This is a genomic window from Mesorhizobium sp. M2E.F.Ca.ET.209.01.1.1 (genome assembly GCF_004010375.2).
In the GTDB taxonomy this organism is placed as follows: domain Bacteria; phylum Pseudomonadota; class Alphaproteobacteria; order Rhizobiales; family Rhizobiaceae; genus Mesorhizobium.
Map to the genome: position 1 here is coordinate 110828 of NZ_SADP02000013.1, position 55971 is coordinate 166798.

At 64.9% G+C, this 55971-nt stretch carries 57 protein-coding genes (1 of these 57 running past the window's edge); 20 read left to right on the forward strand and 37 right to left on the reverse strand.

Annotation, left to right across the window (positions count from 1 at the left end; genetic code table 11):
* Nucleotides 1–88 precede the first annotated feature (88 nt).
* Nucleotides 89–1084: an aldo/keto reductase gene (locus EN852_RS22960; RefSeq protein WP_127877254.1), complete on the forward strand. Its 996-nt coding sequence runs from the start codon at nucleotides 89–91 to the stop codon at nucleotides 1082–1084.
* A 276-nt stretch (nucleotides 1085–1360) separates the two neighbouring features.
* Here the strand turns inward: EN852_RS22960 and EN852_RS22970 are convergent, their stop codons facing one another.
* The 8 genes from EN852_RS22970 to infC form a co-directional block, all read right to left on the reverse strand.
* Nucleotides 1361–1963, reverse strand: a complete 603-nt coding sequence (locus EN852_RS22970) for a nucleotidyltransferase family protein (RefSeq protein ID WP_127877256.1) — start codon at nucleotides 1961–1963, stop codon at nucleotides 1361–1363.
* A 39-nt stretch (nucleotides 1964–2002) separates the two neighbouring features.
* Nucleotides 2003–4411: a phenylalanine--tRNA ligase subunit beta gene (gene pheT / locus EN852_RS22975; protein ID WP_127877258.1), complete on the reverse strand. Its 2409-nt coding sequence runs from the start codon at nucleotides 4409–4411 to the stop codon at nucleotides 2003–2005.
* Nucleotides 4408–4860 carry a GFA family protein gene (locus EN852_RS22980; protein ID WP_112128988.1) on the reverse strand — a complete coding sequence of 151 codons (453 nt, stop codon included), beginning with the start codon at nucleotides 4858–4860 and terminating at the stop codon, nucleotides 4408–4410. Before EN852_RS22980 ends, pheT begins: the two co-directional genes overlap by 4 nt.
* Nucleotides 4857–5954: a phenylalanine--tRNA ligase subunit alpha gene (pheS, locus tag EN852_RS22985; protein ID WP_127877260.1), complete on the reverse strand. Its 1098-nt coding sequence runs from the start codon at nucleotides 5952–5954 to the stop codon at nucleotides 4857–4859. The genes EN852_RS22980 and pheS overlap by 4 nt, the downstream gene beginning before the upstream one ends.
* Before the next feature lie 158 nt (nucleotides 5955–6112).
* Nucleotides 6113–6514 (reverse strand): 50S ribosomal protein L20, encoded by a 402-nt coding sequence (gene rplT / locus EN852_RS22990; RefSeq protein WP_071100686.1) that lies wholly within the window; start codon nucleotides 6512–6514, stop codon nucleotides 6113–6115.
* 37 nt (nucleotides 6515–6551) lie between these two features.
* On the reverse strand, nucleotides 6552–6755 hold the full coding sequence (gene rpmI, locus EN852_RS22995) for a 50S ribosomal protein L35 (RefSeq protein WP_027166935.1): 204 nt from the start codon (nucleotides 6753–6755) through the stop codon (nucleotides 6552–6554).
* Nucleotides 6756–7083: 328 nt separating this feature from the next.
* Nucleotides 7084–7731 (reverse strand): isoprenylcysteine carboxylmethyltransferase family protein, encoded by a 648-nt coding sequence (locus tag EN852_RS23000; RefSeq protein ID WP_127877262.1) that lies wholly within the window; start codon nucleotides 7729–7731, stop codon nucleotides 7084–7086.
* 124 nt (nucleotides 7732–7855) lie between these two features.
* On the reverse strand, nucleotides 7856–8392 hold the full coding sequence (gene infC, locus EN852_RS23005) for a translation initiation factor IF-3 (RefSeq protein ID WP_112128992.1): 537 nt from the start codon (nucleotides 8390–8392) through the stop codon (nucleotides 7856–7858).
* A 213-nt stretch (nucleotides 8393–8605) separates the two neighbouring features.
* Here infC and EN852_RS23010 point away from each other — a divergent pair, with 213 nt between their 5' ends.
* The 4 genes from EN852_RS23010 (at nucleotide 8606) to EN852_RS23025 (ending at nucleotide 11995) form a co-directional block, all read left to right on the forward strand.
* Complete coding sequence (locus tag EN852_RS23010; RefSeq protein WP_127877264.1) at nucleotides 8606–9376, forward strand: alpha/beta hydrolase; 771 nt, start codon at nucleotides 8606–8608, stop codon at nucleotides 9374–9376.
* Between the two features lie 2 nt (nucleotides 9377–9378).
* Nucleotides 9379–10521 (forward strand): benzoate/H(+) symporter BenE family transporter, encoded by a 1143-nt coding sequence (locus EN852_RS23015; protein ID WP_127877266.1) that lies wholly within the window; start codon nucleotides 9379–9381, stop codon nucleotides 10519–10521.
* 115 nt (nucleotides 10522–10636) lie between these two features.
* The gene (locus tag EN852_RS23020; RefSeq protein ID WP_127877268.1) at nucleotides 10637–11116 is read left to right on the forward strand and encodes a DUF2852 domain-containing protein; all 480 of its coding nucleotides are present in this window, start codon (nucleotides 10637–10639) and stop codon (nucleotides 11114–11116) included.
* A gap of 120 nt (nucleotides 11117–11236) precedes the next feature.
* Entirely contained in the window at nucleotides 11237–11995 is a 759-nt protein-coding gene (locus EN852_RS23025) for a M48 family metallopeptidase (protein WP_127866328.1), read from the forward strand.
* Nucleotides 11996–12318: 323 nt separating this feature from the next.
* On the opposite strand, the gene EN852_RS23030 is transcribed toward EN852_RS23025, so the two are convergent.
* Nucleotides 12319–12534 (reverse strand): hypothetical protein, encoded by a 216-nt coding sequence (locus EN852_RS23030; protein WP_112128996.1) that lies wholly within the window; start codon nucleotides 12532–12534, stop codon nucleotides 12319–12321.
* A 110-nt stretch (nucleotides 12535–12644) separates the two neighbouring features.
* Between EN852_RS23030 and EN852_RS23035 the strand changes: the two genes are divergently transcribed.
* The 6 genes from EN852_RS23035 (at nucleotide 12645) to EN852_RS23060 (ending at nucleotide 18295) form a co-directional block, all read left to right on the forward strand.
* Complete coding sequence (locus EN852_RS23035; protein WP_127877270.1) at nucleotides 12645–13304, forward strand: phosphoribosylanthranilate isomerase; 660 nt, start codon at nucleotides 12645–12647, stop codon at nucleotides 13302–13304.
* Nucleotides 13305–13330: 26 nt separating this feature from the next.
* Entirely contained in the window at nucleotides 13331–14551 is a 1221-nt protein-coding gene (gene trpB / locus EN852_RS23040) for a tryptophan synthase subunit beta (RefSeq protein ID WP_127866330.1), read from the forward strand.
* Between the two features lie 2 nt (nucleotides 14552–14553).
* Nucleotides 14554–15393 (forward strand): tryptophan synthase subunit alpha, encoded by an 840-nt coding sequence (trpA, locus tag EN852_RS23045; RefSeq protein ID WP_127877272.1) that lies wholly within the window; start codon nucleotides 14554–14556, stop codon nucleotides 15391–15393.
* 39 nt (nucleotides 15394–15432) lie between these two features.
* Nucleotides 15433–16359, forward strand: a complete 927-nt coding sequence (accD, locus tag EN852_RS23050) for an acetyl-CoA carboxylase, carboxyltransferase subunit beta (RefSeq protein ID WP_112129000.1) — start codon at nucleotides 15433–15435, stop codon at nucleotides 16357–16359.
* Between the two features lie 137 nt (nucleotides 16360–16496).
* Nucleotides 16497–17822, forward strand: coding sequence for a folylpolyglutamate synthase/dihydrofolate synthase family protein (locus EN852_RS23055; protein ID WP_127877274.1), 1326 nt, complete (start codon nucleotides 16497–16499; stop codon nucleotides 17820–17822).
* A gap of 53 nt (nucleotides 17823–17875) precedes the next feature.
* Entirely contained in the window at nucleotides 17876–18295 is a 420-nt protein-coding gene (locus EN852_RS23060; protein WP_127866334.1) for a VOC family protein, read from the forward strand.
* Between the two features lie 12 nt (nucleotides 18296–18307).
* On the opposite strand, the gene EN852_RS23065 is transcribed toward EN852_RS23060, so the two are convergent.
* The 15 genes from EN852_RS23065 to EN852_RS23140 all read right to left on the reverse strand — a co-directional run bounded on the left by EN852_RS23065 (nucleotide 18308) and on the right by EN852_RS23140 (nucleotide 36990).
* Nucleotides 18308–18721 (reverse strand): type II toxin-antitoxin system VapC family toxin, encoded by a 414-nt coding sequence (locus tag EN852_RS23065; protein ID WP_127306389.1) that lies wholly within the window; start codon nucleotides 18719–18721, stop codon nucleotides 18308–18310.
* Nucleotides 18718–18966: a plasmid stabilization protein gene (locus EN852_RS23070; RefSeq protein ID WP_127306390.1), complete on the reverse strand. Its 249-nt coding sequence runs from the start codon at nucleotides 18964–18966 to the stop codon at nucleotides 18718–18720. The genes EN852_RS23065 and EN852_RS23070 overlap by 4 nt, the downstream gene beginning before the upstream one ends.
* Nucleotides 18967–19043: 77 nt before the next feature.
* Nucleotides 19044–19325, reverse strand: coding sequence for a cupin domain-containing protein (locus tag EN852_RS23075; protein ID WP_071031874.1), 282 nt, complete (start codon nucleotides 19323–19325; stop codon nucleotides 19044–19046).
* A gap of 129 nt (nucleotides 19326–19454) precedes the next feature.
* Nucleotides 19455–19778 carry a thioredoxin gene (trxA, locus tag EN852_RS23080; protein ID WP_112129004.1) on the reverse strand — a complete coding sequence of 108 codons (324 nt, stop codon included), beginning with the start codon at nucleotides 19776–19778 and terminating at the stop codon, nucleotides 19455–19457.
* 74 nt (nucleotides 19779–19852) lie between these two features.
* Nucleotides 19853–23365, reverse strand: coding sequence for a double-strand break repair helicase AddA (addA, locus tag EN852_RS23085; RefSeq protein ID WP_127877276.1), 3513 nt, complete (start codon nucleotides 23363–23365; stop codon nucleotides 19853–19855).
* A complete protein-coding gene (gene addB, locus EN852_RS23090; protein ID WP_127877278.1) occupies nucleotides 23362–26481 on the reverse strand; it encodes a double-strand break repair protein AddB in 3120 nt (1039 codons plus the stop codon). Before addB ends, addA begins: the two co-directional genes overlap by 4 nt.
* Entirely contained in the window at nucleotides 26478–27200 is a 723-nt protein-coding gene (locus EN852_RS23095; RefSeq protein WP_127877280.1) for a nucleotidyltransferase family protein, read from the reverse strand. The genes addB and EN852_RS23095 overlap by 4 nt, the downstream gene beginning before the upstream one ends.
* Nucleotides 27197–28708 (reverse strand): tRNA (adenosine(37)-N6)-threonylcarbamoyltransferase complex ATPase subunit type 1 TsaE, encoded by a 1512-nt coding sequence (gene tsaE / locus EN852_RS23100; RefSeq protein WP_127877282.1) that lies wholly within the window; start codon nucleotides 28706–28708, stop codon nucleotides 27197–27199. The genes EN852_RS23095 and tsaE overlap by 4 nt, the downstream gene beginning before the upstream one ends.
* 10 nt (nucleotides 28709–28718) lie before the next feature.
* A complete protein-coding gene (locus EN852_RS23105) occupies nucleotides 28719–31298 on the reverse strand; it encodes a PAS domain-containing sensor histidine kinase (protein WP_127877284.1) in 2580 nt (859 codons plus the stop codon).
* A gap of 190 nt (nucleotides 31299–31488) precedes the next feature.
* Nucleotides 31489–32889: an adenosylhomocysteinase gene (ahcY, locus tag EN852_RS23110; protein ID WP_127877286.1), complete on the reverse strand. Its 1401-nt coding sequence runs from the start codon at nucleotides 32887–32889 to the stop codon at nucleotides 31489–31491.
* A gap of 166 nt (nucleotides 32890–33055) precedes the next feature.
* On the reverse strand, nucleotides 33056–33352 hold the full coding sequence (locus tag EN852_RS23115; protein WP_041000039.1) for an HPr family phosphocarrier protein: 297 nt from the start codon (nucleotides 33350–33352) through the stop codon (nucleotides 33056–33058).
* The gene (locus EN852_RS23120; RefSeq protein WP_027166957.1) at nucleotides 33349–33750 is read right to left on the reverse strand and encodes a PTS sugar transporter subunit IIA; all 402 of its coding nucleotides are present in this window, start codon (nucleotides 33748–33750) and stop codon (nucleotides 33349–33351) included. The genes EN852_RS23115 and EN852_RS23120 overlap by 4 nt, the downstream gene beginning before the upstream one ends.
* 164 nt (nucleotides 33751–33914) lie before the next feature.
* On the reverse strand, nucleotides 33915–34376 hold the full coding sequence (locus EN852_RS23130; RefSeq protein ID WP_127877290.1) for an HPr kinase/phosphorylase: 462 nt from the start codon (nucleotides 34374–34376) through the stop codon (nucleotides 33915–33917).
* 10 nt (nucleotides 34377–34386) lie between these two features.
* Complete coding sequence (locus EN852_RS23135) at nucleotides 34387–36171, reverse strand: sensor histidine kinase (protein ID WP_127877292.1); 1785 nt, start codon at nucleotides 36169–36171, stop codon at nucleotides 34387–34389.
* A 117-nt stretch (nucleotides 36172–36288) separates the two neighbouring features.
* A complete protein-coding gene (locus EN852_RS23140) occupies nucleotides 36289–36990 on the reverse strand; it encodes a response regulator transcription factor (protein WP_095819116.1) in 702 nt (233 codons plus the stop codon).
* Between the two features lie 341 nt (nucleotides 36991–37331).
* Here EN852_RS23140 and EN852_RS23145 point away from each other — a divergent pair, with 341 nt between their 5' ends.
* From EN852_RS23145 to EN852_RS23155, 3 genes are all read left to right on the forward strand, one after another.
* Nucleotides 37332–38942: a phosphoenolpyruvate carboxykinase gene (locus EN852_RS23145; protein WP_127877294.1), complete on the forward strand. Its 1611-nt coding sequence runs from the start codon at nucleotides 37332–37334 to the stop codon at nucleotides 38940–38942.
* Between the two features lie 83 nt (nucleotides 38943–39025).
* Complete coding sequence (gene arfB, locus EN852_RS23150) at nucleotides 39026–39463, forward strand: alternative ribosome rescue aminoacyl-tRNA hydrolase ArfB (RefSeq protein WP_127866806.1); 438 nt, start codon at nucleotides 39026–39028, stop codon at nucleotides 39461–39463.
* Between the two features lie 90 nt (nucleotides 39464–39553).
* Entirely contained in the window at nucleotides 39554–40210 is a 657-nt protein-coding gene (locus tag EN852_RS23155) for an alpha-ketoglutarate-dependent dioxygenase AlkB (RefSeq protein WP_127877296.1), read from the forward strand.
* Here the strand turns inward: EN852_RS23155 and EN852_RS23160 are convergent.
* Genes EN852_RS23160 through EN852_RS23170 form a run of 3 tightly spaced genes read right to left on the reverse strand, consistent with a single transcriptional unit; the run spans nucleotide 40177 to nucleotide 43285 of the window.
* Nucleotides 40177–41763, reverse strand: a complete 1587-nt coding sequence (locus EN852_RS23160; protein WP_127877298.1) for a hypothetical protein — start codon at nucleotides 41761–41763, stop codon at nucleotides 40177–40179. The genes EN852_RS23155 and EN852_RS23160 overlap by 34 nt on opposite strands.
* A complete protein-coding gene (locus tag EN852_RS23165) occupies nucleotides 41760–42194 on the reverse strand; it encodes a GtrA family protein (RefSeq protein WP_127877300.1) in 435 nt (144 codons plus the stop codon). Before EN852_RS23165 ends, EN852_RS23160 begins: the two co-directional genes overlap by 4 nt.
* A 53-nt stretch (nucleotides 42195–42247) precedes the next feature.
* Complete coding sequence (locus EN852_RS23170; protein ID WP_127877303.1) at nucleotides 42248–43285, reverse strand: glycosyltransferase family 2 protein; 1038 nt, start codon at nucleotides 43283–43285, stop codon at nucleotides 42248–42250.
* 226 nt (nucleotides 43286–43511) lie between these two features.
* Between EN852_RS23170 and EN852_RS23175 the strand changes: the two genes are divergently transcribed.
* Nucleotides 43512–44687, forward strand: a complete 1176-nt coding sequence (locus tag EN852_RS23175) for a glycosyltransferase family 87 protein (protein WP_246694355.1) — start codon at nucleotides 43512–43514, stop codon at nucleotides 44685–44687.
* Between the two features lie 38 nt (nucleotides 44688–44725).
* On the opposite strand, the gene coaA is transcribed toward EN852_RS23175, so the two are convergent.
* The 9 genes from coaA to hisB all read right to left on the reverse strand — a co-directional run bounded on the left by coaA (nucleotide 44726) and on the right by hisB (nucleotide 50512).
* Nucleotides 44726–45685, reverse strand: a complete 960-nt coding sequence (coaA, locus tag EN852_RS23180) for a type I pantothenate kinase (RefSeq protein WP_127866801.1) — start codon at nucleotides 45683–45685, stop codon at nucleotides 44726–44728.
* A gap of 37 nt (nucleotides 45686–45722) precedes the next feature.
* Entirely contained in the window at nucleotides 45723–46046 is a 324-nt protein-coding gene (locus tag EN852_RS23185; protein ID WP_127877305.1) for a phosphoribosyl-ATP diphosphatase, read from the reverse strand.
* 71 nt (nucleotides 46047–46117) lie between these two features.
* Nucleotides 46118–46912: an imidazole glycerol phosphate synthase subunit HisF gene (gene hisF / locus EN852_RS23190; RefSeq protein WP_189546112.1), complete on the reverse strand. Its 795-nt coding sequence runs from the start codon at nucleotides 46910–46912 to the stop codon at nucleotides 46118–46120.
* Nucleotides 46909–47748 (reverse strand): arginase family protein, encoded by an 840-nt coding sequence (locus tag EN852_RS23195; RefSeq protein ID WP_127877309.1) that lies wholly within the window; start codon nucleotides 47746–47748, stop codon nucleotides 46909–46911. The genes hisF and EN852_RS23195 overlap by 4 nt, the downstream gene beginning before the upstream one ends.
* Entirely contained in the window at nucleotides 47748–48491 is a 744-nt protein-coding gene (hisA, locus tag EN852_RS23200) for a 1-(5-phosphoribosyl)-5-[(5-phosphoribosylamino)methylideneamino]imidazole-4-carboxamide isomerase (RefSeq protein WP_127877311.1), read from the reverse strand. The genes EN852_RS23195 and hisA overlap by 1 nt, the downstream gene beginning before the upstream one ends.
* A gap of 3 nt (nucleotides 48492–48494) precedes the next feature.
* Nucleotides 48495–48785, reverse strand: a complete 291-nt coding sequence (locus tag EN852_RS23205; protein WP_127877313.1) for a DUF1330 domain-containing protein — start codon at nucleotides 48783–48785, stop codon at nucleotides 48495–48497.
* 1 nt (nucleotide 48786) lies between these two features.
* On the reverse strand, nucleotides 48787–49437 hold the full coding sequence (gene hisH, locus EN852_RS23210) for an imidazole glycerol phosphate synthase subunit HisH (protein ID WP_127877315.1): 651 nt from the start codon (nucleotides 49435–49437) through the stop codon (nucleotides 48787–48789).
* Between the two features lies 1 nt (nucleotide 49438).
* A complete protein-coding gene (locus EN852_RS23215; protein WP_127877317.1) occupies nucleotides 49439–49912 on the reverse strand; it encodes a DUF2628 domain-containing protein in 474 nt (157 codons plus the stop codon).
* A gap of 3 nt (nucleotides 49913–49915) precedes the next feature.
* The gene (gene hisB / locus EN852_RS23220; protein ID WP_127877319.1) at nucleotides 49916–50512 is read right to left on the reverse strand and encodes an imidazoleglycerol-phosphate dehydratase HisB; all 597 of its coding nucleotides are present in this window, start codon (nucleotides 50510–50512) and stop codon (nucleotides 49916–49918) included.
* A gap of 217 nt (nucleotides 50513–50729) precedes the next feature.
* On the opposite strand from hisB, the gene hslV reads away from it, so the two are divergent.
* The 5 genes from hslV (at nucleotide 50730) to EN852_RS23245 (ending at nucleotide 54971) form a co-directional block, all read left to right on the forward strand.
* Nucleotides 50730–51281 (forward strand): ATP-dependent protease subunit HslV, encoded by a 552-nt coding sequence (gene hslV, locus EN852_RS23225; protein ID WP_127877321.1) that lies wholly within the window; start codon nucleotides 50730–50732, stop codon nucleotides 51279–51281.
* Between the two features lie 23 nt (nucleotides 51282–51304).
* Nucleotides 51305–51832, forward strand: coding sequence for a GNAT family N-acetyltransferase (locus tag EN852_RS23230; RefSeq protein ID WP_127877323.1), 528 nt, complete (start codon nucleotides 51305–51307; stop codon nucleotides 51830–51832).
* A gap of 4 nt (nucleotides 51833–51836) precedes the next feature.
* A complete protein-coding gene (locus tag EN852_RS23235) occupies nucleotides 51837–52433 on the forward strand; it encodes a DUF2585 domain-containing protein (protein WP_042637556.1) in 597 nt (198 codons plus the stop codon).
* Between the two features lie 5 nt (nucleotides 52434–52438).
* Nucleotides 52439–53749 carry an ATP-dependent protease ATPase subunit HslU gene (gene hslU / locus EN852_RS23240; RefSeq protein ID WP_127877325.1) on the forward strand — a complete coding sequence of 437 codons (1311 nt, stop codon included), beginning with the start codon at nucleotides 52439–52441 and terminating at the stop codon, nucleotides 53747–53749.
* A 262-nt stretch (nucleotides 53750–54011) separates the two neighbouring features.
* Nucleotides 54012–54971 (forward strand): DUF1402 family protein, encoded by a 960-nt coding sequence (locus EN852_RS23245; protein WP_127877327.1) that lies wholly within the window; start codon nucleotides 54012–54014, stop codon nucleotides 54969–54971.
* Between the two features lie 246 nt (nucleotides 54972–55217).
* Here EN852_RS23245 and EN852_RS23250 read toward each other — a convergent pair whose 3' ends face one another.
* Nucleotides 55218–55971, reverse strand: the 3' portion of a protein-coding gene (locus EN852_RS23250) for an FAD-dependent oxidoreductase (RefSeq protein WP_189546114.1). It continues 464 nt past the right edge of the window; 754 of the gene's 1218 nt are visible here — the last part of the coding sequence; its start codon lies beyond the right edge, outside the window — the gene reads right to left on this strand; the stop codon is at nucleotides 55218–55220.

Consider the following 55971-nt stretch of genomic DNA (forward strand, 5'->3'; position numbering starts at 1 on the left):
GTTTTAGAACAAGCCGTGCAAATGAGAACCGATTATCGAACGGACCGCAAGGCCTTATTTCCTGCCCATCGCAACAAGGAGATGCGCCATGCAAACCCGCAAACTCGGAACTGAACTCGAAGTCTTCCCCGTCGGCCTTGGCTGCATGGGCATGAGCTTCGCCTATGGCGGCCAGCCGGAGGCGGAGGCCATCGCCACGCTGCGCCGCGCCGTCGAAATCGGCGTGACCTTCTTCGACACCGCCGAAGTCTATGGTCCGTTCGAGAACGAAATCCTGCTCGGCAAGGCGCTGAAGCCGGTGCGCGACAAGGTCACCATCGCCACCAAATTCGGCTTCAAGATTTCCGAGCACGGCTCGGGCACCGACCGCATCATAGGCGTCGACAGCCGCCCCGAGCACGTCAAGGCGGTGGCGGAAGCTTCGCTGAAGCGGCTCGATACCGACGTCATCGACCTCTATTACCAGCACCGTGTCGACCCGAACGTGCCGATCGAGGACACGGTCGGCGCCATGGCCGAGCTGGTGCGCGAGGGCAAGGTGAGGGCGCTGGGCCTGTCGGAGGTGAGCGGCGCGACGTTGCGGCGGGCGCATGCCGTGCACCCGATCGCCGCGGTGCAAAGCGAATATTCGCTGTGGAGCCGCGATCCGGAGGACGAGGTCTTCGCCGTCTGCCGCGAGCTGGGCATCGGTTTCGTCCCCTACAGCCCGCTCGGCCGCGGCCTGCTCACCGGCACGATTGCCAAGCCCGACGTGCTCGGCGCCGGCGACTGGCGCCTCACCTTGCCGCGCTTCCAGGCCGAGGCGATGGCAGCCAACAACGCCGTCGTCGCGATGCTGGAGAAGACGGCGGCCGAGAAGGGCGTGACCCCGGCGCAGCTGGCGCTCGCCTGGGTCCTGCACCAGGGCGATTTTATTGTTCCCATCCCCGGCGCGCGGAAGATCCGCCACCTGGAGCAGAACACGGCGGCTGCGGGGATTGAGCTGAGCGCGGCGGAAATCGCGGCGATCGGCGATGCGTTGTCGCCGGATAAGGTGGTCGGCAAGCGCTATACGGAGGAACTGCTGGCGCTGGTGAATGGGTAGGCAATCACCGCGGAGGTGAGTCCGAGAGGCGCTGCGGCGCCTCTCTTGCATGTCACACGAATTAAAAGACGCGAGAGGTAGGCGCGAGGCCCCCCTCTCTGGCCTGCCGGCCATCTCCCCCTCAAGGGGGGAGATCAGATGTCGCATCTGCTTTCGCCAATCACCAGCGTTGCAAGGGGAGCGCCGTCATCGAAACTGCCAATCTCCCCCCTTGAGGGGGAGATGCTCGGCGGGGCAGAGGGGGTGCCTCGCGCCGACTATCTTATCTCTGCACCCCTACCACGGCACCACTTCAATCTCCGGCCAGCACTCCCTGGCCCGCTTCCCCTTCGCCTCATGCGTCCGCTGATTATCCAGCGCCCTGTTCGGCGTGATGCGAAACGAAAAGACGTCATCCAGCCCAAACGGCGCCACCAACTCCAACGCCCCGTCAGCACCGAACCGCACCCCAACCGCATGCGTCTTCGACGCAAAATAGCTGATGGATTCGCTCGAACTCGCGTATCTCGGACATTCCTGCCCGAATTTTTGCGGATACCACAGATGCACCCGCGCCTGGTTACGCACCTCGACCGGTAGCGGCAGCCCCTCGAAATGCCGTGCCGCCCGGCGGATCACCGCATCCTCGGCCTCGTAGGAAAGGTCGGCGTCGTCGAAATAGAACAGGTCGACATCCTTGATGCCGTAGCCCGGTGGCTTGCCGGTGAGATGGTTCCAGACGCTGTTATAGAGCGCGCCGGAAACCACCAGCCAGTCCGGCAAGGCAAGTTCTCGCACCCGCGCCAGCGTCTCTGCCAACAGCGGGTCAGCCGCGACGATCCTTAGGAACGCCGCGCGCTGATCTTCGAAGGGCAGGCCGGAATAGCGGAGATGGCTCATCGCCCTTTGGAGGGCGATTCGCCACCTGCCGGCAATGCCTTATGCTCTGAGCACGCCACCCGTCTGCTTGCTGACGTTCTCGACGATGCGCTTGGCCAGCGCCTCGAAATCCTCGTCGGTCAGGGTTTTTTCGACCGGCTGGATCGAGACCTCGATGGCGATCGACTTCTTGGCTTCGCCAAGTGAGGCGCCCTCGAAAACGTCGAACACCGAAACGCCGGTGACCAGCTTCTTGTCGGCGGCAAGTGCTGCCCGCACCAGGGTGCCGGCCTCGACCGTCTTGTCGACGACGAAGGCGAAGTCGCGCTTCACCGCCTGGAAGGGCGAGAGTTCCAGCTTCGGCTTGGTGCGCGTCGGCTTGGCCTTCGGCTCCGGCACGGCGTCGACGAACACCTCGAAGCCGCAGAGCGGACCTGAAGCGTCCAGCCCGTCCAGCGTCTTCGGATGGAATTCGCCGAAAGTGCCGAGCACGGTCTTGGGGCCGAGCTTGATCGTGCCGGATCGTCCCGGGTGATACCAGGTCGGGCCGCCCGGCTCGATCTGCAGTCGGTCGACCGGCGCGCCACAGGCTTCCAGTGCCGCGATCGCGTCCGCCTTGGCGTCGAACACGCCGACCGGCCCGGCATTGCCGGCCCAGCTGCGGCCCGAACCTTCGAGCTTCGCCGTGCCGCGCCTGACGCCGGCGGCAACGCGCCGCTGCTGGTCGGCCGCATCCCCCTCATAGGTGCCCGACACTTCGAAAAGCGCCACGTCGCCGATGCCCTTGTCGGCATTGCGCTGCGCGGCCGCGATCAGCCCGGGCAATAGCGAGGGCCGCATGTCGGACATGTCGGCGGCGATCGGGTTGGCGAGCTTCAGCGCCTTCTGGCCGCCGCCGAACAGCTCGGCGTGCTTTGCCGGGATGAAAGACCACGTGGCGGCCTCCATCATGCCGCGCACGGCGAGCGCCCGCTTGGCCGCGCGGGTGCGCACCTGCAGCGTGGTCAGGATCTTGCCGTTGACGGCGTCATGCGAGGTGAGCGGCTGCGGCGCGATGTTGTCGACGCCGTGGATGCGCATCACCTCCTCGACCAGGTCGGCCTTGCCGTCGATGTCCGGCCGCCAGGACGGCACCTTCACCTTGACGACGTCGCCCGAGCCCTGCGGCTCGAAGCCGAGGCGGGTCAGGATACCGAGGGCTTCCTCCCTCGGCACCTCGATGCCGGTCAGCCGCTTCACTTCCGACAGCGGGAAGGTGACGACTTTCGCCTTGTGGCCGGCATAGCCCGCCACCTCCATCTCGCTCGGCGTGCCGCCGCAGAAATCGAGCACCAGCTTGGTCGCAAGCTCCACGCCCGGCACCATGAATTCCGGATCGACGCCGCGCTCGAAGCGATAGCGCGCATCGGTGATGATGCCGAGCGCGCGGCCGGTGCGGGCCGTGGTGATCGGGTCCCAGAGCGCCGATTCGATCAGCACGTCGGTGGTGTTCTCGTCGCAGCCCGAGTGCTCGCCGCCCATGATGCCGGCGATCGATTCGACGCCATTGTCGTCGGCGATCACGCACATTTCCGGCGTCAGCGTGTATTCGCGGCCGTCAAGCGCCAGCACCTTTTCGCCGTCCCTGGCGCGCCGCACCACGAGGTTGCCGGCGACCTTCTTCGCGTCGAACACATGCAGCGGCCGGCCGCGGTCGAAGGTGACGAAGTTGGTGATGTCGACCAGCGCGCTGATCGGGCGAAGCCCGATGGCGATCAGCCGCTGCTGCAGCCATTTCGGCGACGGGCCGTTCTTGACGCCCTTGACCAGCCTGAGCGCGAAGCCCTGGCAAAGCTCCGGCGCCTCGATCGTGACCTTGACCGGGCACAGGCCTTCGCCGGCATGCGGCATGATCGCGCCGCCGGTGAGGCGGCCGAGCCCGCTCGCCGCGAGATCGCGCGCGATGCCGTAGACGCTGGTCGCGTCCGGCCGGTTCGGCGTCAAATTGATCTCGATGACCGGATCGTCGAGATGCGCGTAAGCCGCGAAGCTGGTGCCGACCGGCGCGTCCTCGGGCAAATCGATGATGCCGTTATGCTCATCGGAGATTTGAAGCTCGCGCTCGGAGCACATCATGCCATGGCTCTCGACGCCGCGGATCTTGCCGACCGAGAGCGTCACGTCGATGCCCGGAACATAGGTGCCGGGCGCCGCGAAGGCGCCGATCAGGCCGGCGCGGGCGTTCGGCGCCCCGCACACAACCTGCACCGGCGGCTTGCCGTTGCCGGTGTCGACGGTAAGCACGCGCAGCCGGTCCGCGTCGGGGTGCTGCACCGCCGTCAGCACCTTGGCGATGACGAAGGGCTTCAGGCCGGCCTTGTCGTCGACATGTTCGACTTCGAGGCCGATCGCGGTCAGCCGCTCGACGATCTCGGCAAGCGAGGCGTCAGTCTCGAGATGGTCCTTGAGCCAGGAGAGGGTGAATTTCATGGTGCTGTTCCGTTTGGTCCTTGCCCTTCGGGCCCTTGTTGATTGGGTCGGGGCACGCTGGTCTTCAGATGCCTGGGCAAATCGTCCGGCATGTGCAGGAAGGGCAGTTGCTCGCGCACATAGGCATGCAGCGTCGGCTTGAAATAGGCCGGCATGTCCATGGCGCCGAGCATGAAATAGATCTTGTTGTCGAGCCGCCGGTCGACATAGGCGATCGGCGAGCCGCAGATGCCGCAGAAGGAGCGCTCCACCGGGCCGTTGCGGTAGCTTTTCAGCGACTTGCCTTCGAGCGCGACCTGATCGGCCAGGAAGCCGACAAAGGCCGACACCGGCGCCCCGCTGGCGCGCCGGCAATCGCCGCAATGGCAATAGCTGATGTGGTGCGGCTCGGCCGAGGCCTCGAACCGCACCGCGCCGCAACGGCAGCCGCCGGTGTGTGGTGCCGTCATGCAGACAGCCCCCCGAACAACGTCGGCAGGTCGAGCGGCCGGAACCCGTAGTGGCTGAGCCAGCGCACGTCGGCGTCGAAGAAGGCGCGCAGGTCCGGCATGCCGTATTTCAGCATGGCGATGCGGTCGATGCCCATGCCCCAGGCAAAGCCCTGATACTCGTCGGGATCTAGCCCGCCGGCGCGCAGCACGTTCGGATGCACCATGCCGCAGCCCAGGATCTCCATCCAGTCGGAGCCTTCGCCGAAGCGCACTTCGCCCGGACGCGAGCGGTCGCACTGGATGTCGACCTCGAGGCTGGGCTCGGTGAACGGGAAGAAGGACGGACGGAAGCGCATCTTGACCGACGGCACCTCGAAGAAGGCCTTGCAGAACTCCTCCAGCACCCACTTCATGTTGGCGACATTGGCCGTCTTGTCGACCACCAGCCCCTCGACCTGATGGAACATCGGCGAGTGCGTGGCGTCCGAATCCTGCCGGTAGGTCTTGCCGGGGATGACGATGCGGATCGGCGGCTTCTGCCGCTCCATGGTGCGGATCTGCACGGGCGAGGTATGAGTGCGCAACAGCTTGCGCTCGCCCTTCTCGTCCGGCTGGAAGAAGAAGGTGTCGTGCATCTCGCGCGCCGGATGTCCTTCCGGGAAATTCAGCGCCGTGAAATTGTAATAGTCGGTCTCGATATCCGGCCCTTCGGCGATCGCGAAGCCGAGATCGCCGAAGATCGCCGCGATCTCGTCGATCACCTGGCTGATCGGATGGATGCGGCCGCGCTCGGCCGGCGACTGGCGCACAGGGAGCGTGACATCGACCTTCTCGGCGGCGAGCCGGGCGGCGATCGCCACATCCTTCAGCTCCGCCTTGCGCTGGGCGAGCGCCTCGGTGACGCGGTTCTTCAAACCGTTGATCGCCGGGCCCTTCACCTGCCGCTCCTCGGCGCTCATCGCGCCCAGCGTCTTCAGCATTTCGGAGACCGAGCCCTTCTTGCCCAGCGCCGAGACGCGCACCGCCTCGATTGCGGCCTCATCCGAGGCCGCCGCGATCTCGGCAAGCAACGAAGCTTCCAGGGCTTCAAGATTTCCAGCGGTGGCGTTCACGGCGAAATTCTTTCTATTCGGTGGCTGGCGCCAGCGCGTCACGATTTTGGTTACGCGGGTGCCATTTTGGTTACATCGGGGGCCAAAAAAGAACCCGCGCCAGCCGTGCCAGCGCGGGTTCCCCAAATCAGTACTAGAAATGCTTGGGAAGCGCTGGCTTAGGCGACAGCGCTCTCAAAAGCATTCGGCGTGGTGTTCTTCAGATATTCGAGCGCGACCTTGGCCTTGGCCACCAGCGCGGCGAAAGCCTGCGGCTCGTGGATGGCCATGTCCGAAAGGATCTTGCGGTCGATCTCGATGCCGGCCTTGTTGAGGCCGTCGATGAAGCGGCCATAGGTCAGGCCGTGCTCATGCACCGCCGCGTTGATGCGCTGGATCCACAGCGCGCGGAACGAGCGCTTGCGGTTCTTGCGGTCGCGGTAGGCGTACTGCAGCGACTTCTCAACCGCCTGCTTGGCGATGCGGATGGTGTTCTTGCGGCGGCCGTAGAAACCCTTGGCGGCTTTCAGGACCTTCTTGTGCTTGGCGTGGGCGGTAACGCCTCTCTTTACGCGTGCCATGTCATGATCTCCTTAAAACGTTGTCCAAGCCGAGGGATTAGAGGCCGTTCGGCAGAAAATTCTTGATGACCTTCTTGCCGTCCGGTTCAGCCAGAACCATCGTGCCGCGGGCATCGCGAATGAACTTGTTGGAACGCTTGATCATGCCGTGGCGCTTGCCGGCGGCAGCCGACAGCACCTTGCCGGTGGCAGTAATCTTGAACCGCTTCTTGGCGGCCGATTTGGTCTTCATCTTGGGCATTTTGCTACTCCGTATTGGTGGCGCACCATCGCGCTTCTTTTCTCGCTTCGGGCCGACCAAAGCCCGAAAAGCAAATGAAACCGCCACGGCATGCCCTGCCGGGCGGTTTTCTTGGAACGGCGGTCCTATAGATCAAAGACGGCCCGGGTGCAACACCTCAACCGATGCGACGCGGTGTCCCGCTGGGTAGGGTGGTTGAGATTCAGGTCAGGCCGAGTCGAGAATGGTGGTTTCCGAGAACCGGAGCGGAGCGTACTTAAAGTACGTGAGCACCGGAAGCGCAAGAAGCCGCCGTTCGCAGGCCGGCCTCACCTGAATATCAGCCACCCTACGGCAGTGTGAACCACACCGGCAGCACTCCAGTTTGCTGCGCGCCGTCGATCAGCTCGAAGGCCGGCAGCGCCACCAGGAACACCAGGCCGTCGAGCAGCGTGTTCAACAGCAGGCGCGGCCTGAAGCTGCCGGTGTCGCCCTCCTGATAGAGCGAAAGGTTCGGGAAGAAGCGCGGCACCTTGGCAAGATAGGCCGAATAAGGGGCGCCAAGAACTTCCTTCAGATAGCGCTCCTCGCGCAGGATGACGATGTGGAACGCGCCGGCGCACAGCAGCGCAAAGAGAATGATGCCTGAAAACGAGCCGATCTGCGCGCCGACGCCGGCGGCGGCCACCGTCGAGAACAGATAGAGCGGGTTGCGGGTGATCGAATAGGGCCCGCCGGTGACCACTTCGGAGGATTTGCGCCCGCCGATATAGAGCGTCGACCACAGCCGCCCGACTATGCCGAGGAAGATCAGAAGCACGCCGAACATCTCGATCGACTCGTGTACCGGCGTGTTCGGCGGAAAAGTCGACTGGCCGAACAGAAGCGCGGCAAACAGCACCACGATCAGAACGGCCAGCACGAGGCGGCGCATATGCTGATAGCCACCGAGACCCGGCGTTCGCCGGGCAGGCTTGGACTTCACTTCATCGGCCATGAGGAAAAACCCGATCGTTTGCTCGCGATCGCAAAGCGATCGTTCGAGTAGCAGGCGACCGGGGACAGAAAACAGGCGTCCCGCCGATCGTCGGGACGCCACTGCACCATGATTTTGGCGGGATTTAGCGCGGCGCCAGAACCATCATCATCTGGCGGCCTTCGAGCTTCGGCTCCGCCTCGACCTTGGCGATCGTCGACACTTCCTCGCGCACCTTGTTCAGAAGCTGCATGCCGAGCTCCATATGCGCCATCTCGCGGCCGCGGAAGCGCAGCGTCAGCTTGACCTTGTCGCCTTCCTCGAAGAAGCGCCGTACGGCCTTCATCTTGGTCTCGTAGTCATGGCTGTCGATGTTCGGGCGCATCTTGATCTCCTTGATCTCGATGACCTTCTGGTTCTTGCGCGCTTCGGCCGCCTTCTTCTGGTTGGCGTATTTCAGCTTGCCGAGATCGAGGATCTTGACGACCGGCGGCACCGCGTTGGGCGATATCTCGACGAGATCGAGCCCGGCCTCTTCGGCCAGCAGCAGCGCGTCGTTGATGGAAACATCGCCGCGGTTCTGGCCGTCGGCATCGATAAGCTGGACCCGGGGCACCCGGATGTCTCGGTTGGAGCGCGGCCCGTCCTTGGTGGGTGCCGCTGCTTTGAAAGGTCTGCGAATGGTCGTGGTCTCCTCGGCCGTTTCGTTCAGGGTTCAGTAAATTCGAATTGCTGGACGCGCGTATGTGGGGAGCGCGGGGCGTGAGTCAATAGCACAGCCCGGTTGGAAAATCACCTGTCCGCTTGCCTTTACCTGCACCAAGCAAAGAAACGCCGCGAGCACTTTTCGTTGAACCACCGCCTGTGTCAAAAGACCGGCGGAAAGGACAAGCCCATGGCCGCCAGCGTTCCGGTTTTCATCGATGTGGACGGGTCGAGCATCGCCGTCAGGCAGGCGCCCGGCGCGGCGCCCGGCGTGGTGTGGCTCGGCGGCTACAAGTCCGACATGCTGGGCACGAAGGCCGAGGCCCTCGCGGCCTGGACCGGGAGCGAAGGCTTTGCCTATCTGCGCCACGACTATTCCGGCCACGGCGAGTCGGGCGGCGAATTCGCCGACGGCACGATCTCCAGATGGCTGGCCGAGAGCCTTGCCGTTTTTCGCCGGTTCAGCCAGGGCAAGCAGATCCTGGTCGGCTCCTCGATGGGGGCGTGGATCGCGCTGCGCATGGTGCAGGAATTGCGCCGGGCGGGCGACGACCGCGTGGCCGGTCTCGTGCTGCTTGCGCCGGCGCCTGACTTCACGATCGAGTTGATCGAACCGGTGCTGACCAAGGCACAGAAGCGCGATCTTTCGAAAAAGGGATTTTTCGCCGAGCCGTCCGACTATTCGGACGAGCCTTACATCTACACCCGAGCGCTGATCGAGGACGGCCGCGCCAACCGGGTCATGACCGGACCGATCGACACGCACTGTCCGGTGCACATATTGCAGGGCCTTGCCGATCCGGACGTGCCGTCCAGCCATGCGCTGAAGCTCGCATCGATGCTTCCCGCCGACGATGTGACGCTGTCGCTGATCCCCGACGGCGACCATCGCCTGTCCCGTCCCGAGGATCTCGACATGCTGAAGCGCGCCGTCGCCGACATGGTCAGGCGGGCCGCCTGACCATGCGCATCTCCATCCCGATATCCGCCTTCGTCGCCGCGATCGTCGGCTTTGGCGGCACGCTGGCCCTCGTCATCGCCGCCGCCAAGGCGGTCGGCGCCACCCAGATCGAGACCGCGAGCGGCGTGACGGCGATCTGCCTGGCCATGACGATCGAATGCCTGTGGCTGTCCTGGCGCACGAAGATGCCGGTCATCACCGCCTGGTCGACGCCGGGTCTCGCGCTGATCGCGGCCTCCAGCGGTTTCACGATGCCGCAAGCCGTGGGCGCCTTCATGGTCACCGGTGTCCTTCTGGTCGCCACCGGCCTGTTCAAGCCGCTGACCCGGCTGATCGCGCAGATCCCGGCCTCGGTCGCGTCCGGCATGCTGGCCGGCATCCTGGTCAGCTTCGCCGTCAACGCGGTGAAGACCATTCCCGCCGATCCCTGGCTCATCCTGCCGCTGATCGCCGCCTTCTTCGTCATCCGCCTGTTCAATCCGGCTCTATCGGTGCTGGTGGTGCTGATCGGCGGCGGGCTTGCCGCTTTCCTCATCGGCCGCGTCGGCAGCCTGCCGGTGCCGGAACTGTCGACATTGACGTTCATTGCGCCGCAATTCACCGTTTCGGCGATCATCGGCCTTGCCCTGCCGCTCTATCTGGTAACCATGGCCTCGCAGAACCTTTCCGGCCTCGCGGTGCTGCGCGCCGCGGGCTACCACCCCGAACCCGGCCCGCTGATCGGCGTCACCGGTCTGTTCTCGCTGCTCTCGGCGCCGTTCGGCGCCGCGACCACCAATCTCGCTGCGATCTCCGCCGCAATCTGCACCGGCCCCGACGTCCATCCAGATCCGGCCGAGCGATGGAAGACCGGGCCGTTCTACGCGCTCGCCTATCTCATCTTCGCCATCTTCGGCGCCTCGCTCGTGGCGATCTTCGCCGTCCTGCCGCAAAGCCTGATCGTGCTGGTCGCGGGGCTTGCCTTGACGGCGCCCCTGGCCAACGCGCTGTCGATAGCCCTTCATGACGCTGGCGACCGCATGCCGGCCACCGTCACCTTCGCCGTGACGGCTTCGGGGCTCACGCTTTTCGGCGTCGGCGCGGCATTTTGGGGGCTGGTTGCCGGAATGGCAGTGCTTTTCCTGGAAAAACTCAAAAAGCGATAATCATTTCAGATGCTTCGCCGGTTTTAGCCGGACTTGCCTTGAATCGCCGATTCCGCCTTCCCATTTCGATTCCACGCAGCCGGTTTGGCTGTCTCCAATGGAAGGATTGGGAGAAATGAATACGACTGCATTGATCCGTCCGGCCTGGACGCCGGCCACCATCGCGCTGATGGTCATCGGCTTCATGGTATTCTGGCCGCTCGGCTTCGCCATGCTCGCCTACATCATCTGGGGCGACCGGCTGGAAGGCTTCAAGCGTGACGTCAACCGCGCGACCGACGGCATCTTCGCCGGCTGTCGCCGCGGCTCCGACAAGGCGGCCCGCTGGGGCCACGGCTCGGCCCGCACCGGCAACGTCGCCTTCGACGACTGGCGCGAGAAGGAACTGGAGCGCCTGGCCGAAGAGCGCCGCAAGCTCGACGAGATGTTGACCGAGTTCGACGACTACGCCCGCGAGTTGCGCCGCGCCAAGGACCAGGAAGAGTTCGACCGCTTCATGGCCAACCGCAGCAAGCATACCGCGCCGACCACCACCGAGTCGGCCGATAAGCCCGCTTCCAAGCGCGGCAAGGGCACGAACCTGCTCGACGACTGAAGCCGCGCGACAGGCTCCGGTACGATATGCGGCGTCGCGTCTTGCGGCGCCGTTTCTTTTTTGTTCTCTATGGTGCACCCCGCCACTGGTTGTTTTTTTCGAATCGCGTATCGTCCAGCCATGACCCTCGGCTTCTTTCGCAATCTGACCAAGCCAAAGCCCACGCCTGTCGTGGAGCGCGAACATTGCGTCGCCGGGCGCACGCTGCCGCTCAAAATCGTCGAAAGCGCCAGGGCCAGGCGGCTCACTTTGCGCATCGATTCCGGCGGCCAAGGCCTGCGCGTCACCGTGCCGCCCGGCCTGCGCCGCGGCGAGGTGGAGAAATTCCTCGACCGCCACCAGGATTGGCTGGAGCAGCGGCTGGCCAAGGTGCCGACCCGCCCGCAAGTGCGGCCCGGCATAAAAATCCCGATCCGCGGCGTGCCGCATCGCATCGTGCATGAACCGTCGAAGCGCGGCACCGTCACCATCCTGCGCGACGATCGCGGCCCGCTGTTGGTCGTCCATGGCGAGCGCATCCATCTGCCGCGCCGCATCGCCGATTACCTCAAGCGCGAGGCCAAGAAGGAGATCGAGAGGCTGGTGGTCAAGCACACCGAGGCGATCGGCAAGCGCGCCAAGGCGATAAGGTACAAGGATACCTCCAGCCGCTGGGGGTCATGCACCTCGGAGGGCAATCTCTCCTTCTCCTGGCGCATCATGATGGCGCCGCCGGCGGTGATAAACTATCTGGTGGCGCATGAGGTGGCGCATCTCAAGGAGATGAACCACGGCCCGAAATTTTGGAAGCTGTGCGAGAAGCTCTGCCCCGACACCGACCGCTGCAAGGACTGGCTGAAGCGGAATGGCGGGGCGCTGCAGGCTATTGTGTTTGAGTAGGGCAGCTGATGGCGCAATGCGAAGTACGCTGCCACTGCTAGCGCAAACGCCGGAGATTAGCCGAGCCATCTCAGCGTCGTCATCCTAGGGCGAAGTGAGGAGCGGAGCGACGAGCGCAGACCCTAGGATCCATGCCGCGACGTGCGAGCGCCGCAGCGGTTCAGAAGTCGCTTTGCATTGACGGTAGGCGCCTCGGAACGGCATTTTACTCTCAACCGCGGCACTCTTCGGCCGATGTAACGGCATGGATCCTAGGGTCTACGCGCCGCTTCGCGTCGCTCCGCCCTAGGATGACGAAGTTACGGTTGGCACCCTATGAACCTTCAATCATCGTTCGCCGCGTTCAATTCCTCCGGCCGCAACCCTTCCTCGATATGCGGCCAGGGCAGAAAATCCCGGTCGAAGGCATCGCTGCCGAAATACTCCAGAGCCCGGTGCGCCTCGGCGCCGTTGAAGGCGGCCTTGTCCATCAGATGCGCGATCACCTCGCGCGCCTGGGCGATCTTCTGCCTGAGTTCGGCAACGGTCCGGTCGGCCATGATTGTCCTGCTCCCGCCTGTGGTCCCGTTATGAAGGTAGCGTTTTCCGCCGCGCCGGCAACAGCATGCTTTTTCTCGACTCTTTTCCCGTTTCGTGCCAAGCCCGCGCAATGACGCTCGACATCAAGATCTGCGGATTGAAGACCGACGCCGCGATTGCTGCCGCCCTTGCCGGCGGTGCCAGCCATGTCGGCTTTATTTTCTTCGCCAAGAGCCCGCGCTATGTCGAGCCGGCCGAGGCTGGGCGCCTGCGCGAAGCGGCGCGCGGCAAGGCCTTGGCGGTCGCCGTCACGGTCGACGCCGACGATGCCTTTCTCGACGAGATCGTCGCCAAGATGCAGCCGGACATGCTGCAGCTGCACGGTTCGGAAACGCCCGAGCGCGTGGCCGAGCTCAAGGCCCGCTATGGCCTGCCGGTCATGAAGGTGTTTTCCGTCAGCGAGGCAGCCGATATCGAGCGGATAAAGCCGTTCGTTGGTATCGCCGATCGTTTCATGTTCGACGCAAAGCCGCCGAAGGGATCGCAACTGCCGGGCGGCAACGGCGTCGCCTTCGACTGGCGCGTCCTTGCCGGCCTTGACGCCGGGCTCGATTACATGCTTTCCGGTGGGCTCAACGCCGCCAATATCGGCGATGCCTTGAGACTGGCCAACCCTCCCGGAATAGACGTTTCGTCCGGCGTGGAAAGCGCTCCGGGCGTCAAGGATCCGGCGCTGATCGAGCAGTTTTTCCGGGCCGTCAGGGCCGCGCGCGACGACCGCGCCGCCTGAGGCACATTCACATTAGGAGAGCGGCGATGAACAAGCCGGCTATGCCCAATTCCTTCCGCACCGGACCCGACGAGCAGGGCATGTTCGGCATTTTCGGCGGCCGTTTCGTTGCCGAAACGCTGATGCCGCTGATCCTCGATCTCGAGGAGCAGTGGAACAAGGCCAAGAACGATCCGGAATTCAAGGCCGAGCTGCAGAACCTGTCGACCCACTATGCCGGACGGCCGTCGAAGCTTTATTTCGCCGAGGGCCTGACGAAGCATCTCGGCGGCGCCAAGGTCTATTTCAAGCGCGAGGACCTCAACCACACCGGCTCGCACAAGATCAACAACTGCCTCGGCCAGATCCTGCTCGCCAAGCGCATGGGCAAGAAGCGCATCATCGCCGAGACGGGCGCTGGCCAGCATGGCGTCGCTTCGGCCACCGTCGCGGCGCGTTTCGGCTATCCTTGTGTCGTCTACATGGGCGCCACCGACGTCGCCCGCCAGAGCCCCAACGTCTTCCGCATGAAGCTGCTGGGCGCCGAGGTGCGGCCGGTCACTGCCGGCCACGGCACGCTGAAGGACGCCATGAACGAGGCCCTGCGTGATTGGGTCACCAATGTCGAGGACACCTATTACCTGATCGGCACCGCCGCAGGCCCGCATCCCTATCCGGAGCTGGTGCGCGACTTCCAGTCGGTGATCGGCTCGGAGGCCCGCGCCCAGATGCTGGAGCAGGAAGGCCGGCTGCCGGACGTCATCATCGCTGCCGTCGGCGGCGGCTCCAACGCCATCGGCCTCTTCCATCCCTTCCTCGACGACAAGGATGTCCGCATCATCGGCATCGAGGCCGGCGGGCGCGGCCTCGATGGCGTCGAGCATTGCGCGTCGATGAATGCCGGCAAGCCCGGCGTGCTGCACGGCAACCGCACCTATCTGTTGCAGAACGCCGACGGCCAGATACTCGACGGCCATTCGATCTCGGCCGGCCTCGACTATCCGGGCGTCGGTCCGGAGCACTCCTGGCTGCGCGATTCCGGCCGCGTCCAGTATGAGCCGATCCTCGACGACGAGGCGCTGGAGGCCTTCCAGCTCACCACCCGGGTCGAAGGCATCATCCCGGCGCTGGAATCGGCGCATGCCATTGCGCACGCGATGAAGATCGTGCCGAAGATGGACAAGGACCAGCTCGTCATCGTCAATCTGTCCGGCCGCGGCGACAAGGACGTGCATACGGTGGCCAACATGCTGGGCATGGAGATCTGACAATGACCACCCGCATCGACCGCCGCATGGCGAAGCTCAAATCCGAGGGCCGTCCGGCCCTGGTCACCTACATCATGGGTGGCGACCCCGATTATGACACTTCGCTGTCGATCATGAAGGCGCTGCCCGCCTCCGGCAGCGACGTCATCGAGCTCGGCATGCCTTTCTCCGACCCGATGGCCGACGGTCCGGCCATCCAGGCGGCGGGTCTTCGGGCGCTGAAGGGCGGCCAGACCCTGGCCAGGACGCTGAAGATGGCGTCCGAGTTCCGCGCCGGCGACGACGAGACGCCGATCGTGCTGATGGGCTATTACAATCCGATCTACATCTACGGCGTCGATCGCTTCCTCGCCGACGCCAAGGCAAGCGGCATCGACGGCCTGATCGTCGTCGACCTGCCGCCGGAAATGGATGAAGAGCTCTGCATTCCGGCGCTGAAGGCCGGCGTCAACTTCATCCGCCTGGCCACGCCGACCACCGACGACAAGCGCCTGCCCAAGGTTCTGGAGAACACCTCCGGCTTCGTCTATTACGTCTCGATGACCGGCATCACCGGCTCGGCGCTTGCCGACACGGCCAAGGTCTCGGCGGCGGTCACCCGCATCAAGGGCCACACCGCGTTGCCGGTCTGCGTCGGCTTCGGCGTCAAGACGGCCGAGCAGGCGCGCGTCATCGGCGCCTCGGCCGACGGCGTCGTCGTCGGCACGGCGATCGTCAACGCGGTCGCCAATGTGCTGGGGCCAAAGGGCGAGAAAACAGCCGATCCGGCCGAAGCCGTGGCCACTCTGGTCAGCGGCCTTGCCCAGGGCGTCCGCTCGGCTCGCCTTGCTGCCGCCGAATAGTTTTCCTACCTCTTCCTCGTAGGGACAGGAGCCGAAGCGATGAACTGGATCACGAACTACGTTCGCCCGAAGATCAATTCGATGCTCGGCCGGCGCACTGACATGCCGGAAAACCTCTGGATTAAGGATCCCGAGACCGGCGAGATGATCTTCCACAAGGACCTCGAGTCCAACCAGTTCGTCATCCCGGCCTCCGGGCATCACATGAAGATCTCGGCCAAGGAGCGGCTGAAATACTTCTTCGACGACGGCAAATACGAGGTGCTGGAAAATCCCAAGGTCGTCCAGGACCCGCTGAAGTTCCGCGACGAGAAGCGCTACACCGACCGTCTGAAAGAGGCCAAGACGAAGACCGGTCTGGAAGACGCTATCCTCAACGCGCTCGGCACCATCGAAGGCCTTCCGGTGGTGGTCACCGTGCAGGATTTCGCCTTCATGGGCGGCTCGCTCGGCATGGCCGCGGGCGAGGCCATCGTCCACGCCTTCGAGGTCGCGCTGCAGCGCAGGCGGCCGCTGATCCTGTTCGCCGCCTCCGGCGGCGCCCGCATGCAGGAAGGCATCTTGTCGCTGATGCAATTGCCGCGCACCACGGTCGGCGTCGATCGGCTGAAGGAAGCAGGCCTGCCCTATATCGTCGTGCTGACCAACCCCACCACGGGCGGTGTCACGGCTTCCTACGCCATGCTGGGCGACGTCCACATTGCCGAGCCCGGCGCCCTGATCGGCTTTGCCGGCCCGCGCGTCATCGAGCAGACCATTCGCGAAAAACTGCCCGACGGCTTCCAGCGCGCCGAATATCTGATGGAGCACGGCATGGTCGACATGGTCGTTTCGCGGCTCGAGATGCGCCAGACCATTTCCCGGCTCTTGAAGATGCTGCTCAAGGTGCCGCAAGCCGAGAAGCCGCTGGAGCCGGAAATCCTGCCGCCGGCGGTGGTCAACGCCGAGGCGCGGCCACAAGCCTGACGGGATATCGGCCCGACGCGACATCGTTCGCCGCGAACCGCGATTTGCGCCGTCCATTGTCTGCTGTAGCCTCTGATTTGCGCATGGCGGTTCCGAAACCGATTCCCGGTTTCGGAAGCATGCGCTAGGGTTCCACCATGACAACGCTCTCCGCCGAACGCGAAATCGAACATCTGATGACGCTGCATCCGAAAGGCTTCGACCTTTCGCTGGATCGCGTCACCCGGCTTCTCGAACGCCTCGGCAACCCGCAGGACCGGCTGCCGCCGGTCATCCACATCGCCGGCACCAATGGCAAGGGCTCCTGCGCCGCCTTCTCGCGCGCGCTGCTGGAGGCGGCCGGCCATCTCGTCCACGTCCACACGTCGCCGCATCTGGTGAACTGGCATGAGCGCTACCGGCTGGCGGCCGAAGGCGGCGGCAAGCTCGTCGAAGACGACATTTTCGCCGAGGCCATCGCCCGCGTCGCCGAGGCCAATCAAGGCCAGAAGATCACCGTCTTCGAGATTCTCACCGCCGTCACCTTCATCCTGTTTTCGGAGCATCCGGCGGAGGCGGCGATCGTCGAGGTCGGCCTCGGCGGCCGTTTCGACGCCACCAATGTCGTCAAGCGGCCGGCGGTTTCGGTGATCATGCCGATCTCGATGGACCACGAAGCCTATCTCGGCGACCGCGTCGAGCTGATCGCCGCCGAGAAGGCGGGCATCATGAAGCGCGGCTGCCCGGTGGTGATCGGCGCCCAGGAAAGCGACACCGCGCTTCAGGTGCTGATCGAGACGGCCGAGCGGCTGGATTGCCCGACCGTGATCTATGGCCAGGATTTCCTCGCTTTCGAGGAGAACGGCCGCATGGTCTACCAGGACGAGGACGGGTTGATGGACCTGCCTTTGCCGCGTCTGCCCGGGCGCCATCAATACGCCAACGCCGCCGCGGCGATCGCCGCCGTCAAGGCGGCCGGCTTCGAGATCGGCCATCGCGCCGCCGAGCGGGCGATGACCCATGTCGCCTGGCCGGCACGCATGCAGAAGCTGACGCAGGGCAAGCTGGTGGAGCTTGCGCCGAAAGGGTCCGACATCTGGCTGGACGGCGGCCACAATCCCGGCGCCGGCATCGTCATCGCCGAGGCGCTGGCCGAGCAGGAGGAGAAGAATCCGAGGCCGCTGGTGCTGATTTCCGGCATGATCAACACCAAGGACCAGACCGGCTATTTCAGCGCCTTCAAGGGTCTCGCCCGCCATGTTTACACCGTCCCGGTGACCAACAGCGATGCCGGCGTGCCGAACGACGAGCTGGCGTTGCGGGCCGAAGAAGCGGGCCTGTCGGCCGAGCCCGTCAGCTCCGTCGCCAGCGCGCTGATGCTGTTGCGCGACTCCTGGGACGGCCCGGCGCCGCGGATTCTCATCGGCGGCTCGCTCTATTTCGCTGGCGCCGTGCTGGCCGAAAACGGCACGCCGCCGACCTAAGGTCAGGTCGAGACAGCGCTGCGGATTTCGGCGGGGGCCGAAAGGAACCGGCCATGATCAAAGTGAAGCAGCTCGCCCATGTCTGCATCTTCGCGCATGACCTGGAGGCGACGCGCTCCTTCTACCGCGACGTGCTTGGCATGGACACAAGATTCAATTTCCTGCGCGACGGCAGGATTTTCGGCTTCTATCTCGACTGCGGCGGCCGCAGCCATGTCGAGGTCTTTGAAAAGCACGAGGCCAGCTACAGCGACCGCAACCAGATCAACCACTTCTGCCTGGAGGTCGAAGATATCGAGGCTGCGATCGCCCATATCCGATCGAAAGGCTTCGAGGTAACGCCGAAGAAGCTCGCCTGCGACGACACGTACCAAGCCTGGATTACCGATCCCAACGGCGTGAGGATCGAGCTCTTCGAATATACCGCCAAAAGCGCGCAGTTCGCCGGCGGCGATCGCGTCGCCGACTGGTGATCAAGGGGCAGCTCAGAAATCCCACGGTGAGATTAAATCAAGGCCAGCGGCGCTGAAGTCGCTCAGATTGCGTGTTGCCAGCCGACCGCCGTTGACGCGAGCGATTGCTGCAATCATGCCGTCGGGAGCCGACATGCCTCGGCCCTGGCGCTTGGCGGCTCCCATGATCTCGCCGTAAACCAGGGCAGCCTCTTCCGTCAGGCCAAAAATACGGTCGGCAAAGCGATGGCGCCACTGGGAAAGCCCTTGCTCTAGGCGGTTGGCGCGCTCGTCAGGCCGTATCTTTTGGATGCCGAAGGCGATTTCACCAATCGCCACAGTGGGAAGGGCAAGCTCCGCATCGTTCCGTACAAGCCAGGCCAAAACGGCTGCGTCGGGTGCCTTCTTGAGTGTCTCCGACATCACATTGGTATCCACGAAGATCAAAGTTCTGGCCCCGTGTGAACCTTGCGGTCTTCGCGGATGATTTTCTCCAGATCGATGTCGGTGCCATTCGCTGCCGCCAAGCGAGCGTAGAAGGTGGAGGCGGGTTCGCGTCCAGCTTCCCGAACCTCATAGGATTCAAGTGCGCGTTCGACCACATCGGCTATGGAGCGATTTTCTCGACGAGCAAGTCGGTGAGCAAGGTCCCGCGCCTTTGCGCTACGGACTGAGAGCTGAGGTTCGGCCATTTGAAACTCCGTATGACGGGAATATAGGCCAATTGATCTTAGCCATCAAGATGGCAGGTGATGGCTAGCCAACTCGCCTACTTCAGCTCGATCTCGATAAAGGCGTACTCGCCGTCATTGGCGTTGACGACGTCATGCTCGACGCCTTCCCTGCGGAAATAGGGCGCACCTTTCTTCATTTCGGCGAAGGACTCGCCGTCCTTGGTCACCAGCTTCACCTTGCCGTCCATCAGCGGCACGACGACATAGTCGTGGCCATGGCGGTGCCAGCCGGTGTTGGCGCCAGGCGCGAAGCGGTACTCGGTGACGATCACGCGCTCATTGTCGACATGGACTGTGGCCTTGGCTGTTCCGGTCATGGCGTTCTCCTTTCCTTGTAGAAGAGGAGATGGCGGGCGCGAACGTCAGGGCCAGGGCGCCATGAGCGATGGCGCCAAAGAAAAGCCCGGCGCGATGGCCGGGCTTGTTCCTTGAATATCCGAATTGGCTCAGGCGATGGCGCCGTTGATCCAGTGCGACAGCGCCGTCTTCGGCGCGGCGCCCACTTTCATGTCGGCCACTTCGCCGCCCTTGAAGATCATCAGCGTCGGGATCGAGCGCACCCCAAACTGCGCGGCAAGCTCGGGATTCTCATCGATGTTGAGCTTGGCGATCTTCACCTTGGAGCCGAGCTCCTTGGCGATCTCTTCCAGCGACGGGCCGATCATCTTGCACGGGCCGCACCACTCGGCCCAGAAATCCACCACGACCGGCTCCTTGGCGTTGAGCACATCGGCCTGGAAATTACCATTGTCGACCTTGACGGTGGCCATGCTGAAATCCTTTCGAAAACTCGGGTTGCACCAAATGTGGTGGTTGTGGCGGCGATGTTCAAGCAGTTCTTGTGTCACGCTCCCGTGAGTCGGGCAAGGGCAGCGTCCATAGCCGCGGCCGGCAGCTCGATCAGGCGCGGCGCCTCGGTGAACAGCAGCGCTGCCGTCACCTCGCGTCCCGGATAGAGCGGCTCAAGCAGCGCGCGGTAAAGCGCAAGCTGCAGCACATAGGCCGACGGCACTTCAGCCAGGTTTTTGGGGGCCGGCCGGTTGGTCTTGTAGTCGATTATCGAGACTGTTTGCGGCGTGACCGCCAGCCGGTCGATCTTGCCGGAGATCGAGCGCAGCCTGCCCTTCACCTCGAGGCTGCCCATGATCGCCACTTCGGCGCGCGAGGACGGCGAGAACAGCGGGCCGAAGCGGTTGTCGGACAGGATGGAGAACACCGCCTCAAGAGCCCTGTCGCGCTCGTCCGCCGGCCAATCGGCGCCGGCGCGCCCCAAATAGCGCTCGGCCGCATCGCGCCTTTCCGCCTCGGCGAGGCCGGGCAGCATCTGCAGCAATTTGTGCAGGGCAAGGCCGCGCACCACGGCGAAGCCGGGTTCGGCGGCGGCGTCGAGCACCGGCGAACGCGTACCGGGGATGGCGTCTTTCGCTTCCTCGATCAAGGCCGAGGCGCCGGAAGGTGAAAGCGGCCGCGGCAGCTCCTCATAGGGCGGCAGCGGCCGGAACAGGTTTTCCGGCAGCGGCGCGGTGTGCTCGAAGGGCCCCGCCTCCCCGACGCCCGCCAGCGCCACCGGCGGCAATTTCGTCACATGGAAGCGATGCACGGCCACATCGGCCGCCGCCGGATGCCGGCGCTCGGAACTCTCGGACGCGCCGGTCAACGCCCGGCTGACGATCGAATGCCAGGTGCCGGGGCTGGGTTGCCGCTTGCCGTGATAGCCGCAGACGATCAACCGGTCCTCGGCACGCGTCATGCCGACATAGAGCAGCCGCCGGTATTCATCATCCGCCAGCTCGCGTGCCCGGACCGATGCCGCCTTCGAGACGCCGTTGGCGACATCGCTGGCCGAGCGCCACAGATAGCCCTTGCCTTTCCACTGCGCCCCCGAGCTCTCGAACGGCATCAGCCGCGGCAGATGCTGGTCGCTGAAGGGCGCCGAGCCGCCGTCGACCAGGAAGACCACCGGCGCCTCGAGACCCTTGGCGGCGTGCACGGTCATGACGCGGACCTCGTCGCGCGTCTGGTCCATCTCCCGCTTGATCTCTGGGCCGGCATTCTCCAGCGTCGACAGGAAGGATTCCAGCCCCGGCAAGCCGGTGCGTTCCTCAGCCAGGCAAAAGCTCAGGAACTCGTCGAGGATGTCGCCGGCCTCGGGTCCCAGCCGCGCCGTCATCTTGCGGCGCAGCCCGTCGCGCGCCAGCGCCGCGGCATAGAATTCGAACACAGGCTTGAACGCAACCTCGGTTGCCCAGCCATCGAGCCGGCTAACGACAGCGGCGAGGGAAACATCTTCGGCCGCGTGATGCCTGAGGGAGGCAATCAGCGACTGGCCCTTCGGCCTTTGGCCGGCAAGCGTCAGCAAGGTCTCCTCGGAGATATCGAAGATCGGGCTGCGCAGCACGGCAGCCAAGGAGAGATCGTCTTCCGGCTGGATGAGGAAATGCCCGAGCGCGATCAGGTCCTGCACGGCGATGTGGCCAGGCAGGCTCAGCCTGTCGGCGCCTGCCACCGGGATCTGCCGGTTCTTCAGGCTGCGCGACAGCGCATGGACGAAGCGGTCGCGCTTGCGCACCAGCACCAGGATGTCGCCGGCGGTCAGTTTCCGGCCCTTGCCTTCGATGATCTCGCCACGCTTGAGCCAGGTCTGGATGGTTGTGGCGACATGCTCGGCGACGCGTACGGCGGGCGCGCTGGCATGGTTGACCGGCAAGGTCCAGTCGTCCGGCTCCTCGACCATTTCGGCGCAGACCGAAGGCCACACCTCGACATAACCAGGCGCGTCGTTGCGGATTGCCTTGTGGCTCAGCGGATCGGGATCGTGGCTGATGCCGCGCCGCACGCCCGGCTCGGCGAAGACGCGGTCGACCGCGGCCAGCACGTCGTCGCTCGACCGGAACGACCAGGTGAGCTTGAGATTGGCGAAGGCGGCTTCGGCGTCGCGCACGCGCCCGGCAAACAAAAGCCGGCTCTCGGCAAAGGAATCGGGCGCCGCGCCCTGGAAGGAATAGATCGACTGCTTCTCGTCGCCGACGGCAAACACCGTGCGCCGCACAGCCTCGCGCTGGCCGAGCCCGGCGAAGAACTCTTCCGTCAGCTTCTTCACCACCTCCCACTGGTCCGGGCTGGTGTCCTGCGCCTCGTCGAGCAGGATATGGTCAATGCCCTGGTCGAGCTTGAACTGCACCCATGGCCCGGCATCCGGGCGCGACAAAAGGTTCACGGTGCGGGTGATGAGATCGTTGAAATCGAGGAAGCCCCGTCCGCGCTTCAATTGCTCGTAGCGCGCGATCAGCCAGCCGGCGACGGTCAGCGCCGCGGCTGTCCCTTCCAGCATGCGGAACAGCGCCAGCCGGTCCGACACGTCGAGGATTGCCTTGGCCGTCGCGAGGTAGCGTTCCGGCAGATCCGGCAGCCGGTCGACCAGCGCCTTCTTGAAGATCTTGGCCGGCTCATAGGAGTCGCCGTCGGCCTTCAGGAAGGCTTTTGCCAGCAGCCGCAGGCGTCGGATCGGGTCGCCGTCGGCGAAGGCGCCCCGCGCATAGGGGATGACATTGTTCAGCACCTGCCGCGCGTCGGCGGCTTCGGCGGCCTGCGCGAACTCGGCGAACTGGCGAGGAGCGAACCCAGGCAGCGGCCAGAGCGAGGCGGCGATGTCCTCGGCCGTCTGTCCGGGCCTGAAGCCGAATTCGGCGAAGAGCGGCCGGAAATCCCGCTCCCCGCCGAGCTTGGCGATGAAGTCGCGCAGCTCGTCGCGCTTGCCGACGATCTCGCCAAGCAGCGTATCGAGACCGAACTCGCCGCCGCGCTCCAGCACGGTGGCAAAGGCTTCCGCCAGGCCTTCGACGCCGGCGCCCGCGCCCGAGATCATGTCGCGGCGGGCATCGGCGAACAGCGAGGCTTCCATCTGCGGATCGAGCATCTCGAAATGCGCCGGGATATTGGCCTCGAGCGGGAACTGGTGCAGCACGGATTCGCAGAAGGCGTGGATGGTCTGGATCTTCAGCCCGCCCGGCGTCTCCAGCGCCTCGGCAAACAGGCGCCGCGCGCGCCGCATCATGTGACGGTCGGCGCCGCGGCCGTCCAGCGCCGCGATCCTGACCGCCAGCTCCGCATCGGGCAGCGCCGTCCATTCAGAGAGCGTCGAGAACACGCGGTTCGACATGTTGGCGGCGGCAGCCCGCGTGTAGGTGAGGCACAGGATCTTCGACGGGTCGGTGCCGTTGAGCAGAAGCCGGATGACGCGTTGCGCCAGGACATGCGTCTTGCCCGAGCCGGCATTGGCCGACACCCAGGCCGAATAGGCCGGATCCGAGGCGCGTGCCTGGCTGGCGGCGGTATCGGAGGGGATCGGATATTTCATCCTTCCGCCTCGTCTTCGCTGGCGCCGCCGGCCGACCATTCGAGCACGCGCGCCAGATGATCGTAATCGCCGTCGGCTTCGCCCTCCCGGAAGGGCAGGGCGCGCGACAGATAGCCGGTGGTCGGGTCGGCATAGTGGAAAAGCAGCCGCTCCAGCCGCGCCCAGGCTTCCTCGGACAGGTCGTTGGCGGTGCGGGGCTTGCGGTTGTATTCGAGGATCGATTCCTCGAACACCTCGCCATTCGGCTTCAGCCGCACGAAGGCAAGCTGCGAGGGTTCGCGAATGCCGAGTTCCTTGAAGGCGCCGCGCCTGAGCAGCGCGCCCTCCAGCGCAAGCTGCGGCGACAAGAGCGTGTGCGCCTGCGCTTTCGAAGGCGAGGAGCCGGTCTTGTAGTCGAGTATGTCGGCCATGCCGCCGGGCAGCAGGTCGACGCGGTCGGCATAGCCCGACAGGGTAACGCCGGTACGGCCGACCACCGTCTTCTCGGCGCGTTCCTCGGCATAGCGCCTCGCCACCGCATCGGCGCGGCCATGCTCCCATTCGATGATGTTTTCGGCGAGCTTTTCGAAACGCGGCCACCAGACGGCCTCGATATCCGGCGGAAGCTTTGCCTCGGCAAAGCAGAGACGGCCGGCTTCGATGAGGCTTGCCAGCGCGTTCGGCGCCCTTGGATCCTCCACCCGCCGCGAGAACAGATGCAGGATCTCGTGGAACAAAGTGCCGCGTTCGGCGGCGCCCGGATCGCGGATCAAAGGCTCGAGCGGCATCAGGCCGAGGATGCGCCGCGCATAGACCGCGTAGGGGTCGCGGCGCAAAGTCTCGATCTCGGTGACCGAGAAATGCTGCGGGCGCATGCTGAGCGGCGGCCTGGGCTGCGGGCGGGGGGCAAAATCCTTCTTCTCGCCGGCATCGAGAGCGCGCGCCCAGCCGAGCAGTGCGTCGCCCCGCCCGCGAAGGGCCGCCGCCGGCTCCTTGCCGATGAAGGTCAGCATGCGCTGCAGCCAGCGCGACGGCACCGCCGGTGCGTCGCCCGACCGCGCCGAGCGCGTCAGCACCACTTCCGCCGCGCCCATTGCCATCTGGAAATCATGCGCGGCAAGGCCGATGCGCCGCTCCGGCGGCTCAAGGTCGATGCCGGTCTTCATCAGCCGCGACATGAAGCGGTCGCTCTCGGGCTTGCGCGGCCAAACCCCTTCATTGAGCCCGCCGATGACCAGCGTGTCGACATTCTGCAAGCGGGCTTCCAGCGCGCCCCAGATGGCGATGTTGCGGTCGGTGCCTTGCGCCGGCTTCACCGTCTCCGGCGCGATCAGCGCTTCCATCACGTCGGGCCATTCCGAAGCGGCAAAGGTGAAGGGAGAGGACGCCGCCACCAGTCCGCGCAACAGCTCGGCGAGTTTTTCGCCGGCGTCGCCGGCATAGAGGTCGACGAGGCTGCCGTCGGCCGCGCGGCCCAGATCCTCCAGCGCGACCACGCTTGCGCTGGTCAGCGTCGCGATGTCGGCGTCCTTGTGGTCGCGCATCGCGGTGAGCGGCAGCAGCGCCTTAGTAAGGCGGCTAAGCATGGCGTGCGCCTGCTCGATACCGCGCACGGTCAGGCGTGAAAACCAGAAGGGCTGGCGGGTGTGGCCGCTCAGCTCCGCGAGCCGTGTCTCGAAAAGCGCGCCGAGCGATGCGACATCGGGCCGGCCCGTGCCTCCCCGTAAGGCGACCAGCTCGACGAGCTCGGCCGCCTTGCGCACGCTCTGGCGTTCGAGGCCGAGGCAGAGCAGCGGATGCTTGAGCAAGGCAAGCAGGCTTACCGGGTCGCCGGGCCGAAAGGCGGCGCTCAGCGCGAGCCTGAGCAGGCTGGCGGCCGGCGTGTTGATCAGCGGCGCGCCGCCGGAATCGTCGGCCACGACGCCGAAACGCAGAAGCTCGGCCGAAACCCGTCGCGCCAGCGCGCGGTCGCCGGTGACGAGCGCCGCGCGCTTGCCCGGTGCCTCGACGGCAAGTTTGAGCGCAATAGCGATAGCTGCCGCCTCGTCGCGTTCGTTCGCCGCTTCCACAAGCGTCACGCCTGCCAGCGCCTGTTCGATGTCATGGGCCGAAAAGCGCGGTCGCGTCTCGGTCCAGTATTCGGTGGTCTCGGCCGGCCGCAGCGCCTCGCCGACAAGGGCGGCGCGCAGCGCAAGCGGCAGTGGCGCGGCGACGACATCCTCGACATCGCGGCGCGGAATGCCGATGCCGCCGATCAGCTTGGCGAGGCCGTATTGCGGATGGCCGAGCGTTGCCGGACGCGCGCCGGGCGCCGTGATCGCCGCGAAGGATGCGTCGTCCAGCTCGCGATCGAGCCCGGGCAGGACGACGGCGCCGTTCGGCAGGCCGGCGATCACGCCAAGCAATTCGGCGGTTGCTGGAATGGAGCCGGTCGAACCGGCGGCGATCACCGGTCCGGCCGGCGGATTGCGCTTCAGTCGCGCCGCCTCCAGCCGGATCAGCGCGCTGCGACGCGCCGCCGGATTGGAGCGGTTGCGTTCCTTGAGCAGTTCCGGCCAGTTGTCGGTGACGATGCCGAGGAAATCGAGCGTCACCTGCCACCAGCCGGCGAGATTGCCGGTGACCAGCGTCGCGAGCTTCGCCCAGTCCGTGCCCTCGGTCTCGATCTCGTCCATCAGCCGGGCGAGGTCGCGCGCCAGCCAGATGGCGTCGGCGGCCGAGGTCGGCACGACGAATTCCTCGTTGAACCGCTCTCGCACATGCGCCGGCAGGCTTTCCTTCCAGGCACGAACCAGCGGCGCCAGCAACAGCAGCCGCTCCTGCGCGGCGATCGGCGGCGCGAGGTCTATCGCCGGCGCCGCCTCGGCGTCGAAGGCCGCCTCGTCCTCGTCGAACTCGCCGAGCGGCCGCACCGTCGGCAGGATGGCCGAGCGTTGACCGAGCCTGTCGACAAAGGCGCCGCGCAGGGCGCGCGCCGCGCGCCGTGTCGGCACATAGATGGTGGCGTCGGCCAGCGCCAGCGGCTCGCCGTCGAAACGGAAGCCGGGAATCAACCGCCCGTCGAGCAACGCCTCCGCCAGCGTCGGCAGGAACGGCGCTCCGGGCGGGATGGAAAGGACGCGGCGCGCGCCGCTCATACCGCTTTCGCGAGCGCGCCGGCCACGGCTGCTTCAGCTGCCGGAATGGCGTCAGGCGTGCCGACGGTGATCCAGCGTCCGTGCATCTTCATGCCGAACAGGCGCCCGGCGGCGATCGCCTTGTCGAAATAGACATTGAGCGAATGCGAGCCGGTGGGCGCATCCTCGAAGATGCGGGGATGGATGATGGCGGCGCCGGCATAGATCAGGCCAGTCGGATCACCCTTCGAGCGCCGTAGAGCTCCATCGGCGGCAATCAGGAAATCGGTGCCGACGCAGTGCCCAGTCGCTGAGTCGAGATCGGTAAGCATCAGCAGAATATCCATTTTGGCGGCGTCCCATGCAAGGGCGAGACGCTCGAGGCTGGGCTGGTCGCTGTCGATCCAGAAAGTATCGGCGTTGATGATGTAGAAGGGTTCGCTGCCCAGAAGCGGAAGCGCCTTGACGATGCCGCCCGCCGATTCCAGCAGAGCCTCGCGCTCGTCGGAGATGACGATCGTCGGCGCCTTGCGTTCGGCGACATGAGCGACGATTTGCTCGGGCAGGTAGTGCACATTGACGACGGCCTTGGCGATGCCGGCGGCCTCCAGGCTGTCCAGCCCCCAGTCGAGCAAGGTCTTGCCGGCTATCTTCACCAGCGGCTTGGGCATCGTCTCGGTGATCGGCCGCATGCGCTTGCCAAGCCCCGCCGCCAGCACCATCGCCGTCGTCGGCTTCATGGCAAGCGTTCCTCGAGCAGGCCGTGGGCCATGTAGAATTCCTTCAGGCCGGCCAACGCCGGATGCGCCAGCGCCCGCCTCAGATAGTCGCGGATGCGCGGCAGGTGTTTCAGATAGTAAGGCTTGCCGTCGCGTTTTTCGAGCCGCACGAAGATGCCGAGGATTTTCGAATTGCGCTGCGCCGCCATGATTGCATAGGCTTCGGCGAAAGCGGCCTCATCGAAGGCCCCGGCCGCGTTCCGCGCCGCGACATAGGCCGCGACCGTCCGCCGCTCGATCCCGGGCGAGACGGTGACGCGCGCATCCATGGCCAAGGAGGCGACGTCATAGGCGGCCGGGCCGATCAGCGCGTCCTGCACGTCGACGATGCCGAGCCGGTCGAGGCCTGATCGCTCCGCGCGCCAGATGATGTTGGGCGAATGGAAGTCGCGCAGCATCAGCGTGTATTCGCTGCCCGCGAGGCGGTCGAGCACCGCGTTCCATTGCTGGTGATAGCCGGCCCGCAAGGCATCGCTCGGCGGTTCGCCGGTAATCCAGGGCACATACCAGTCGACCAGAAGATCGGCCTCGATCAGCATGGCGTCGCGATCGAAAGGCGGCACGTCGTGGAACACGCCAGGCGCCGCTTCCATACGCTCCTGCCAAGCCTTGCCATGCATCATGGCCAGCAGCTCGGCCGCCGCTTCGTAGCGTTCGGCGACGGGCCGGCCGTCGCCGCTCAAAAAGCCTTCCGAGCCGAGATGCTCGATGAGCAGAAAACCCTGGTCGAGGTCCTGGGCGTGGATCACCGGCACGCTGACGCCGGCGGCGAGCAGCGCCTTGTCGATGGCGACGAAGGCGGCGACGGATTGTGCCGTGTGGGCGATCACTGCATAGGGCTTGCCGTCGCGCACCGGCGGGCCGAGCACTAGGCGCGGCGAGTTCATCAGCACGCGCGGCGCCTGGCCGGGCAGCGAGACGATTTCATAGGATCGCGCGGAAGCGTCACCGACGAAATGGCGGCGGCTGGCCCCGCCCCATCCGGCGGATGCCAGGAAATCGCGCATGGCCAGCGACCGCGCCGCGCGATCATAGGCCGGTCCCTGTCCCGACAACCGCGCCACGCGGCGTTCGCCCTGTTCGGCAAGATCGACCCAAAGCGCGTTTGCCGGCAGTCGGTCGCCGGCCCGTTCCGGCCATTCGACCAACGCCGCGCCTTGTCCGAGCGCATCGTCGAGGCCGAGCTCGTCGAGTTCGTCCGGCGCCGACAGACGGTAAAGGTCGAAATGGTGGACGGGAACGCGCGTCTCGTAGCTTTGCACCAGCGTGAAGGTCGGGCTCGGCACCTCGAGATTGGCGTCGTCGGCCAGCGCCCGGATCAGCGCGCGGGCAAGCGTTGATTTGCCGGCGCCGAGATCGCCTTTGAGCGCGACCGCGTCGCCGGCGCGCAATGCCATGGCGAGGTCCTCGCCAAGCCTTGCCGTTGCCGCCTCGTCGGCGAGAAAACACTCCAGCACCATCCCTGTCATATAGGCTGCGCTACTCGGCCGCGTCGCGGATGCCCGCGGGCGTATCCGGGATTCCGGAAGGCTTGTCCGGGAAGGTGCAGATCACCGTGGTGCCCCTGTCCTGTCCGGTCTCGATGCGCACGCTTCCGCCATGCAGTTCGACGAAGCTCTTGACGATCGAGAGCCCCAGCCCGGCGCCGCGCCGCCGCCCGCCATTGGCGCGCGGCTCGAAGCGGCGGAAGACCGACTCCAGCACGTCCGGCGGCATGCCGGGGCCGTCATCATGCACCGAGAACTCGACGCCGTCGGCCAGCCGCCGGCAGGTAAGCCGGATCGTGCTTGCCTCCGGCGCGTAGTTCGCCGCGTTGCTGAGCAAATTGTAAAGGATCTGGCGGATGCGGGTCTCGTCGCCGTGGAAGCTCGCCGGCGCCCCCGTCGCGTCGATCGCGAGCTTGATCCGGTGCTCGTCCAGCCGGTCGGCAACCAGTTCGGCCGCCGCGGCGATCGTCCGGCCGATGTTCATCTCGGAAATGTCGAGTTGCATGATGCCGGCGTCTACGGTGGCTAGGTCGAGAATGTCGTTGACGATGGTGAGCAGCACCGATGACGACGAGCCGACATACTCGACATATTCGCGCTGCTTCGGCGTCAACGGCCCGGTGGCGGGCAGCGACAGCAACTCGGTGAAGCCGATGATGTTGGTCAGCGGCGAGCGCAGCTCATAGGACACGTGCTGCACGAATTCGTTCTTCAACTGGTCGGATTTCTCCAGCGCCTCGTTCCTGTCCTTCAGCGCCCGCTCGACATTGACGGTGTCGGTGACGTCGACGAAGGTGATCATCACCTGGCCGTTGGGCAGGTGGATCACCGCGTAGCTCAGCACGTTGCCGTTGACGAGCTCGATCTGGCCGCGGCGGTCGCGGCGCTCGTCGTCGAAGCCGGTGACCGCGGCGACGAAGCCGCCCCACGGGCTGTTCGCGGCGCGCTGGTCGCACAGGTCGCGGATCGCCGAGACATGGACATTGGGCTTGACCGCTTCCGCCGTCAGCCCCCACAGCGCGACGAAGGCCGGATTGGACAGGCGCAGCCGCCCGTCTGGACCGAACACGACCACGCCTTCGGCGAGGTTGTCCAGCGTCTCGCCCTGTACCCGCACGGCGGTCTGATAGCGGCTTTCGAGATCCATCTTCTCGGTCAGGTTCTCGAACACCCAGGTGACGCCGCCCTTCGGCTGCGGATTCGCCACCACGCGGATCGTCTTGCCGTCCGGCAGGTGCCACCAGTGCTCCTGCGATTCGACGGCGCGATAGGCGCTGAGCAGGTTTTCCTTCCAGCGCCGCCATTCCGGCTGCTCGGCGATCCTGCCTTCCGAGCGTAGCCGGTCGAGCAGCAGCGTGTTTGAAGGCGCGCTGAGCAGAAAGCCCGAGTCGAGCCCCCAGAGTTTCTGGAAGGCCTGGTTGAAGAAGCGCAGCTTTTCCTCGGTGTCGAAGATCGCCACCGCGGTATTCAACTGGTCGAGCGTGTCTGCATGGCTGCGCACGGTCCGCTCATATTCGGCCCGGATCGCCTCCACCGCGCTGGTGTCGCAGGCAAGCCCCGCCGAGCCGTCGGCGCCGGCGAAGTCGGTGACCGCGAACATGCGGCGGTCGCCTTCGATCACGGTGGAAAGCGTCTGTTCGAAGACCGGTCGCGTCTTGTGCTGTTCGGCGATCTGCTCACGCGCCTGGCCGCCGAGGAACTCCTTGGCGTCGCGCACGGCGGCGGCCGGGCTTTCGGCCTCCACCGCCTCGGCATAGGCGCGGTTGACCCATTGCAATCGACCGTCCGCGCCGCGCAGCCATGCCGGCATCTTCAACGCGTCGAGCAGGCCGATCATGGTGTCGTGGTCGGCGCTGAGCCGCTGGTTCTCGATCTTCAGCCTGGCCTGGTTGCGCAGCGTCTCCGACAGCGACACGAAGCGCACCAGCACATGCGCCGCGCTTTTGCGGCCATGCACTTCCAGCGGCACGCCGGCCTGCGTCTCGATGACCAGATCGAAGGCTTTCGCCTGTTCGCGCAGCGCGGCCACGGCGTGCTCCAACGCCGCCGCCGAGCGCGGCATCAGCCAGCGGCCGAAGGCCAGGAAAGCCGACCTGTCGTCGGGCGCGCCGCTTTCCAGCGGCAGGCTGCCGATGAGCTCGGGCTTCTTGTTGTCCGTGGCCCAGACGATCAGCCGCTGGTCGCGCAGGTTGAGCAGCGCCTCGGAACGCTGCAGCGCCGCGTTGACGTCCGCGATGCGGGTCCTGAGCTGGGCATTCTGCGCGGCGGTGCGCGCGCGCTCGCGGATCAGGAAGATGGCCGAGACAAGTGCGGCACCCATCACGCCGACGAACATGGCGAGCTGCATGACCTCGACGGTGCTGACCGGCGCCGCGGCTTTTCGCGCAAGGCTTGTGTCGGCGCGCGCGGCAAAGGCGAGCAGCGGGCTGGCAAGCGCCGAGGTGGCAAGAAGCAAGGCCGGCCGCAAGCCGGCGCGAAAACCGCCACCGTTCACCGCGCGGCCGGCTTCGTTCGAATCCTTACGGCCGCCGGAAACGGCCTTTCCCGCGCTTGGCGGGTAATCCCCCGGCATGTCTTGGTCCTCTTCGCCGCTTGAATGCAAGACCGCCCTGAATGCGTCCCCGGCCCAACATGTCCCCGGACCGCGAATCACAACAATAACGCCTGCCGGAATCGGCGTGAAGAATCATTGGCGCAAAAAATAAAGCCGGGCGGAAAGTCAACCACCCGGCTTCAATATCTGGTAGATAATTTCGCTTTGGTTAATAGCGGTAGTGTTCCGGCTTATACGGGCCCTGCGGCGTCACGCCGATATAGGCGGCCTGCTCGCCGGAGAGTTCGGTCAGTTTGGCGCCGAGCTTGTCGAGATGCAGCCGCGCCACCTTCTCGTCGAGATGCTTGGGCAGCACATAGACCTGGTTCTGGTACTGGCCGTGCTTGGTGAAAAGCTCGATCTGGGCCAGCACCTGGTTGGTGAACGAGGCCGACATAACGAAGCTCGGGTGCCCGGTAGCGTTGCCGAGGTTGAGCAGGCGTCCCTCCGACAGAAGGATCATCCGCTTGCCGTCCGGGAAGGTGATCAGGTCGACCTGCGGCTTGACGTTGGTCCATTTCAAATTGCGCAGCGCCGCCACCTGAATCTCGTTGTCGAAGTGGCCGATATTGCCGACGATCACCATGTCCTTCATCGCCCGCATATGGTCGAGCGTGACGACATCCTTGTTGCCGGTGGTGGTGATGACGATGTCGGCGGTCGGGGCCGCATCCTCCAGCGTGACCACCTCGAAGCCGTCCATCGCCGCCTGCAGCGCGCAGATCGGGTCGACCTCGGTGACCTTGACGCGGGCGCCGGCGCCGCGCAGCGAGGCCGACGAGCCCTTGCCGACGTCGCCATAGCCGCACACCACCGCGACCTTGCCGGCCATCATGGTGTCGGTGCCGCGGCGGATGCCGTCGACCAGCGATTCCTTGCAGCCATATTTGTTGTCGAACTTCGACTTGGTGACGGAGTCGTTGACGTTGATGGCCGGAAAGGGCAGCAGGCCCTTCTTCTGCAACTGGTAGAGACGGTTGACGCCGGTGGTGGTCTCCTCGGTGACGCCGCGGATCGCTTCGCGCTGCTTGGTGAAGAAGCCGGGCGAGGCCTTCAGGCGCTTCTTGATCTGGGCGAACAGGATCTCTTCCTCCTCGCTGGCGGGATTGGACAGCACGTCCTCGCCGGCCTCGGCGCGCGCGCCGAGCAGGATGTACATGGTGGCGTCGCCACCATCGTCGAGGATCATGTTTGAGGTGCCGCCATCGGTCCACTGGAAGATGCGGTCGGTGTAGTCCCAATAGTCCTGGAGCGACTCGCCCTTGATGGCGAACACCGGAATGCCGGCTTCGGCGATCGCCGCCGCCGCATGGTCCTGCGTCGAGAAGATGTTGCAGGAGGCCCAGCGGATATCGGCGCCCAGCGCCTTCAGCGTCTCGATCAGCACCGCCGTCTGGATGGTCATGTGCAGCGAGCCGGTGATGCGCGCGCCCTTCAGCGGCTGCTTGGCGCCGAACTCCTCGCGGCAGGCCATCAGGCCCGGCATTTCGGTTTCGGCGATCTCGATCTCCTTGCGGCCCCAGCCGGCAAGCGAGATGTCGGCGACCACATAGTCCTTGCTACCCGTCATGGCAGTGCTCCGGTGTGATTTTTTCTCAAAGGCGCGCCGGCGCCGGGAGGCACATGGAAGGGCGCGGTTGCCGGCCTGACTAGCAGATCGGTCGTCATCCGACAATGGGACATAAAGAAATCTTTATGCGCGCATGTCTTGGACGCGCAGAATGTGAGGCCGGGGACTAGATTTCCTCGCCGAAGCGCGAGGCGACCAGCTGCTCCAGCGCGTCCATGGCCGGCACGGCTTCCGGGCCGCTGGCGATCACGCGGATCGAATAGCCCGGGCTCGCCGCCAGCATCATCAGGCCCATGATCGAGGTGCCGCCGACCTTCACGCCGTCCTTCTCGACATGGATGGTGGCGTCGAAGCCGCTGGCGACCTGGACGAACTTCGCCGAAGCGCGCGCGTGCAGGCCGCGCTGATTGATGATCGGGAATTCCCGCACAACCTCGTCCGTCTGCGGCGCCGATGCGTTCATTTGCTGCTCAGGAGCTGACTGGCGACGTTGATGTATTTGCGGCCCGCCGCCTGCGCCTCGTCGAGCGCGGCGGCCATGTTGTCGCCTTTGCGGATCGAGGAGAGCTTGATCAGCATCGGTAGGTTCATGCCGGCGATCACTTCGGTGCGGCCGGATTCCATCACCGAGATGGCGAGGTTGGACGGCGTGCCGCCGAACATGTCGGTGAGCACGATGACGCCAGCGCCCGTATCGACGCGCGCCACCGCATCGACAATGTCGGCCCGGCGCTGCTCCATGTCGTCGTCGGCGCCGATGGCCACGGTTTCGAAATTGTCTTGCGGCCCGACGACATGCTCTACGGCATGCCGGAACTCGGTGGCGAGTTGACCGTGCGTCACGAGCACGAGTCCGATCATTCTCTGGTGGCTCCCGTCATCGCCGCTTCACAGGCGTATATTATGTTCGCCAGCCATTCCAGGCGGCGGGAGCGCTATCTTGTCGACGCGCGGCCGGTTGACAAGCCCAAAATTGCGGCGGCTTGGGCCATTTTGACGCATCGCAACAAAAAACCCGGGCCGGATCATGAAAAAGGCTGGATCGACAGCCGCGCCATCACCGCCGGCACGGCGGAGGCTGCGTTGCGCTCGGCAAGATCGATGCGCGGCACAGGACAGCCCGCGATCGGCTCGCTGATATCTTCCTGGAAACGGGCCATTTCTTCCTTTGGCACGAGCCGGATATGCAGGTCGATCACGCCGCCGGGCTCGAACGGCAGTGGGCATGGAATGAAGCCTGGCACCTCGGCGAGGCCGGCGATGGTGGCCGGCGCGCGGCAGATCAGCCGCCCGCCATGCGCCGTGGCAAGCAGCCGGTCGTCGCTGATCAGACATGAAAACAGTCCGCGCGCCCGGCAATGGTCAATGAGCGTCAGCGCCAGTGTGGTCTTGCCGGCGCCCGACGGCCCCGTGATGAGGACGCCGCGATCGCCGATAAGGATCGCCGTTCCATGGATGTTTTCAGGCTTCACGGCAGGGTCGGACATGCCGGTCAGATCAGCCTTCCGCCGGCAGCGTCACCACGAAGCGCGCGCCCTTGATCTCGCCGGGCTTGGTGCCGGGAATGTTCTCGGCCGTCAGCGTGCCGCCATGCGCCTCGACGATCTGGCGGCTGATCGACAGCCCGAGGCCGGAATTCTGGCCGAACGCCTCGCCCGCCGGCCGGTCGGTGTAGAAGCGCTCGAAGATGCGGTCGATGTTCTCGGCCCGGATACCCGGGCCGTTGTCGTCGACGGTGACGATGTTGAACTTGCCCGCGCGCGCCAGTGAGATCGCTATGTGCCCATGTTCGTTGGGCACGAAGGAGCGCGCGTTCTCGATCAGGTTGGTGATGACCTGGCCGATCCTCAGATCATGGCCGACAACGAAATAGCCCTTGGCGCCGGCCGGCAGCTTGGCGACCTTGAGCTCGATCTCGACGGCCTTCTTGTTGCGCGTGGTCTCGCGCGAGACCGCGACCAGATCGGTGATGAACTTCTTCAGGTCAACGGTTCCGGCATCCTCACGCGCGAGCTCCGCGTCGAGACGGGAGGCGTCGGAGATGTCGGTGATCAGCCGATCGAGCCGCTTCACGTCGTGCTGGATGATCTCCATCAGACGCGCGCGAGACGTGTCGTTCTTCGCCAAAGGCAGTGTCTCGACGGCGCTGCGCAGCGATGTCAGCGGGTTCTTCAATTCATGCGAGACGTCGGCGGCAAAGCTTTCGATCGCCTCGATGCGCGCGTAAAGCGCGTTTGTCATGTCGCGCACAGCGATGGACAAATTGCCGATCTCGTCCTGCCGGTCGGAAAAGTCCGGGATTTCCTCGCGGTTCTTGACGCCGCGCCGCACCCTGACGGCCGCGGCGGAAAGCCGCCTGAGCGGATTGGCGATGGTCGACGCCAGAAGCATCGACAGGATCGCCGTGACCAGCGCCGCGACGCCGAACACGCGCAGGATCGCCTTGCGCTCCGCCGCGACGATCTTGTCGATGTCGCCGCCCTCCGTGGAAAGCATCAGCACACCCAGCACGGCGCGAAAACGCTGGATCGGCACCGCGACGGAGACGATCTGCTCGCCCTGCTCGCTCACCCGCACGATGGTCGAAGGGCTGCCGGTCAGCGCCTTGACCACCTCTGGGAAGGCCGCGCCATTGCCGCCGGGCTGCTCGTGATAGACGGGCAGGTCCTTGTTGCGGAAGAAGTCGAAGATGAACTTCTCGACCCGCTCCACGAGGCCGGGCTGTTCTTCGTCGACGGGCGGCAGGTCGTAACGCAGGATCTGGCCGCGCGAATAAAGATGCCGGGAATCGAGCAGGAGGTTCGCGTCGCGGTCATAGATGCGGGCGCGGGTGCGCGTCGGCGAGATCAGTCGCCTCAGCACCGGCGCGACGCGCTCGGGGTTGATCGGGAAGTCCAGATTGTCGAGCTGGTCCGATCCCGGCCCCAGGCTCTCGCCGGCCTGCAGCTCGAGCAGCTTTTCCGGGTCGATGCTGATCGAATCGGTCTCGACGGTCGCTGAAGCCGCGATCGCGCCGGCGATGATCTCGCCTTGCGTCATCAGGCTCTCGACGCGGGCGTCGATCAGGCCGTCGCGGAACGTGTTGAGGTAGAGGATGCCGGTCACCAGCACGGCAAGGCCGGCCAGGTTGAGGAACAGGATGCGCCGCGTCAGGCTGGAGAAGATGTGATGGCCGAGAAACCGGCGCATCGGCACCGTGATTCTCGACACGAAGGCGGGCACGATCCGCGACTGGCGCCTTGCCGCGCCCGCCCGTCTGCCTCGCTCTACTTCCACTGCCATCGAATAGCAGGCCCTGTTTGGTGAATGGTGAATAGTGAATGGGGAATGGAAAGATGGGCGCTTGAGGCAGTCACAGAGCGACCCTGTCGAACCATTCACTATTCACCATTTACTGTCTCACGCTTCGCGGAACCGGTACCCGACTCCGTAAAGGGTTTCGATCATCTCGAAGTCGTCGTCGACGGCCTTGAACTTCTTGCGCAGCCGCTTGATGTGGCTGTCGATGGTGCGGTCGTCGACATAGACCTGCTCATCATAGGCCGAATCCATCAGCGCATCACGGCTTTTCACCACGCCGGGGCGCTGCGCCAGCGAATGCAGGATGAGGAATTCCGTCACCGTCAGCGTCACCGGCTCGCCCTTCCAGGTGCAGGTATGGCGTTCCTGGTCCATCACCAGCTGGCCGCGTTCGAGCGAGCGGGCCTGCTGGGCGGGCGCCTTGGCCGCCGCCTCGCGGGCGCTGGTCCGGCGCAGCACCGCGCGCACGCGCTCGACCAGCAGCCGCTGCGAGAACGGTTTGCGGATGAAGTCGTCGGCGCCCATCTTGAGGCCGAACAATTCGTCGATCTCGTCGTCCTTCGACGTCAGGAAGATGACCGGCAGGTCCGACTTCTGCCGCATGCGGCGCAACAGCTCCATGCCGTCCATGCGCGGCATCTTGATGTCGAGGATGGCGAGGTTCGGCGGCCGCGCCGCCAGGCCTTCCAGCGCCGACGCGCCGTCGGTGTAGGTTTCGACCCGGTAGCCCTCGGACTCGAGCGCGATCGACACCGAGGTCAGAATGTTGCGGTCGTCGTCGACAAGCGCGATTGTTGCCATTTCAAGCGGCTCCCTCATGAGCTGTCCCTTCTGTCGTCGAGAAGGGGCTTTTGCAGGACAAATTGGGTACAAAATGTGGCACGGGCCCTGTTCGAAGTCACGGGCGGCCTGCCGCTACACACCATCGCACCTATAACGGGATTGGACGATTGAAGTCTGCCAATCCTTTGGGCAATCTCCGTGTTTTTTTGCACATCTAAACGATTTAAACAACTTTCAAATTTTTTAAATCGATTAATGATTTGATATCATTTGGCTTTTCTGGTTCTGAACCTGGCAGCCCCGGCGCGGGCTGCGGGAAATCCCCCGTCACATGCGGCCAAATCCAGAGAGGAAATTTGATGTCGGAAGCCGGCAAACGCAACCCCGACTGCGCTATTGACGCGATCGGCCTGAAGACCACGGGCGTGGTGCGCTACAATTTTGGCGCGGCCGAACTCTACGAGGAAGCGATCCGGCGCGGCGAGGCGAGGCTGACGGCGCAGGGCGCGCTCGTCGCCGAGACCGGCCAGCACACCGGGCGTTCGCCGAAGGACAAATTCGTCGTGCGCCACGAGGCGACCGAACCGCATGTCTGGTGGGACAACAACAAGGCGATCTCGCCGGGTGAGTTCGAGGCGCTGCTTGCCGATTTCCGCGCTCATACGGCGGACAAGGATCTCTATGTCCAGGACCTGGTTGGCGGCGCCGACGCCGACCTCAAGCTGCCGACCCGGGTCATCACCGAATACGCCTGGCACTCGCTTTTCATCCGCAACCTGCTGATCCGCCCGCAAGCCGCCGAACTCGAGCGCTTCCTTCCCGACCTGACGATCATCGACCTGCCGTCCTTCCGCGCCGATCCGGCGCGTCACGGCACCCGCACCGAAACAGTGATCGCGGTCGACCTGATCCGCAAGATCGTGCTGATCGGCGGCACGTCCTATGCCGGCGAGATGAAGAAGTCGGTGTTCACGATGCTGAACTACCTGCTGCCGGAAAAGAGCGTGATGCCCATGCACTGTTCGGCCAATGAAGGCCCGGCCGGCGACGCGGCAGTGTTCTTCGGCCTGTCCGGAACCGGCAAGACGACGCTTTCCGCGGATCCGTCGCGCACGCTGATCGGCGACGACGAGCACGGCTGGGGTCCGCACGGCATCTTCAATTTCGAGGGCGGCTGCTACGCCAAGACCATCAGGCTGTCGGCCGAGGCCGAGCCGGAGATCTTCGCCACCACGCAGCGCTTCGGCACGGTGCTGGAGAATGTCGTGCTCGATGCCGGCCGCGTGCCGGATTTCAACGACGGCAGCCTCACCGAGAACACGCGCTGCGCCTATCCGCTGGACTTCATCCCCAACGCCTCGAAGACCGGCCGCGCCGGCCATCCGAAGAACATCATCATGCTGACCGCCGACGCTTTCGGCGTGATGCCGCCGATCGCGAAATTGACCCCGGCCCAGGCGATGTATCACTTCCTTTCCGGTTACACCGCCAAGGTCGCCGGCACGGAAAAGGGCGTCACCGAGCCGGAGGCAACCTTCTCGACCTGCTTCGGCGCGCCCTTCATGCCACGCCATCCCTCGGAATACGGCAATCTGCTGCGCGAGCTGATCGCCGAGCACAAGGTCGATTGCTGGCTGGTCAACACCGGCTGGACCGGCGGCGCCTACGGCACCGGCCGCCGCATGCCGATCAAGGTGACGCGCGCCCTTCTGGGCGCCGCGCTCGATGGTTCGCTAAAGTCGGCCGAGTTCCGCACCGACGCCAATTTCGGCTTCGAGGTGCCGGTGGCGGTTCCGGGCGTCGACGGCGCCATCCTCGACCCGCGCTCGACCTGGACGGACAAGGCCGGCTACGACCGCCAGGCCTCGAAGCTGGTCAACATGTTCGCGACCAATTTCGAGAAGTTCGAACGCCATGTCGACGCGACCATCCTCGGTGCCGCGCCGCGACTGCAGGAAGCGGCGGAATAGCCGCCGCCTCGGTGGCCTTGCTTTCCGGGCCCGGTTCACACCGGGCCTTTTCTTTTTGCGACCATCGCGGCATGAGTGCATGCATGGCGAGCGACGATGACATCATCATAAGCGGCGAAGCGGTTATCCACCCGGGCGACCTGCACGAGGATTTCATCCGATCCTCCGGTCCCGGCGGCCAGAACGTCAACAAGGTGGCCACTGCGGTGCAGCTGCGCTTCGACGCGGCGAACGCTTCGGGGCTTAGCGAGCGGGTCCGCGCCCGCGCGATCAAGCTTGCCGGCCAGCGCGCCACCAAGGACGGCGTCATCGTCATTGAGGCCGGCCGGTTCCGCACGCAGGAGCAGAACCGCGCCGATGCGCGGGCGCGCCTGACCGCGCTGGTCGCCAAGGCGGCCGAGCCGCCACCGCCGCCGCGCAAGAAGACTAGGCCGTCCAAAGGCGCCGTGGAGCGCCGCCTCAAGAGCAAGGCGGGCCGGTCGACGGTGAAGAAGCTGCGCGGCCGGGTCGACAGCGACTGAGAACAGCATACAGGCAGCGAGCGGCCGTTTTCGGGTCGCGGAACTGTTCCTTCAGTGGCATGCTCTCGGGCCAATTGATCGGATCGATCCATGCTCGTTCTGCCGAAAGGCGTCCGCCATATGCCGGGCTACATAGACCGCCCCGCGCAGGAAACGCTGGTCGAGGAGATTAGGCGCGTGGTGCAAGCAGCACCCCTCTACGTGCCCGCCATGCCGCGCACCGGCAAGGAGATGAGCGTGCGCATGACCAATTGCGGCGCGCTCGGCTGGGTGACCGACAAGGAGCGCGGCTATCGCTACCAGCCGACGCATCCGGTGACGGGCGAGCCTTGGCCGCCGATCCCCGAAGCCTTGCTGAAACTGTGGCGCGAGGTTGCGGCCTACCCGCACCCGCCCGAAGCCTGCCTGGTCAATTTCTATGCGGCCGATGCCAAAATGGGCCTGCACCAGGACCGCGACGAGCAGGATTTTGACGCGCCCGTTGTGTCGGTCTCGCTGGGCGACGACTGCCTGTTCAGGGTCGGCCAGAACACACGCGAGGGCGGCACCAAATCGTTCAGGCTGAAGAGCGGCGACGTCGTCGTGCTCGGCGGCGAAGGGCGCCTCGCGTTCCATGGCGTCGACCGCATCTATCCCGCCACATCGGCCCTGTTGAAGAATGGCGGCCGCATCAATCTGACGCTGCGGCGGGTGACGGTGCCGGCAGAGCCTGCTCAGCCTGCCGGTGGCGGATCGGGCCTCACATAGTCGTTGCGCAGATAGATACGCAGGCGTCCTCGTTCGAAGAGCACGCGATAGCCGGCCAGGAAGCGATCGAAGCCGAAACGCTCGATCAGCCGGTGTGTCCAGGGGCCGTCATCCTTCTTAAAGATGATGAGATCCGGACGGAGGCGGTCGAACGCCTGGCGCTTGTCTTCGGCGTAGCGCGTCATGATCGCCTCGTAACGCACCGCGCTGGCAGTGTCGCCGCTGCGGGTGGCTTGCAGGTAGAGCGTCGTTGCATCCTGCCCAACCCAGTCATTGGCTCCGGCTGAAACATATCGCCCGCCGATCATGCGGCTCAGCGGATGCGCCGTATCCAGATCCGGACTGATGGTGGCGACGGTAGGTTCAAAAACAGCCGCGCGAATGGTGTTCACCAATGCGCTGTCCGGCTTTTGCGTGACCCAGTTCAAGACAAACGCGGTCATGATCGCAAGCGACAGCAGTGCCGGCGGCGGACACGCCAGATAGGAGAGCAGTCCCGCCGATTGGCGTTTCATCCGGGGCAGGGCAAGCAGGCAGAGATTGGCCACGACAGCCAGGGAAAGCGCGGGATAAGCGTGATAGGGCCAGCCCTTGGCTTGATAGAAGAGCGGCAGCAGGGCCGCCGCCGATGCAGCCAGCGTTACGGCGGCCAGTTCAGGGAACCGGCCGACCGGCCAGGACCACAATGCGAGGAACCCCAGGAAAAGCCACGCGCAGCCGTAATAGGCCATGACATGCGCGGAGACGCTGCTTTTCGCGTAAAGCTCCACCAGCAGCGGGTAAACGTCGCGCAGGAATTCCGGATAGACCAGGAGGACGGCGACCAGATAGGCGACGCAAATGCCGCCGATGACCCAGTGCTCCAGCGCGAAGATCGGTTTCAGGCTGCGCCGATGCGCCGCGACGACCAGGGCCGAGGCCAGCACCATCACCGCATAGTAAGGCTTGACCAGCAGCAGGACGCTTCCGCAAAGGCCAGCAAAAGCCGCGATGGCGGCGCCCGGCTTGGCCTCGGCGTCCTTACGCACCCGCCAGGCGTGAAGCGCCAGCAAAGGCATGAAAAGCGTGACGCCGAGGTGCTCGCGCTGGCTGAAGACATTGCCGGGGAAGATCACCAGCACTGCGTAGAAGGCCGGGCCGAGAGCGGACAGGCTGGCCCTCTCGGGAAATCCCGCCCGTCTGACGATCGCGCCGGAAAACCAGACGCCGATCAATGCAATGAGGTAAGTCCAGGCCTGGATAAGGATCTCGGGCGCCAGGCCGAGACTCTTCGCCATGGCTGCCGGCGGCAGATAGAGCCATACGCTGAAGGGAGGATTGACCTCGCGCACCTGCGTATAGAGCCGCTCGCCCGAAAGCACCCGCTCGCAGATGATGATCAGCCAACTCGTGTCGGGGATCGTTCCCCAGCGAACCTGCCATAGGACAGCGATGGCCAGGAGAATGACAAAAGTGGCGACAGACCCGACATGGTGCGTTCGCGCGGAGGGGAGGGAGACCCCCGCCATGGCATCGTCCGGCGTTGCAGTCGCGACCTGTTCCGACATGCTCATGGACTGGCCGCCACGAAAACGAATTTTCGAAGCAACACGAAATTCAGCGCCGGCACCAAGACGCAGGACAGCGCCACCGGCACCGAGGGCGAAAGCCCGGCAATATCGGTGAGCACCGCGGCGAGCGCCAGCGAGAGCAGGAACCCGATGGCGGTGGCCACGGCGAAGCGCGGGACCTCGAAGCCGACCGCGCCATCCGACATGAATGTCACGAAACGATGCCCGCAATAGGAAAACACCGCGCCGGCGCCGTAGCCCGCCATCGAGGCAATCGTCACCGGCATCCCGAGGCCATGCCCAGCCGAAAGCGCCAGCGTGAGCACCGCATAGATCAATGTCGACAGGCCGCCGATCGCAGCGAACCTCAGAATGCGCGCGGACTCCGAACGGCCCATGGCCCAGGCGATGAACCAACCAGCCTCGACGGGCATATCGTCGGCCCTGTCAAGGATCGCTTCTGGGTCGGTCGCTGGTTGCCGCACGGTCAGCCGAACCGGCGTTCGAGCGACGCGGGCTGCCTGCCCGTCGTTGTCTCGGAGCGGCTCATCGCGGCGATCGCTTCCTCGAAACCGGTCAGCCGCTCCACCACATAGAGCGGCCGCCGTTTCACCTCCGCGTGGATGCCGCCGACATAGAGGCCGATCACGCCGGTCATGAACAGGTTGATGCCCGACAGGAAGGAGATGATGACCACCGTCGACGTCCAGCCGTGGACGGTGCCACTGACGAAGAGCCAGGAGAACAAGGCGTAGCAGCCGAGCAAGGCAGCGGCGCCGGAAACGGCGATACCGGCCCACAAGGCCAGACGCAGCGGCTTGTCGGAGAAGCTGATGATGCCGTGCACCGCCAGCCGCACCATCTTCCAGAACGGGTATTTGGTTTCGCCGGCCGCCCGCACCGGCCGCTCGAACGCCACCTCGGCCTGCCTGAAGCCCATCCAGCCGAACATGCCGCGCACGAAGCGGTCCCGCTCCGGCATGCGCTTGAAGGTTTCCAACGCCTTGCGCCCGACAAGGCGGAAGTCGCCGACGTCGCGCGGGATGGTGACGGAGGTCATCTGCTCCAGCACGCGGTAGAACAGGCTGGCGGTCAGCCGTTTGAGCAGCGTCTCGCCCTCGCGCTTGATGCGGCGGGCATAGACGATCTCGTAGCCCTCCTTCCATTTGGCGATAAGATCCAGCACCACTTCAGGCGGATCCTGGAGGTCGGCGTCCATGACGATGACGGCGTCGCCCGCGGCCGCGTCCATGCCGGCGGTGATCGCGATCTGGTGGCCGAAATTGCGTGACAGCTCGATCAGTTTGAAGCGTGGTTCCTTGGCGGCCATGCCGCGCAGAAAGATGACGCTGGTGTCCCGGCTGCCGTCGTCGACGAAAATGGCTTCGGCGCTGGCGTCCAGCGTATCGAGCAGGCTTGTGACCCGGTGCACCAGCAGCGGCAGCACCGCCTCTTCGTTGAAGATCGGAATGACCAGAGAATAGACCGGGGCCTTGCGGCTCTCGGCATTGCCCGCATTGATCACCGGTGCCTCCCGAACACCCGCTGGAGTTGAGGGTGAAAGCTAATCGGATTTGCCTAAGGTGCCGTTAACTTATGGGAACCCAGCGAACGGCGATGCCGCCTTGTCCGACGGCGAGGGGCCGGCTGATGCCGGCGGCAACGCGATCTTAAGGGCACGGCGCTAAACAGGTTCCATGACCGAGGTCGCCATGCAGCCAAGCCGGATCAGGTCGCGAAGCCTCTTGGACGTGGCCATAGTCACCGTCGTGGCGATTGTCGCTTCCGGCATGGCCGACTTCTACCTGCGCAGATTGTGGACCATTGGCCCGGACGGCCTGTCGGTGCTCTCGAAGACGCTGCCTTACTGGGATTTCAGCAATCTATGGGCCGGTGGCCGAATGGCGCTCGACGGCCATGTCGACGCGCTGTTCGACGTCGACGCCTACCGCGCGGCGCTCCGTGGCATGTTCGGGCCAGGTTTCCCAAACCAGGAATGGAGCTATCCGCCGAGCATCCTGCTGATTGGCGCGCCGCTCGCGACCCTGCCGATATTTCCCGCCTATCTGGTGTGGACCTTTGGCACCGTTGTGTGTCTGTGGTTGGCGGTCCGGCCCCTGAAGCTGGGAGGAGCCGCCGAACTGGCGATTGTCTTGAGCCCCGCCGTCATCTGGGACGCGGTTTTCGGCCAGAACGGCGCGCTGACGACCGCCTTGCTGATCGGCGGCCTCGCGGCGGCGCCAAGGCGCCCGGTGTTGGCGGGGATCCTGTTCGGCCTGCTGACGATCAAGCCGCATCTTGGCATCCTCGTCCCGTTCTGCCTGCTCGCCGGCGGCAATTGGCGAGCCATCGCCGCGGCCGCTGTGACAACGGCGCTTGTGGCCGTGGCCACGGGCCTTTTTTTCGGCTTCGATGTCTGGTCGCTGTTTTACACGCAAACCCGGCCGCTGATGACCGGGATCATGGAAGCACCCTTCCCCCAGCACTACCACGCCAATGCCATAACCGTTTTCTTCACGGCACGGGCGCTCGGCCTCGGTGTCGCGGCTGCCTATGGCCTGCAGGCGATTGCGACGATCGCCGCCATCGGCGCCGTCGTCTGGCTCTGGCGGCCAGGCCGGCAGGTGGAGCATCGTGAAAGGGTCGTGCTCACAGCGGTTCTTGCGATCCTCGCCACACCCTATGGCTATACCTACGACACGATCGCCGTGGCGGTGGCGGTTGCCCTGCTCTGGACGATGGTTTCGAGACCACCCCGTCTCGTCCTCGCGATCTGCTGGCTCTACGCGTTCGTCGCGCATATCCTCAACAATGCCGGTTTCCACATCGGCGTGCTCGTGCCGTCGTTTCTTGCCGGCTGGATGTTTTTCTCGATATGGGCGCGAAGCCATGGAAGGCAGCCGCGCCGGGAGCCGTCAGCGGCGTAGTCGATTGGGGCGCGTCATCGGCCGGCGCTTCCCGGGCCTCAAAGCTTCCTCAGCGCCACTTCCTCGATCAGGTGGTTGGCGCCCTTGCGCAAGATGAGATCGGCCCGCGCCCTGGTCGGCAGGATGTTCTCGCGCAGGTTCTTCAGGTTGATATTGGCCCATAGCCCCTCCGCGATGGCGCGCGCGGCATCCTCGGAAAGCTGCGAATAGCGGTGGAAGAAGGAGTCCGGATTGCGGAAGGCGGTCTCGCGCAGCCGCATGAAGCGCTGGATGTACCACTGGTGGATCAGCTTCTCGTCGGCATCGATATAGATGGCGAAATCGAAGAAGTCGGACAGGAACGGCACGATCTTGCCGTCCTTCGGCAGCTTGCCCGGCTGCAGCACGTTGATGCCCTCGAAGATCAGGATGTCGGGACGGTCGATGGTCACGAACTCGCCGGGGATGACGTCATAGGTCAGGTGCGAATAGACCGGCGCGCTGACGCTGCTTTGCGCCGACTTGATGCCGGACAGGAATCTCAGCAGCGCGCCGACATCGTAGCTCTCGGGAAACCCCTTGCGCTCCATGAGGTTCTCGCGGCGCAGGATCTCGTTGGGCAACAGGAAGCCGTCGGTGGTGATGAGATCGACCTTGGGGCTCGATGGCCAGCGCGCCAGGAGCTCTTTCAACACGCGCGCCGTGGTCGACTTGCCGACCGCGACCGAGCCGGCGATGCCGATGATGAAGGGTGTCTTGACGACGTCCTGTGCATTGAAAAAGGCCCGGCGCTGCTTGAACAACAATTGGCTTGCTTCGACATGGGCCGACAGCAGCCGCGACAGCGACAGATAGATGCGCTTGACCTCTTCGAGGTCGACCGGGTCGTTGAGCGAGCGCAGCCGGTCGATCTCGTCGCCGGTCAGCGTCAGCGGCGTGTCGGCGCGAAACTGCGACCATTGCTCGGCGGAGAAGAAACGATAGGGGGAGTATTTCTCGGTCGGAGCAAGCTGGTCCATCGAGTTTCCTGCCCTCCTCGCCGTCAGCCCGGGGTCATCAGCCCCGGGGCCGGGACGCCTTTTCGACAACCCCCGAGCGGCCGGTGCGGCCCTCGAGTTCCTTCAGCACGTCGTCCAACGGAACACCCGCGATGCCGAGCACGACAAGCCAATGATATATAAGATCGGCGCTTTCCGAAACGAGGGCCTGCTTGTCGCCGCGGACGGCGGCGATAACGGCTTCCACAGCCTCCTCGCCGAGCTTCTGCGCCGCCTTGTTCATACCCTTGGCGAACAGTTTCGCCGTCCACGAGTCCGGGTCGCCGGAATGGGCGCGCTGGTGGATGATCGTTTCCAGATCGGCGAGCGAAAATTGAGCCATGTCGGTCATCTATCTGCTTGTTTAAGCATGATCTTTTCCGAAAACCGGTCCCCACCTTCCGGGATCATGCTTTAAGCCCGATGGGTGGCCGAGTCCAGCCGCATCGGCAGGCCGGCCTTGGCCATGTATGTCTTGGCCTCGGCGATCGAGTAGGTGCCGAAGTGGAAGATCGAGGCGGCAAGCACGGCACCAGCATGGCCGTCGCGGATGCCCTCGACCAGGTGATCGAGCGTTCCGACGCCACCGGAAGCGATGACCGGCGCGCGCACCGCGTCGGCGACGGCGCGGGTGAGCGCGATGTCGTAGCCGGCCTTCGTGCCGTCGCGGTCCATCGAGGTAAGCAGGATCTCGCCGGCACCGCGATCGACCATGCGTGCGGCGAAGTCGACCGCGTCGATGCCCGTCTTCTCGCGACCGCCATGGGTGAAGATCTCCCAGCGGTCGGCCTCGCCGGCGGCAGACACCTTCTTGGCGTCGATGGCCACGACAATGCACTGGTTACCGAACTTGTCGGCGGCTTCCGTCACGAAATCCGGGTTCTTCACCGCCGCCGTGTTGATCGACACCTTGTCGGCGCCGGCCAGAAGCAGCTTGCGGATGTCGGCCACCTGGCGCACGCCGCCGCCGACGGTGAGCGGCATGAAGCATTGCTCGGCCGTCCGGGCGACCACATCGAAGATCGTCTCGCGATTGTCCGACGATGCGGTGATATCGAGGAAGCAGAGCTCGTCGGCGCCCGCGGCATCATAAGCCTTGGCGGCTTCGACCGGATCGCCGGCGTCGATGAGGTCGATGAAATTCACGCCCTTGACGACGCGGCCGTTCTTGACGTCCAGGCAGGGGATGACGCGGGCTTTCAGCATCACTTGCCTTCCAGGGTGGACAGCAGGTCGACCACCAGCTCGCCGACCAGCGGCGGCACGTCGCCCTTGGGATCGAAGGCCGGATCATAGGCGGAAATGGTGAGCCCGGCGATGGTGAGCGGGCCGGCGAGGCCGCACATTGCCGTGCGTACCTGCTCCGGCGCCGGGCCGCCGGGCGTGGTGTAGCGGTTGGCCTGCAGCTTCTCGGGATCGTGCACGTCGAGATCGACATGCATGTGGACCTGACGTGCACCGTCGGCTTTCAGTCTCTGCGCCGCGCTTTTCCAGTCGGGGCATTCGCTCCGGATGATCGGCAGCTTTTCCAGCAGTTCCTTCTCGGCGGCGTCGAGGTCGCGCGCGTTGACCAGGACGGAGCGCGACGGATCGACCGGCTTGAAGCCGGGGATCTGGTTCGCCATCGACCGCCAGCAGAGGCCGAGCACGGTGGCCAGCGCCATGCCGTCGAGGAAGCCCGTTGTGGTTGTTTCCGGCGTGTTGAGGTCGCCATGCTGGTCGGCCCAGATGATGGCGTCGGCGCCGGCGCCTGCCACGGCGCCGGCGGCGGTCAGGCAGTTGCCGGCCAGCACGATCGGAAACCGCTTCTTGTCCAGCGCCATGCGGACTTCGCCTGAAACGGCGTTGCAGACTGCAAAGCCGGTGCCGATCTCGCGCTCATCTTCGTCCTCGACCACCTTGCCGATGTCGTTCACCTCGACGTCGTGGCCGGCAAGCTTCAGCGCATCGGCCAATCCGCCGGAAATCAGCGCGTCCGGACCCTGGCCGCAGCCGCTGTGGAAATGGCCGCTGTCATAGGATGCCAGGATGATCGAAATGTTCACTATTCTGCCTCCGCCCGTTCGCCGCGCAAGATCGCCAGCGCCTCGGCCGGGTCGATACGTCCGTCATATAGGGCGCGGCCGGAGATCGCGCCTTCGAGTTTCTTCGCGTCGGGCATGGTCATGCGCACGATGTCGGCAATCGAGGCGAGGCCGCCGGATGCGATCACGGGAATGGAAACCGCCTCCGCGAGGCTGATCGTCGAATCCCAGTTGATGCCGGTCAGCACGCCGTCGCGGTCGATGTCGGTGTAGATGATGGCGGCAACGCCGGCGCCCTCGAATTTCCTGGCGAGCTCAATGACGCCGAGCTCGGAAGCCTCGGCCCAGCCTTCCACGGCGACCTTGCCGCCCTTGGCGTCGATGCCGACGGCGACCTTGCCCGGGAAAGCCTTGCAGGCTTGCCTGACCAGCTCTGGCTCGCGCACGGCGACCGTGCCGAGGATGACGCGGGCAAGGCCGCGATCCAGCCAGTCCTCGATCTGCGGCAGGGTGCGGATACCGCCGCCGAGCTGCACCGGGTTCTTCGTTGCCTTGAGGATGGCCCCGACCGCGGCGCTGTTGACGCTCTGGCCCTTGAAGGCGCCGTTGAGGTCGACGACATGCAGCCACTCGAAGCCCTGGTCCTCGAAGGCCTTTGCCTGCGCGGCAGGGTCGTCATTGTAGATGGTGGCGGTGGCCATGTCGCCGTGTTTCAGGCGCACGCATTTGCCGTCCTTGAGGTCTATTGCCGGAAACAGGATCATGGGTCAGGCGCCCTCGACGATGACGAAATGACCGGTCGAAGCGGCGAGCCTGTGCTTCAACGCCTCCTGATACTCCGGGGATTGGTAGCAGGCCACCGCCGTGTCGTCGGAATCGAACTCCACCACCACATGACGGTTCCCCGTCGGCGCTTCGGGATTCTCATAGTGCCCCGCCCGAACGATGAACTTCGCCCCATATTTGGCGAACGCCTTGGCGTTGGCTTCGATGTATTTTTTATAGGTTTCCTGGTCGTGCACGTCGACCAGCGCGATCCAATAGCCCTTCCTGCTCATTTCAGGGCCTCCATTTCAGGAAATTGGTGATCAGCGCCAGGCCGAGCGCCTGGCTCTTCTCGGGATGGAACTGCGTGCCGGCGAGGTTGTCGCGGGCGACCGCCGCCGTCACCGGGCCGCCATAGTCGGCAACCGCCAGCACCTCATCCGGATTCTTCGCTTCCAGATGATAGGAATGGACGAAATAGGCATGCAGCCCTTTCGGGCCGGTCTCGATGCCGGAAAACAGCGGATGCGGGCGGACAAGCTCGATCGTGTTCCAGCCGATCTGCGGGATTTTCAGCGTTGGGTCGGAGGGCCGGATCTCCTTGACGTCGCCGGCGATCCAGCCAAGGCCCTTGGTGATGGTCTTTTCCAACCCGCGTTGCGACATCAGTTGCATGCCAACGCAGATGCCGAGGAACGGCCGCCCCTTACGAAGCGCCGCTTCCTCGACCGCCTCCCACATGCCTGGCACCGCGTGCAGGCCGGCGGCGCAATCGGCATAAGCGCCGACGCCCGGCAGCACGATGCGGTCGGCGGACCGCACCCGCTCGGCATCGGCCGTCAGCTCGATCGTCGCGGCAATGCCTCCCTCGCGCGCCGCGCGCTCGAAGGCCTTGGTGGCCGAGCGCAGATTGCCCGAGCCGTAATCGATGATGGCTACCCGCATGTCAGGGCCTTCCAGGCGTATGGGTCAGTCCCAGCGCCATGCCGGTTTGCGGCGGGCGCGCCAGCGATGCATCCGGCACGATACGCGGCAGGGCTGGCTGCTCCTCGCTCTCCTCGCCGGCTTCCAGTGCATGGCGCGTCTCGGCATCGGCGAGATTGCCGGCCTCGACCACGCCCCATTCGCGCCAGCCGCGCCGCCGCAGCGAAGCGATGCGCAGGGACTGGCCTTCGAAGCCGATATAGAGCGAGACCAACAGCGACAGCAGCGATCCGGCCCCTTCAAGCCCGAGCCTCTCGCCGGCCACCGACAGGATCGCCATGACGGCGAAAGTCAGGGCCGCCTCGATCCACAGCCGGTTCCAGGCGAGCCAGAGCGGCGAGAACAGGAAACCCAGCCAGGTGAAGCTGTCGCGCACGAAACGGACGTCCTCGGCTTTGTTGTCCGCCGGCGGCTGCATCACGACATAGATCGCCATAGCCTATCCTTTCAGCGATCCCTTGGTGGAAGGCACGGCATCCGGCTGGCGCGGATCTGGCTCGAGTGCTGCCCGCAGCACGCGCGCCACGGCCTTGAAGCAGGTCTCGGCAATATGATGGTTGTTGGCGCCGTAATGGTTGGTCACGTGCAGCGTGATCCCGGCATTCTGCGCCAGCGCCTGGAAGAACTCGCGCACCAGTTCGGTGTCGAACGTGCCGATCTTGGGCGACGAGAAGCCGACGTTCCAGACCAGGAAGGGCCGGCCGGAAACGTCGATCGCAGCCCTGGTCAGCGTCTCGTCCATGGCAAGCTCGATCGAGGCGTAGCGCATAATGCCGCGCCGCTCGCCAAGCGCCTTGCTCAGCGCCTGGCCGATCGCGATGCCGGTATCCTCGACCGTATGGTGGTCGTCGATATGCAGGTCGCCCTTGGCCTTGATCGTCATGTCGATCAGCGAATGCCGCGACAGCTGGTCGAGCATGTGGTCGAAGAAGCCGACACCGGTCGAGATGTCGGCTTTGCCCTTGCCGTCGACATGGACGGAGACCGAAATCTCTGTTTCCTTGGTCTTGCGGCTGACTTCGGCCGAACGCGTCATCGCTCTGTCCTTGTTGCCTGGTTTAGAGGCTCCGGGCTGGAAAACGAGAGCCTTCTATCAGCATGATCCGGCGATTGCCAGTTTCCATTCCAGCCGCTATTCGGCCTTGTCGGACGGCGGTTTGCAATCGTTCGCCATGTGCATACATATGGCCGATCCAACTCACTCGTACCGCGCCAATCGCCTTTTCAAGGGATAGCGCGCATCGGAGCTAAAAATGTCGAATGAACTCAGCATGCACGCCACGACCATCATCAGCGTGCGCAAGGGCAACAAGGTCGTGATCGCCGGCGACGGCCAGGTCAGCCTTGGCCAGACCATCATGAAGGGCAACGCCCGCAAGGTGCGCCGCATCGGCAAGGACGGCAGCGTCATTGCCGGCTTCGCCGGCGCTACCGCCGACGCCTTCACCCTGCTCGAGCGGCTCGAAGCCAAGCTCGAGCAATATCCCGACCAGCTGACGCGCGCCTGTGTCGAGCTCGCCAAGGATTGGCGCACCGACCGCTATCTGCGCCGGCTGGAAGCCATGATGCTGGTCGCCGACAAGTCGGTCTCGCTGGCGCTGACCGGCAATGGCGACGTGCTGGAGCCCGAGCATGGCGTCATGGCCATCGGTTCCGGCGGCAATTACGCGCTGGCCGCGGCCCGCGCGCTGATCGACACCGACAAGGACGCGGAGGAGATCGCCCGCAAGGCCATGCAGATCGCGTCCGACATCTGCGTCTACACCAACAACAATTTCGTCGTCGAAACGCTCGATGCCGCCTGAGGTCCATGATCGGGGAGAGGATCATGGCCGACCAGGAGCATAGCTACGATTTTCGGCCGGTCACCGAGAAGGATCTGCCGATGATCGGCAGGTGGCTGCGCGAGCCGCATGTCGCTGAGTGGTGGGACGATCCGGACAAGGAAATCGCCGACATCCGCGAGCATATGGATTCGGTCTCGGTGGAGCCGCTGATCGTCGAATTGGATGGCAGGCCGATCGCCTATCTGCAGAGCTACGACCCGCATATGGAGGACGACCATCCCTATGCCGACCAGCCTTTCGGCACGCTGGGCGTCGATCTCACGATCGGCCCGCCGGAGCTGGTCGGCATCGGCCATGGCTCGGCCATCCTGCGCCAGTTTGTCGAGGAGCTGTTCGAGGAAGGCGCGCCGCGCGTCATCATCGACCCGCATCCCGGCAATGGCCGCGCCATCCGCGCCTATGAGAAGGCCGGCTTCAGGCCGATCGGCCGCAGGCATTCGCAATATGGGGACGTCGTGCTTATGGCCGTCGATGCGGACGAAGACGACGACGAGAATCTGGGGGACTGACCGAATGACCGCGCCCGAGGACAAGACGCTTTCCGCCTATGAGGACAGCTGGCGCATGGGCCTGCTGCTCGTGCTCGCCTTGATCGTCTTCCAGGCGGGTACCTTGTACGGCATGGGGCATCCGCCGATCTGCACCTGCGGCTACGTCAAGCTCTGGCACGGCGTGGTCAACAGCTCGGAGAATTCCCAGCACATCGCCGACTGGTACACCTTCTCGCACATCATCCACGGCTTCCTGTTCTATGCGCTGGCCTGGGCGCTGTTCCCGCGCTCGCCGGTGGGCTTGAGGCTCGCCTTCGCCGTCCTCATCGAAGGCGGCTGGGAAATCCTGGAGAACAGCCCCTTCATCATCGAGCGCTACCGCGCCGGCACGATCTCGCTCAACTATTACGGCGACTCGATCATCAACTCGGTGTCCGACACGCTGTTCATGGCGCTGGGATTTGTGATGGCGCGAAAGCTACCTATATGGGTGATCGTGGCCCTGGCGCTCATCTTCGAGCTCGGCACGGGCTACATCATCCGGGACAATCTGACGCTCAACGTGATCATGCTGCTGCATCCGTTCGAGTCCATCAGGCAGTGGCAAAGTGGAATTTGAGTAATATGAGCACCTTTTCTCCCCGCGAAATCGTTTCGGAACTCGACCGCTTCATCATCGGCCAGAAGGACGCCAAGCGCGCCGTGGCCATTGCCTTGCGCAACCGCTGGCGCCGCCAGCAGCTGGAAGGCCAGATGCGCGAAGAGGTAATGCCGAAGAACATCCTGATGATCGGCCCGACCGGCGTCGGCAAGACCGAGATCTCGCGCCGCCTGGCGCGGCTCGCCGGCGCCCCCTTCGTCAAGGTCGAGGCGACGAAGTTCACCGAGGTCGGCTATGTCGGCCGTGACGTCGAGCAGATCGTGCGCGATCTCGTCGAGGTCGCCATCGGCCTGACCCGCGAAAAGATGCGCGAGGACGTCGCGGCGCGTGCCCAGATCAACGCCGAGGAGCGCGTGCTGGAAGCCCTCGTAGGCAAGACGGCGAGCCCGGCCACCCGCGATAGCTTCCGCAAGAAGCTGCGCGATGGCGAGCTCGACGACAAGGAGATCGAGATCGAGGTGGCCGACACCGGCACCGGCGGCATGCCAGGCTTCGAGATCCCCGGCATGCCCGGCGGCAATGTCGGCGTGCTCAACATCAACGACATGCTGTCGAAGGCGATGGGCGGCCGCAGGACCAAGACCCGCAAGACCACGGTCCGCGATTCCTATGCGCTGCTCGTCAACGACGAGTCCGACAAGCTGCTCGACCAGGACGAGGTCGTGCGCCGGGCGCTGGAATCGGCCGAGAACGACGGCATCGTCTTCCTCGACGAGATCGACAAGATCGCGGCCCGGAGCGACATTTCGGGCGGCCCGTCGCGCGAGGGCGTGCAGCGCGACCTGCTGCCGCTGGTCGAAGGCACGACGGTCGCGACCAAATACGGGCCGATCAAGACCGACCATATATTGTTCATCGCATCCGGCGCCTTCCACGTTTCCAAGCCGTCCGACCTTTTGCCGGAGCTGCAGGGCCGCCTGCCGATTCGCGTCGAGCTGCGCGCGCTGGAGAAGTCGGATTTCGTCCGCATCCTCACCGAGACCGAGGCGAGCCTCCTCAAGCAGTATATCGCGCTGATGAAGACCGAAGGCGTCGAACTGACCTTCACCGACGACGCCATCGATTCGCTGGCCGGCATCGCCGTCGACCTCAACGCCAGCGTCGAGAACATCGGCGCAAGGCGCCTGCAGACGGTGATGGAGCGCGTGCTGGACGAGATCTCCTATGATGCGCCGGACCGCAACGGCACGGCGGTCACCATCGACGCCGCCTATGTCGAGAAGCATGTCGGCGACCTGTCGCGCAACACCGACCTGTCGCGCTTCATCCTCTGACTTTTGAAGTCGGGCCGCCTCAGCGCCGGCCCGACTTGCCCGGCCGACCAACTTTGGGTGTGGCCAAATGGAGGCATCTGGCCACCATTCTTGGGGGCAGTTGGTAGCCTTCTCTCGACTCTGCCGGACGCTTTACCTAGGTTGCCGCGCGTTCTGGAAGCAATTTCAGCAAAACTGTCCAGCGGTTTTCCTTCTGAAATTGCGTTCAATCAAATGGTTGGGGTGGAGCGGCGATAGCCGAGCCGTCCCAAAGCGGCGGCGGATGAAGAAGTATCTGTTTCTTTTTGTGTGTCTTGCATTGGCGGCGGCGGTGACGATCGCCGATGCCGCGACCATGGTGCCTCCGGGCAATCGCAACGCCGTGCAGCCGGATATTCCGGGCGCGTCCAGCCGGCGCACCCAGGCAACCAACACCACCTTCCAGGCCAAGTACCGGAAAGTCTACGCGTTGCTGCAGAACGATGCCGAGCTGCGCGGCAAGATCAGGAAGGTGGCGGCTGCCTATGGCATCGACCCGATGCATATCGTCGGCGCCATCGTCGGCGAGCATACCTACAATGTCGATGCCTATGACCGGCTGCAGACCTATTACGTCAAGGCGATGTCCTATCTGTCGAGCAAGCTGACCTTTGCCTATGAGGGCGAGGATGTCAGCGATTTCGTCCAGCGGCCGGAGTTCAAGAAATGCGCCGGCATGAGCGACAGCTATGACCTTTGGGAATGCCGCGAGCAGGTCTGGAACCATTCCTTCCGCGGCAAGACCGTCGCCGGCACAAGCTTCCCCAACGACCGCTTCGGCGCCACCTTTTTCCAGCCCTATTATGCCGGCCAGACTTTCGGGCTCGGTCAGTTGAACCCGCTGACCGCGCTGCAGATGAGCGATCTCGTGCACAAGGTCTCAGGCCTGCCCGAGCTCGACGTCAACGATCCCAACGCGGTCTACAAGACCATCATGGATCCGGACCTGACGCTGCCCTACGTCGCCGCGACCATCAGGAAGTCGATCGACGCCTATCGCAACATCGCCAGCTTCGACATCTCCCGCAATCCGGGGCTTACCGCGACGCTCTACAATGTCGGCAACCCCGAGCAGCGCGCCTATGCGCTGAAGGCCGAGAACGACAGACGTCGCGCCGCCGGCGAACCGGAAAAGCTGCCTGAGGAGAATTATTACGGCTGGCTGGTCAACGACAAGCTGGACGAGCTGAAGGCGCTGTTTTAGGCGGCCAGGCACGAGAACGGAGCCAGTTGGAGTTCAGTTCTGGGGCGTTTGCGCCGCCCCTCATTGCCCTGCCGGGCATTTCTCACGGTGAACGGGGAGAAAGAGGCTGTGCCGACGCTTTTGCCAATCTCGAACGCAGCAGAATTGGCGCCGACGGCCGCGAAGTCCCCTTCTCCCCGTTTACGGGGAGAAGATGCCGGCAGGCAGATGAGGGGCAGCGCCGAACTCAACAATTATCAAGGCAGTTCAAGCCGCAAGCAGCGATTTCAGCTTGACCGCCTGTGAGCCGAGCGCTTCCGGCGCCGGCTTCGCCCGCTTGGCGATCAGCATCTCCGCCAGGCGGATGTCGCGCGCCACCGCATTGCCGGGACCGATGCCGCTGGCGGCGACCAGCCTGCCGTCCTCGGCGAGGTGGAACAGGATGAAGGCGCCGTCGTCGAGGTCGCGCCGCACGATGCTCTTGCCCTCGTCCGAAAGCCCGGCGATCTGCAAGGTCAGCCCATACTGATCCGACCAGAACCAAGGCACGGCCGCATGCGCCTCGTCTGCGCCCAGCATGTTCCTGGCGGCCAGTGCGCCCTGTTCCTGCGCGTTGCGCCAGGCCTCCAGCCGAACGCGCCGGCCGCCATAGATGGCGAGCGGGAACGAGCAGCAATCGCCGGCGGCGAAGACATCCGGGTCCGCGGTGCGCAGATGCTCGTCCACGGCGATGCCGTTGTCGATGGCGAGCCCGGCTTCGGCGGCAAGCGCGGTCACCGGCACGGCGCCGATGCCGATCACGGCGAGATCGGCGACGACCTTCTGCCCGTCGGCCAGCGCGATGGCGACTTCCTTGCCGTCATCGACGATCGCGGCCAACCCCTGGCCGGTGCGGATCGAAACGCCTTCGGCCTCATGCGCCTTGTGGATGATGTCGGCGATCTCGGCCGGCACGCCGCGCATCAGGATGCGCGGCTGGGCCTCGATGACCGAGACGGCGGCACCGAGCTTGCGCGCCGAG

Coding starts and splice junctions, on each gene's coding strand:
- EN852_RS22960 (WP_127877254.1), top strand. CDS start 89: ATGCAAACCCGCAAACTCGGAACTGAACTCGAAGTCTTCCCCGTCGGC.
- EN852_RS22970 (WP_127877256.1), bottom strand. CDS start 1,963: ATGAGCCATCTCCGCTATTCCGGCCTGCCCTTCGAAGATCAGCGCGCG.
- pheT (WP_127877258.1), bottom strand. CDS start 4,411: ATGAAATTCACCCTCTCCTGGCTCAAGGACCATCTCGAGACTGACGCC.
- EN852_RS22980 (WP_112128988.1), bottom strand. CDS start 4,860: ATGACGGCACCACACACCGGCGGCTGCCGTTGCGGCGCGGTGCGGTTC.
- rplT (WP_071100686.1), bottom strand. CDS start 6,514: ATGGCACGCGTAAAGAGAGGCGTTACCGCCCACGCCAAGCACAAGAAG.
- rpmI (WP_027166935.1), bottom strand. CDS start 6,755: ATGCCCAAGATGAAGACCAAATCGGCCGCCAAGAAGCGGTTCAAGATT.
- EN852_RS23000 (WP_127877262.1), bottom strand. CDS start 7,731: ATGGCCGATGAAGTGAAGTCCAAGCCTGCCCGGCGAACGCCGGGTCTC.
- EN852_RS23010 (WP_127877264.1), top strand. CDS start 8,606: ATGGCCGCCAGCGTTCCGGTTTTCATCGATGTGGACGGGTCGAGCATC.
- EN852_RS23015 (WP_127877266.1), top strand. CDS start 9,379: ATGCGCATCTCCATCCCGATATCCGCCTTCGTCGCCGCGATCGTCGGC.
- EN852_RS23020 (WP_127877268.1), top strand. CDS start 10,637: ATGAATACGACTGCATTGATCCGTCCGGCCTGGACGCCGGCCACCATC.
- EN852_RS23025 (WP_127866328.1), top strand. CDS start 11,237: ATGACCCTCGGCTTCTTTCGCAATCTGACCAAGCCAAAGCCCACGCCT.
- EN852_RS23030 (WP_112128996.1), bottom strand. CDS start 12,534: ATGGCCGACCGGACCGTTGCCGAACTCAGGCAGAAGATCGCCCAGGCG.
- EN852_RS23035 (WP_127877270.1), top strand. CDS start 12,645: ATGACGCTCGACATCAAGATCTGCGGATTGAAGACCGACGCCGCGATT.
- trpB (WP_127866330.1), top strand. CDS start 13,331: ATGAACAAGCCGGCTATGCCCAATTCCTTCCGCACCGGACCCGACGAG.
- trpA (WP_127877272.1), top strand. CDS start 14,554: ATGACCACCCGCATCGACCGCCGCATGGCGAAGCTCAAATCCGAGGGC.
- accD (WP_112129000.1), top strand. CDS start 15,433: ATGAACTGGATCACGAACTACGTTCGCCCGAAGATCAATTCGATGCTC.
- EN852_RS23055 (WP_127877274.1), top strand. CDS start 16,497: ATGACAACGCTCTCCGCCGAACGCGAAATCGAACATCTGATGACGCTG.
- EN852_RS23060 (WP_127866334.1), top strand. CDS start 17,876: ATGATCAAAGTGAAGCAGCTCGCCCATGTCTGCATCTTCGCGCATGAC.
- EN852_RS23070 (WP_127306390.1), bottom strand. CDS start 18,966: ATGGCCGAACCTCAGCTCTCAGTCCGTAGCGCAAAGGCGCGGGACCTT.
- EN852_RS23075 (WP_071031874.1), bottom strand. CDS start 19,325: ATGACCGGAACAGCCAAGGCCACAGTCCATGTCGACAATGAGCGCGTG.
- trxA (WP_112129004.1), bottom strand. CDS start 19,778: ATGGCCACCGTCAAGGTCGACAATGGTAATTTCCAGGCCGATGTGCTC.
- addA (WP_127877276.1), bottom strand. CDS start 23,365: ATGAAATATCCGATCCCCTCCGATACCGCCGCCAGCCAGGCACGCGCC.
- addB (WP_127877278.1), bottom strand. CDS start 26,481: ATGAGCGGCGCGCGCCGCGTCCTTTCCATCCCGCCCGGAGCGCCGTTC.
- EN852_RS23095 (WP_127877280.1), bottom strand. CDS start 27,200: ATGAAGCCGACGACGGCGATGGTGCTGGCGGCGGGGCTTGGCAAGCGC.
- tsaE (WP_127877282.1), bottom strand. CDS start 28,708: ATGACAGGGATGGTGCTGGAGTGTTTTCTCGCCGACGAGGCGGCAACG.
- EN852_RS23105 (WP_127877284.1), bottom strand. CDS start 31,298: ATGCCGGGGGATTACCCGCCAAGCGCGGGAAAGGCCGTTTCCGGCGGC.
- ahcY (WP_127877286.1), bottom strand. CDS start 32,889: ATGACGGGTAGCAAGGACTATGTGGTCGCCGACATCTCGCTTGCCGGC.
- EN852_RS23115 (WP_041000039.1), bottom strand. CDS start 33,352: ATGAACGCATCGGCGCCGCAGACGGACGAGGTTGTGCGGGAATTCCCG.
- EN852_RS23120 (WP_027166957.1), bottom strand. CDS start 33,750: ATGATCGGACTCGTGCTCGTGACGCACGGTCAACTCGCCACCGAGTTC.
- EN852_RS23130 (WP_127877290.1), bottom strand. CDS start 34,376: ATGTCCGACCCTGCCGTGAAGCCTGAAAACATCCATGGAACGGCGATC.
- EN852_RS23135 (WP_127877292.1), bottom strand. CDS start 36,171: ATGGCAGTGGAAGTAGAGCGAGGCAGACGGGCGGGCGCGGCAAGGCGC.
- EN852_RS23140 (WP_095819116.1), bottom strand. CDS start 36,990: ATGGCAACAATCGCGCTTGTCGACGACGACCGCAACATTCTGACCTCG.
- EN852_RS23145 (WP_127877294.1), top strand. CDS start 37,332: ATGTCGGAAGCCGGCAAACGCAACCCCGACTGCGCTATTGACGCGATC.
- arfB (WP_127866806.1), top strand. CDS start 39,026: ATGGCGAGCGACGATGACATCATCATAAGCGGCGAAGCGGTTATCCAC.
- EN852_RS23155 (WP_127877296.1), top strand. CDS start 39,554: ATGCTCGTTCTGCCGAAAGGCGTCCGCCATATGCCGGGCTACATAGAC.
- EN852_RS23160 (WP_127877298.1), bottom strand. CDS start 41,763: ATGAGCATGTCGGAACAGGTCGCGACTGCAACGCCGGACGATGCCATG.
- EN852_RS23165 (WP_127877300.1), bottom strand. CDS start 42,194: ATGCCCGTCGAGGCTGGTTGGTTCATCGCCTGGGCCATGGGCCGTTCG.
- coaA (WP_127866801.1), bottom strand. CDS start 45,685: ATGGACCAGCTTGCTCCGACCGAGAAATACTCCCCCTATCGTTTCTTC.
- EN852_RS23185 (WP_127877305.1), bottom strand. CDS start 46,046: ATGGCTCAATTTTCGCTCGCCGATCTGGAAACGATCATCCACCAGCGC.
- hisA (WP_127877311.1), bottom strand. CDS start 48,491: ATGATCCTGTTTCCGGCAATAGACCTCAAGGACGGCAAATGCGTGCGC.
- EN852_RS23205 (WP_127877313.1), bottom strand. CDS start 48,785: ATGAGCAGGAAGGGCTATTGGATCGCGCTGGTCGACGTGCACGACCAG.
- hisH (WP_127877315.1), bottom strand. CDS start 49,437: ATGCGGGTAGCCATCATCGATTACGGCTCGGGCAATCTGCGCTCGGCC.
- EN852_RS23215 (WP_127877317.1), bottom strand. CDS start 49,912: ATGGCGATCTATGTCGTGATGCAGCCGCCGGCGGACAACAAAGCCGAG.
- hisB (WP_127877319.1), bottom strand. CDS start 50,512: ATGACGCGTTCGGCCGAAGTCAGCCGCAAGACCAAGGAAACAGAGATT.
- hslV (WP_127877321.1), top strand. CDS start 50,730: ATGTCGAATGAACTCAGCATGCACGCCACGACCATCATCAGCGTGCGC.
- EN852_RS23230 (WP_127877323.1), top strand. CDS start 51,305: ATGGCCGACCAGGAGCATAGCTACGATTTTCGGCCGGTCACCGAGAAG.
- EN852_RS23235 (WP_042637556.1), top strand. CDS start 51,837: ATGACCGCGCCCGAGGACAAGACGCTTTCCGCCTATGAGGACAGCTGG.
- hslU (WP_127877325.1), top strand. CDS start 52,439: ATGAGCACCTTTTCTCCCCGCGAAATCGTTTCGGAACTCGACCGCTTC.
- EN852_RS23245 (WP_127877327.1), top strand. CDS start 54,012: ATGAAGAAGTATCTGTTTCTTTTTGTGTGTCTTGCATTGGCGGCGGCG.